The organism is Vulcanococcus sp. CPBay_Sum15L08_68 (assembly GCF_017855895.1).
Taxonomy (GTDB): Bacteria; Cyanobacteriota; Cyanobacteriia; order PCC-6307; family Cyanobiaceae; genus Vulcanococcus.
The window spans coordinates 1-41,961 of record NZ_JAFMFX010000009.1 but is presented as its reverse complement, the minus strand read 5'-3'; the positions used below and the strand labels follow the sequence as shown (position 1 = coordinate 41,961).

Annotated in this window: 45 protein-coding genes and 1 tRNA gene; 15 read left to right on the top strand and 31 right to left on the bottom strand. The window is 63.2% G+C overall.

Annotated elements, in window-relative coordinates; translation table 11 throughout:
* The first annotated feature begins 163 nt into the window (after positions 1–163).
* Positions 164–1,423, top strand: coding sequence for a cytochrome P450 (locus QZ189_RS02935; RefSeq protein WP_247477699.1), 1,260 nt, complete (start codon positions 164–166; stop codon positions 1,421–1,423).
* A 2,055-nt stretch (positions 1,424–3,478) separates the two neighbouring features.
* Here the strand turns inward: QZ189_RS02935 and QZ189_RS02930 are convergent.
* Both QZ189_RS02930 and QZ189_RS02925 read right to left on the bottom strand, forming a co-directional pair.
* Complete coding sequence (locus tag QZ189_RS02930; RefSeq protein WP_296420864.1) at positions 3,479–3,745, bottom strand: hypothetical protein; 267 nt, start codon at positions 3,743–3,745, stop codon at positions 3,479–3,481.
* Between the two features lie 195 nt (positions 3,746–3,940).
* A complete protein-coding gene (locus QZ189_RS02925; RefSeq protein WP_010316168.1) occupies positions 3,941–4,225 on the bottom strand; it encodes a hypothetical protein in 285 nt (94 codons plus the stop codon).
* Positions 4,226–4,640: 415 nt separating this feature from the next.
* Between QZ189_RS02925 and QZ189_RS02920 the strand changes: the two genes are divergently transcribed.
* Positions 4,641–5,096 (top strand): hypothetical protein, encoded by a 456-nt coding sequence (locus QZ189_RS02920; RefSeq protein WP_296420863.1) that lies wholly within the window; start codon positions 4,641–4,643, stop codon positions 5,094–5,096.
* Positions 5,097–5,513: 417 nt separating this feature from the next.
* Entirely contained in the window at positions 5,514–5,936 is a 423-nt protein-coding gene (locus QZ189_RS02915) for a hypothetical protein (RefSeq protein ID WP_296416747.1), read from the top strand.
* Between the two features lie 50 nt (positions 5,937–5,986).
* Here the strand turns inward: QZ189_RS02915 and QZ189_RS02910 are convergent, their stop codons facing one another.
* The 3 genes from QZ189_RS02910 to QZ189_RS02900 are packed head-to-tail and all read right to left on the bottom strand — an operon-like array spanning position 5,987 to position 8,033.
* Positions 5,987–6,316 carry a hypothetical protein gene (locus QZ189_RS02910; protein WP_296420861.1) on the bottom strand — a complete coding sequence of 110 codons (330 nt, stop codon included), beginning with the start codon at positions 6,314–6,316 and terminating at the stop codon, positions 5,987–5,989.
* Between the two features lie 26 nt (positions 6,317–6,342).
* Complete coding sequence (locus QZ189_RS02905) at positions 6,343–7,083, bottom strand: fatty acid desaturase (RefSeq protein WP_296420859.1); 741 nt, start codon at positions 7,081–7,083, stop codon at positions 6,343–6,345.
* Complete coding sequence (locus QZ189_RS02900) at positions 7,080–8,033, bottom strand: orange carotenoid-binding protein (protein ID WP_010316178.1); 954 nt, start codon at positions 8,031–8,033, stop codon at positions 7,080–7,082. Before QZ189_RS02900 ends, QZ189_RS02905 begins: the two co-directional genes overlap by 4 nt.
* A gap of 86 nt (positions 8,034–8,119) precedes the next feature.
* On the opposite strand from QZ189_RS02900, the gene QZ189_RS02895 reads away from it, so the two are divergent.
* On the top strand, positions 8,120–8,377 hold the full coding sequence (locus tag QZ189_RS02895) for a hypothetical protein (protein WP_296420857.1): 258 nt from the start codon (positions 8,120–8,122) through the stop codon (positions 8,375–8,377).
* 872 nt (positions 8,378–9,249) lie between these two features.
* Here QZ189_RS02895 and QZ189_RS02890 read toward each other — a convergent pair.
* On the bottom strand, positions 9,250–9,480 hold the full coding sequence (locus QZ189_RS02890) for a hypothetical protein (protein ID WP_010316186.1): 231 nt from the start codon (positions 9,478–9,480) through the stop codon (positions 9,250–9,252).
* A gap of 500 nt (positions 9,481–9,980) precedes the next feature.
* Positions 9,981–10,054 (bottom strand) — tRNA-Pro (locus tag QZ189_RS02885).
* Between the two features lie 84 nt (positions 10,055–10,138).
* Between QZ189_RS02885 and QZ189_RS02880 the strand changes: the two genes are divergently transcribed.
* Positions 10,139–10,810 (top strand): M23 family metallopeptidase, encoded by a 672-nt coding sequence (locus QZ189_RS02880; RefSeq protein ID WP_156797900.1) that lies wholly within the window; start codon positions 10,139–10,141, stop codon positions 10,808–10,810.
* Positions 10,807–11,508, top strand: a complete 702-nt coding sequence (locus QZ189_RS02875) for an alpha-ketoglutarate-dependent dioxygenase AlkB (protein WP_247477734.1) — start codon at positions 10,807–10,809, stop codon at positions 11,506–11,508. Before QZ189_RS02880 ends, QZ189_RS02875 begins: the two co-directional genes overlap by 4 nt.
* Here QZ189_RS02875 and QZ189_RS02870 read toward each other — a convergent pair.
* The gene (locus tag QZ189_RS02870; protein WP_071777973.1) at positions 11,397–11,795 is read right to left on the bottom strand and encodes a Rid family detoxifying hydrolase; all 399 of its coding nucleotides are present in this window, start codon (positions 11,793–11,795) and stop codon (positions 11,397–11,399) included. The genes QZ189_RS02875 and QZ189_RS02870 overlap by 112 nt on opposite strands.
* 55 nt (positions 11,796–11,850) lie before the next feature.
* On the opposite strand from QZ189_RS02870, the gene QZ189_RS02865 reads away from it, so the two are divergent.
* Complete coding sequence (locus tag QZ189_RS02865) at positions 11,851–12,945, top strand: ABC transporter ATP-binding protein (RefSeq protein ID WP_043705799.1); 1,095 nt, start codon at positions 11,851–11,853, stop codon at positions 12,943–12,945.
* Between the two features lie 3 nt (positions 12,946–12,948).
* Here QZ189_RS02865 and gloB read toward each other — a convergent pair whose 3' ends face one another.
* Positions 12,949–13,698 (bottom strand): hydroxyacylglutathione hydrolase, encoded by a 750-nt coding sequence (gloB, locus tag QZ189_RS02860; RefSeq protein WP_296420852.1) that lies wholly within the window; start codon positions 13,696–13,698, stop codon positions 12,949–12,951.
* Positions 13,699–13,727: 29 nt separating this feature from the next.
* On the opposite strand from gloB, the gene hisG reads away from it, so the two are divergent.
* Positions 13,728–14,363, top strand: a complete 636-nt coding sequence (hisG, locus tag QZ189_RS02855; protein ID WP_010316491.1) for an ATP phosphoribosyltransferase — start codon at positions 13,728–13,730, stop codon at positions 14,361–14,363.
* Positions 14,363–16,162: an ABC transporter ATP-binding protein gene (locus QZ189_RS02850; RefSeq protein ID WP_010316493.1), complete on the top strand. Its 1,800-nt coding sequence runs from the start codon at positions 14,363–14,365 to the stop codon at positions 16,160–16,162. The genes hisG and QZ189_RS02850 overlap by 1 nt, the downstream gene beginning before the upstream one ends.
* Here the strand turns inward: QZ189_RS02850 and QZ189_RS02845 are convergent.
* Positions 16,159–16,851: an alpha/beta hydrolase gene (locus tag QZ189_RS02845; RefSeq protein ID WP_296420849.1), complete on the bottom strand. Its 693-nt coding sequence runs from the start codon at positions 16,849–16,851 to the stop codon at positions 16,159–16,161. The genes QZ189_RS02850 and QZ189_RS02845 overlap by 4 nt on opposite strands.
* A gap of 139 nt (positions 16,852–16,990) precedes the next feature.
* On the opposite strand from QZ189_RS02845, the gene QZ189_RS02840 reads away from it, so the two are divergent.
* Entirely contained in the window at positions 16,991–17,461 is a 471-nt protein-coding gene (locus tag QZ189_RS02840; protein ID WP_296420866.1) for a GNAT family N-acetyltransferase, read from the top strand.
* On the opposite strand, the gene QZ189_RS02835 is transcribed toward QZ189_RS02840, so the two are convergent.
* The 3 genes from QZ189_RS02835 to QZ189_RS02825 are packed head-to-tail and all read right to left on the bottom strand — an operon-like array spanning position 17,458 to position 19,960.
* Entirely contained in the window at positions 17,458–18,150 is a 693-nt protein-coding gene (locus QZ189_RS02835) for a TIGR04283 family arsenosugar biosynthesis glycosyltransferase (protein WP_296420847.1), read from the bottom strand. The genes QZ189_RS02840 and QZ189_RS02835 overlap by 4 nt on opposite strands.
* On the bottom strand, positions 18,147–18,806 hold the full coding sequence (locus QZ189_RS02830; RefSeq protein WP_247477739.1) for a TIGR04282 family arsenosugar biosynthesis glycosyltransferase: 660 nt from the start codon (positions 18,804–18,806) through the stop codon (positions 18,147–18,149). Before QZ189_RS02830 ends, QZ189_RS02835 begins: the two co-directional genes overlap by 4 nt.
* A gap of 8 nt (positions 18,807–18,814) precedes the next feature.
* Positions 18,815–19,960, bottom strand: a complete 1,146-nt coding sequence (locus QZ189_RS02825) for a trypsin-like peptidase domain-containing protein (RefSeq protein ID WP_050778462.1) — start codon at positions 19,958–19,960, stop codon at positions 18,815–18,817.
* A 93-nt stretch (positions 19,961–20,053) separates the two neighbouring features.
* Here QZ189_RS02825 and dnaA point away from each other — a divergent pair, with 93 nt between their 5' ends.
* Positions 20,054–21,460, top strand: a complete 1,407-nt coding sequence (dnaA, locus tag QZ189_RS02820; RefSeq protein ID WP_296416370.1) for a chromosomal replication initiator protein DnaA — start codon at positions 20,054–20,056, stop codon at positions 21,458–21,460.
* A 3-nt stretch (positions 21,461–21,463) separates the two neighbouring features.
* On the opposite strand, the gene cbbX is transcribed toward dnaA, so the two are convergent.
* From cbbX to QZ189_RS02740, 16 genes are all read right to left on the bottom strand, one after another.
* Positions 21,464–22,396, bottom strand: a complete 933-nt coding sequence (gene cbbX, locus QZ189_RS02815) for a CbbX protein (RefSeq protein ID WP_010316507.1) — start codon at positions 22,394–22,396, stop codon at positions 21,464–21,466.
* Positions 22,383–22,637, bottom strand: a complete 255-nt coding sequence (locus QZ189_RS02810) for a 4a-hydroxytetrahydrobiopterin dehydratase (RefSeq protein WP_010316509.1) — start codon at positions 22,635–22,637, stop codon at positions 22,383–22,385. Before QZ189_RS02810 ends, cbbX begins: the two co-directional genes overlap by 14 nt.
* Before the next feature lie 9 nt (positions 22,638–22,646).
* On the bottom strand, positions 22,647–23,789 hold the full coding sequence (locus QZ189_RS02805; RefSeq protein ID WP_296416371.1) for a CO2 hydration protein: 1,143 nt from the start codon (positions 23,787–23,789) through the stop codon (positions 22,647–22,649).
* A 1-nt stretch (position 23,790) separates the two neighbouring features.
* A complete protein-coding gene (locus QZ189_RS02800; protein ID WP_247477750.1) occupies positions 23,791–25,299 on the bottom strand; it encodes an NADH-quinone oxidoreductase subunit M in 1,509 nt (502 codons plus the stop codon).
* A gap of 3 nt (positions 25,300–25,302) precedes the next feature.
* On the bottom strand, positions 25,303–27,162 hold the full coding sequence (locus QZ189_RS02795) for an NAD(P)H-quinone oxidoreductase subunit F (protein ID WP_247477753.1): 1,860 nt from the start codon (positions 27,160–27,162) through the stop codon (positions 25,303–25,305).
* A gap of 94 nt (positions 27,163–27,256) precedes the next feature.
* On the bottom strand, positions 27,257–27,760 hold the full coding sequence (locus QZ189_RS02790) for a ferritin-like domain-containing protein (protein ID WP_010316517.1): 504 nt from the start codon (positions 27,758–27,760) through the stop codon (positions 27,257–27,259).
* A 5-nt stretch (positions 27,761–27,765) separates the two neighbouring features.
* On the bottom strand, positions 27,766–28,425 hold the full coding sequence (locus QZ189_RS02785; RefSeq protein ID WP_296418375.1) for a BMC domain-containing protein: 660 nt from the start codon (positions 28,423–28,425) through the stop codon (positions 27,766–27,768).
* Positions 28,426–28,507: 82 nt separating this feature from the next.
* Positions 28,508–28,759, bottom strand: coding sequence for a carboxysome peptide B (locus QZ189_RS02780; RefSeq protein WP_010316530.1), 252 nt, complete (start codon positions 28,757–28,759; stop codon positions 28,508–28,510).
* Positions 28,759–29,049: a carboxysome peptide A gene (locus tag QZ189_RS02775; RefSeq protein ID WP_010316532.1), complete on the bottom strand. Its 291-nt coding sequence runs from the start codon at positions 29,047–29,049 to the stop codon at positions 28,759–28,761. The genes QZ189_RS02780 and QZ189_RS02775 overlap by 1 nt, the downstream gene beginning before the upstream one ends.
* A 1-nt stretch (position 29,050) precedes the next feature.
* On the bottom strand, positions 29,051–30,781 hold the full coding sequence (locus QZ189_RS02770; protein ID WP_296420843.1) for a carboxysome shell carbonic anhydrase: 1,731 nt from the start codon (positions 30,779–30,781) through the stop codon (positions 29,051–29,053).
* 13 nt (positions 30,782–30,794) lie between these two features.
* Positions 30,795–33,152 carry a CsoS2 family carboxysome shell protein gene (locus tag QZ189_RS02765; RefSeq protein WP_296420841.1) on the bottom strand — a complete coding sequence of 786 codons (2,358 nt, stop codon included), beginning with the start codon at positions 33,150–33,152 and terminating at the stop codon, positions 30,795–30,797.
* Between the two features lie 174 nt (positions 33,153–33,326).
* Positions 33,327–33,668 (bottom strand): ribulose bisphosphate carboxylase small subunit, encoded by a 342-nt coding sequence (locus tag QZ189_RS02760; RefSeq protein WP_010316537.1) that lies wholly within the window; start codon positions 33,666–33,668, stop codon positions 33,327–33,329.
* Positions 33,669–33,784: 116 nt separating this feature from the next.
* Positions 33,785–35,197 (bottom strand): form I ribulose bisphosphate carboxylase large subunit, encoded by a 1,413-nt coding sequence (locus QZ189_RS02755; protein WP_296420839.1) that lies wholly within the window; start codon positions 35,195–35,197, stop codon positions 33,785–33,787.
* Positions 35,198–35,268: 71 nt separating this feature from the next.
* Positions 35,269–35,583 (bottom strand): BMC domain-containing protein, encoded by a 315-nt coding sequence (locus QZ189_RS02750; RefSeq protein WP_010306728.1) that lies wholly within the window; start codon positions 35,581–35,583, stop codon positions 35,269–35,271.
* Positions 35,584–35,787: 204 nt separating this feature from the next.
* Positions 35,788–36,069, bottom strand: a complete 282-nt coding sequence (locus tag QZ189_RS02745; protein WP_247477768.1) for a transcriptional regulator — start codon at positions 36,067–36,069, stop codon at positions 35,788–35,790.
* 4 nt (positions 36,070–36,073) lie between these two features.
* Positions 36,074–37,069 (bottom strand): sodium-dependent bicarbonate transport family permease, encoded by a 996-nt coding sequence (locus QZ189_RS02740; protein ID WP_296420835.1) that lies wholly within the window; start codon positions 37,067–37,069, stop codon positions 36,074–36,076.
* Positions 37,070–37,287: 218 nt separating this feature from the next.
* On the opposite strand from QZ189_RS02740, the gene rdgB reads away from it, so the two are divergent.
* The gene (rdgB, locus tag QZ189_RS02735; RefSeq protein ID WP_010316544.1) at positions 37,288–37,884 is read left to right on the top strand and encodes an RdgB/HAM1 family non-canonical purine NTP pyrophosphatase; all 597 of its coding nucleotides are present in this window, start codon (positions 37,288–37,290) and stop codon (positions 37,882–37,884) included.
* Between the two features lies 1 nt (position 37,885).
* On the opposite strand, the gene QZ189_RS02730 is transcribed toward rdgB, so the two are convergent.
* Positions 37,886–38,623, bottom strand: coding sequence for a BMC domain-containing protein (locus tag QZ189_RS02730; protein WP_232197282.1), 738 nt, complete (start codon positions 38,621–38,623; stop codon positions 37,886–37,888).
* A 235-nt stretch (positions 38,624–38,858) separates the two neighbouring features.
* Here QZ189_RS02730 and QZ189_RS02725 point away from each other — a divergent pair, with 235 nt between their 5' ends.
* Both QZ189_RS02725 and QZ189_RS02720 read left to right on the top strand, forming a co-directional pair.
* Entirely contained in the window at positions 38,859–39,167 is a 309-nt protein-coding gene (locus QZ189_RS02725) for a hypothetical protein (RefSeq protein WP_010316546.1), read from the top strand.
* Positions 39,168–39,240: 73 nt separating this feature from the next.
* Positions 39,241–39,675 carry a hypothetical protein gene (locus QZ189_RS02720; protein ID WP_010316547.1) on the top strand — a complete coding sequence of 145 codons (435 nt, stop codon included), beginning with the start codon at positions 39,241–39,243 and terminating at the stop codon, positions 39,673–39,675.
* Here QZ189_RS02720 and QZ189_RS02715 read toward each other — a convergent pair whose 3' ends face one another.
* Positions 39,676–40,074, bottom strand: a complete 399-nt coding sequence (locus tag QZ189_RS02715) for a hypothetical protein (protein WP_232197280.1) — start codon at positions 40,072–40,074, stop codon at positions 39,676–39,678.
* A gap of 67 nt (positions 40,075–40,141) precedes the next feature.
* On the opposite strand from QZ189_RS02715, the gene QZ189_RS02710 reads away from it, so the two are divergent.
* Positions 40,142–41,961, top strand: a 1,820-nt coding sequence (locus tag QZ189_RS02710; RefSeq protein ID WP_296420829.1) for an APC family permease, incomplete at its 3' end; no start/stop codon positions are given.

Sequence of the window (41,961 nt, the reverse complement as noted above, 5' to 3'; positions counted from 1 at the left end):
GGCCTGGATGGCGCGAAACAGGAGGCTCGTCCAGAGGACAGCGCGCAGCGTCGTCGCTATCTGAAGGCGTTGACGGATCCGGCCCCTGTGTTGATGGCCCAGTCCCCTCTGGCTGACGCCGTCATCCAATCGATAAGTTGATCGCCTGCGCGCGCCTGGGCCCATGCCTGTCAAGCCCCTGCCCAACACCGGTGCGGTGAGCGGCCTGAAGGAAACCCTTGATTTCTTCGGCGATCCGAGCTTTGCCCAGCGGCGTTTTGAGACCTATGGCGATGTCTTTGCCACCAAGCTGCTGACCCAGCCCATCGTCTTCATCCGAGGCGAACGGGCGATCAACGATCTCTTTCGCCAAGGCGAGTTACTTGAGGGCTGGTGGCCTGAGAGTGTCAAACAGCTGCTAGGCAGTCGTTCCCTCGCCAACCGCAGTGGAGCGGGTCATAAGGCCCGCCGGCGTGTGGTCGGTCAGCTGTTCTCCAGTGCAGCCCTAGCCCGCTACACCCCATCGATCTCTGGCCTGGTGGATGAGCTCGCAGAGGAGCTGACCTCGGCTGGTGGCCCAGTTCCCCTGGCCGGGAGGATGCGCCGCTTCGCCTTTGCCGTGATCGCCTCCACGGTGTTGGGGCTCGATCCGGATCGCCGTGACGCCCTGTTCGCTGACTTTGAGATCTGGACCAAGGCTCTGTTCTCGATTCCCTTGGCGATACCGGGCACACCCTTTGCCAAAGCCCTGGCAGCTCGCCAGCGGTTGCTGAAGCGCATCAAAGATGTCTTGAAGGAGGGCCGCAATCAAGGTGGCCTCGATCTCCTCAGTGGTGGCCTGGATGAGGCGGGGATTCCTCTGGAGGACGACGATCTGGCGGAGCAACTGCTGCTGCTGCTCTTCGCTGGTTACGAAACCACCGCGTCATCGCTGAGCTGCTTGTTTCGCGCCTTGCTGCTGCATCCGGAGGTGATGGATTGGCTGCAGAGCGATGTCATGGCCACTGGGTGGCCTGCGACCACAGCAGTGCAGTCACAAAAGCTGGATGCCACCGTGCTCGAGGTGATGCGGCAAACCCCGCCGGTGGGTGGGTTCTTTCGCCGCAGCCTGCAGGCGATTGAGCTGGCTGATGTGGCCGTGCCAGCGAACAGTGTGATCCAGGTGGCGCTCACGCCAACGGCGACCAGCAGCGGCACAGACCTGACGGAGTTCCGTCCGCAGCGCCATCTCGATGGTTCGTTTGGGCAAACACTGCTGCCCTTTGGCGGTGGCGAGAGGGTCTGCCTCGGTAAAGCCCTGGCCGAATTGGAAATTCGTTTGATGGTCGTTGGCTTGTTGCAGCAGGTTCAGCTTGAACTGGAGCCGGATCAAGATCTTTCGCTGCAGCTGGTGCCCAGCCCCATCCCACGGGGAGGCCTGATGGTGAGCGCAACAGCACGCTGACCCTCAGGTTCGAGTTGTTGGGGGCCATGTGGTGGGCCCCCGCTCGGACAGCGCTGTCTTCACCGCGCCTCCAACTCGGTTATGGCCTAGGTGGGGTTGCGGGTGCAATCCTCAGCGCCTGATCCGAGCAACTCCATAGCCAACGGCAAGGCCAACAGCACCGCTTCTCAGGCCGATCGCAAGGGTGCGTCGGTCTACTGCACTCATTCGTCCAACGCTCATGACAGCGGCTGCTCGGGCAATCCAGCAGCGGATGGGTTCATGAAAAGAACCAAGTCATCGCCACTTTTCCTGGCATCGGAAGACGCAGGCTGGAGATGCGAAGTATTGGTCGCTTCTGCTATTGGGTTGGTTGTTGACGTCGTGTCGAAGGTTCGAAGATTGGATTGATCTCTAGGGGGAGTAACTCCTGCACGCTGAGCTGGACTATGTCTCCACTGGTTATTTTCTCGGGTTCATATGGACGCGGCTTTTGATCATAGTGTCGAGAAACTAGCGCTACATTGAGCAGCAATGCTGCAACCAATGTGATCAAGAATGCTGACAGGGTCTTCACCATTTCTCGGTCTCGCTTTTGGTGCCAGCGTAGTGATTGGCGAGAGATAAAGGTGAAGTAGGTCTACGCCGCATTGCATCTGCTGGTGTCTGATGCATTTGTGCTGAAGAGGCTTCCTGTGCTCCCTCAAGCACTGTTTACTGATGACTGAGGACAGCGGTGGTTCAGGTCAGGAACGCCAGCTTTAGGGTCTGATGAACGAGTGCATGATGCGAACTCTCGATGCAGCATCGCACCGCGAGAGACAGCGGCAAATCGATGCTGTTGAATTTGCGATTGCGATTCACGGGCGCAAGTCTTGGACGAGGGCTCATGACCAAACGGTTTTTGCCTACCTGAAGAAGCACCCACGTTGATCGGGACGCCACTGCTCAGGCGACACAGCAGCGGAGAGGGGGATCAAAAAAAGACGGGTGCCACCGGTCCTCCATTCTTTGCTCAGAAAAGAGGACGCCAGCTTTTGCATTCACTTCTGGTTAGCCGCTTGGTGCCTTAGGGATGTAGTTGGCTCTTTGTAGCTCTCAAGTCTTTCAGTCGACAGCAGTTCCCGTACTCGTCTACCGGGAACTCATGCAGCACATCACGGCTGTGTCCAGACACGATTCTGTAACTCCTCCCTGAAACCCAGCACCTGGCTTTTGTGGTGGTGTACGCATTCCACCAAGCATGTCTCACAACCTCGTCGACCCATATTTGCCCTGCCGCGTCAAAACGCTGAACAATGATCATTGCTCTAGCTCGCGATGACTATTGACCAGGCTTCTACAGGTTTTGCACTTCCTCAAGCATTTTAAAGACTGGCTTCGGGATCGCTACACGTTTTGCAGGGCTGGGTGCTCGTGAGCGCAAGGAATGAATTGACTTTCAAGATACGCCCATCAGTTATGTGGGTCACATTTGCTTGATTCTCATTGCCTTGCTGGGCTTTGAGTCCGCCGAACCCAGCCAGTCCAATCGCTTCTGCTGCCTCGTCCATTTGCTCTTCTGATCTCCATTTTGATCAGCAGAGACTGCATCCCTCTTCGGCTTGAAAGTGGAAGACATCTAGCGATCGAGGAGCAATGGCTACCAAAAACAGTGTGATCCCCAGGACATGGGCGGTTTGCACGACTGCGCCCCTCTGTGATTCACGAGAGCGTTCACTCGACCTTCGTCACCTCAATGTGACCAAGTTCCACAAAGACGAAGCCGCATTAACTGGCTACACGCTGGACCGCTGGGATCTCCATGGAGTTCCTTGCGAGTGCTTGGAGTGCGTTGCCGACTATCAAGACCTGCTGCTGATGCAGCCAGATCAGAACAGACGACGACTGAGAGAGTCGTCCTGACCATGGACAGGGAGGAGGCCTACACCCGATTACGTGCTGGCTGGGAGGTTGACCCACATCTCCTGGAGCTGATCGAAGGTGACTACGACAGCCCTCAGCGCAAGCGATTCATTCGTGGTCAGCAGAAGCCGGTTGACTGCTTAGGACTCAAGGCGCTCCCCGACCCAAGCGCTAGTTCTTGATCCAGATCCTGGAGAGGAGCCAGGCAAAGAGGCCGCAAGGAAGGGCGAACCCAATCATTGGGACAGCAGTGGCGACTGGAGCGGCCAACGCGCTCGGTAGCCAGGTGCCCAGGCTTGACTGCCAGTTACCGGTCGCTTCTGTGCAGAAGCTGGGTGCCAGGAACATCACCGGCACGAACATCGTCGAGAGCACGGAGGTGAGAACGATCTTCTGGGCATCGGTCATCGCCAGTCGTCCGCTCCTTGATGCAGCCATCCTCGCTCTGATCACCAACAGCCCCTCCGATTTCAAAAGAAAATGGAGCGGGAAGAGCAACTGCGTCAGGCAACAGCTCCCTGACCCATATCTCATGACCATGGGTGGAGCGATGCCATTCCCCGCTCGGACGCAGCGGGTCTTTGGTGCGCCTCCAGCTCGGTGATGGCCTAGGTGGGGCTAGGGGCGGAATCGTCAGCGCCTGATCCGACCAACTCCATAGCCAACGGCCAGGCCAATCGCTCCGCTTGTAAGGCCGATTGCAAGGGCGCGTCGGTCTACTTCGCTCATTCGCCCAACCGAGACCACTGCTACGGCACTGAGGACGAGGCCAATAACGGCAACGGCTATCGCGTCAAAGCTGCCTGCCTTCTGGTTCTTGTTGCTGGCCGTTTTGACAATCGCTTTGCGCTCGTGACCTTGTTCCTTGTCCAGTTCCCGCTGGAGATCGCGGATGTCTTTTTGAGGGTTCGTGCTCACGGGCTGCGTGGCCTGTGTGTGCTCCCAGCCTTGCGGTCCTCTGCTCAGATGGCAAGAGACTTGGAGAATTGGCGGCTCCTGCGTGCGCCGCGCTGGAACCAATCAAAGCGATCATCCTGCTAGAGCAGCAGTTGCTGACGCTCTGCACCCGTACAAGCAGCGTCGAGTTGTGACTCACCTACAAGACGTCCAAGGGTGAGCCCACCTCTGCGGAGTGGATGCTCCTGGAGGCTGAGGTTCGGAAAGCCAGACACAAGTCTTGGGAATGCATCGCATTTTCTCAGCAACCTGCGGGGCAATCGTCTCAGTGTGGCGACAGTGTTCAGTTTTTTGGTGCAGATCTGCTTTGGCTGCGGTAACCGGCGCTCAGCGTCAATTCTCACCAGTAGAACAAAAAGGTCCTTGCAGCTTTTGCATGAACTTTCTGAAAACAGCCTTGGCCATCTCCTTGATGGCCCCGACTCCTTTGCTCGCCTCTACCTCGGCTGAGATTAAAGCCACAGGAACGATCGCGACATTCTGCAATATCAGCAACCAAGGTGGTCCAATCGCTATGCAACCGTCGGCAGACGGTGACCGCCTGAGTGGCACTGGTTCTTATCGCTATGTAGCGAATGGCAATTCCAAGATCGTGTTGAGTGCCTTGCAGTTAAGTGCGCCTAAGGGTGCTGCTGCAGCGACTCCAAGTATTCAGCTTGCTTCGCTGGTCTCGAACAACTCTGGTAGTGCCTCAGCTTCTAGTGAGGAGTCTGGAGGTGTCATTCGTTCTGATGGCGCTATCGATACTTCCATTGTCGAGAACAATGGTGACGATCTTTTGACTGCTGGAGACTATGAGATCGAGGCCACGGCAACCTGTACCTCTCTCTGAATTAATGATTCGAGCGATTCTTCTTTTGATCGCAGTCCTGTGGTCTGGGCATGCCAATGCCCAGACCGCTTTTCTGGATAAGCGAGAGTTCAGCGCTAAGAGTGGACGGGTCAGAGTCAAACTTGGTGTGTCCCATGACTACAAGAAATCTGTGCGACTGACTGTGCGGCTCAAAGGTGCTGGAGTCGACGATGAGACGCCTGGATCGATTCTCACCGACTCTGTAAGGATAGTGCCAGCAAAGTTCAAAATACCGCGGAATAAGTTTAGGAATGTCTTGCTTACCTTTGAACCCGCCATCTCGACGCGAACTCCTTACTTTGTATGTGTCATATACCAGCCAGTTGTCGAGCGCATCGATCGCAATGGTCGCGCTGGTGGTTCCATGCTCTTGGCTACGGAATCCTGCTCGCGCTTTTGGGTGGTCCCGTAAGAAGTGGTGAGCGGCTTGAGCTGGAGGATTTTTCTGTGTATGCCCCCCAGCCCAAGATTGAACTGGATCTTGACGATGGCAGTACGTGCTCTGTAACCGACCGATCCCCGGCGACTTTGGTTTTCTATGGCCGGCAACTCAACAGCTTGGCGCTCTCCAATAACACCAATAGCCTTGTTCTCTCCAATGGCAGCAATATTGGAACCCAGAGCGATCTCGGTGGCGGTGTGGCGCTAATGATCCCGCTTGGAGGAACAGGCTTTAAAAAAACGTGTTCGGGTCTGTTGAGGCTTCAGGAGGCCAGGGCCAAGATCGCCCTTGCTGAGCAATTACTTGAGTCGGGGCAGATCACTGAAGCCGAGATGAGCAAGGTTGTCTCCGGCCTGCGTGGACTATTGGGAATCTGATCTCGCCTTGGTGCGCCGGCCCAAGCCGGTCAACGCGTTCCAAGTTTTGTTCAGAAGCGAGACATGGCCGAAATCTTGGCCAGCTTGTCGGCTGTGAGTCCTTCGAGCTCTTGAAGTTGCAGAAGCTCGTCTTTCACGAGGCTTGCAAAGACAAACAAGATCCCCTCCAGGCGGAAATCAAACCGGCCTTCGATGGTGTGGCGCTCGATGCTCAGAAAGTCATGCAGCGCCCAGACCGAGCTGACATCACCCAGGTTGGAGGCCTTTGATTGCACAGAGGCCACCAATTGCATGACGGCACGGTTGTAGGCCGTCTCAAAGGCAGCTCGAGCAATGGCCTGCTCGCTATCTGTCCAGCTGTCAGTCGCCGCTTCATTCATCTGGCCTGACCACGCTGTTTCAGACGCTACCGGAGCGGTTCTGCCACTGCGAGCGACCGGTGCAGCGACCGGGCGGCCGGCAGTTCAAACCAGCTCAAGCCTGGGTTGTTGTGGTGTTCACGGTGATAGCCGAAGTGGAAGCAGGTCAGCAGAGACAGCCACGGCGGTAGGTCCAGGCTGATCGGCTGGGCTCGCCGTTCTGGCTGTCGTTGACACCGATGGGGCAGGAACGTGCCGAAGACGAACAGCTGTAGGGAGCTCAACAGCAATGGGAACGTCATGAAGAGCAGAACGCGCTCGATCGCGACCGCCAGAGGCACCTCGGCTGCCGTTACGGTCAGACCCAGGGTCAGTCCCCAACCAGCCAGTAACAGCAGCATCTGCCTGGTGCTCAGATAGCGCGCCAGGAACTGGCCATACCAACTGATGGCACTGCTCTCCAGGTCGTTTGGGAAATCGGGATCCTGGAGACTCCCCGGTGCACGGTGATGGCGCTGGTGTTGCCGTAAACACCCAGCAAACGGCAAGCCCGCATAAACCAGCAGCGCAAAAGCACCCATGGCGTTGTTCCAGCGGCGGCGTCCTGGGACAAGCAGACCATGCATGGCGTCATGGGCCACGATGAACAGCCCGGTTTGCAGCTGGGTGCGCAGAAGGACCAACACCACCAAAAGCCACAGAGGGGCTTGGGTTGTGTTGGTCTCCAGTGCCAGGGCCAGGGAGAGTCCCCAGCCCAGGATCAAGCCTCCGTTGAGCAGCAGGCTCAACGGGCGAACTTGAGCAGATCGGCCGGTGATGCGAGCAGGTCAATCGCCACGAAGTAGATCTTTCCTTCGGGGTTGAGCAGGAAGCGCCAGGCCACGTTCATACCGATGCCGGCACCGAACCAGGGGGTCTGCACTTTGCCGGTCACCTTGATCTGGGTGAACCCGTCGTTAGTGGGTTCGGCGTAGCCACGCTCAGGCAGAAGCCTGAGGTTCTGGCAGTCCTCGCGGAAGAAACGCAGGATCGCATCGGTGCCCACGATCGGCTTTTGGAACGGAGCCTGAAGAGCGCCGTCGGGCAGGAACAGCTGGATCAGGTTGTCAAAGTCGTTGGCGTTGAGCAGATCCATGTAGCTGTTCACTGTGGGGTTGATCACCCCCTCGATGAACACCTTCTTGCGCTGCTCTTCCGGAGTGGGAGGAGCAACGGGCTCCATGACCCGCTGACCTTCGCCCTTGGCTGGATCGAAGCCCATGTCCACCACGAAATTGCGCAGCAAGGTGATTTGCTGGCCCTGTTCAACACCCTTGAGGGAGTTGAGGACGGCGGAGGCGTTGGCTGAGAGCTGATAGTCCTCCGGGATCGGAGCCACCTGACCGGCAGCCATCCACTCACCGAGCTGATACCAGAAGCCCAGCTTGATATTGACCGACCAGGTCGCATAGGTCCGGCCGATCTCCGTATCGCTGCGGTTTGCCAGATCACACATCACCTGGCTCTGCTCCAGGAAGCCCATCGCCTTGATGTCGTTGAGGATGCGTTCCGCAAACTGCATCCGGGCGGCAGCGGGGGCAGCCACCGTGATCGTTGTGCCCATCTGGAGATAGGCGTACCAAATCAGGGCGAGCTGATCTTCTGCGCTCAGTAGCGCAAAGCGTGCTGTGATCGCAGGTACAACATCAGCCGAACGCGTCTCCGGGAAGATCTGGGCAGCTTTTTCAAGCGTGAACATGCCGAGCAATCCCGTTGTAAAGGAATATTTCGAACTGTAGGGAGCTGTTCGCGCTTGCTGGCTGAAGCGTTGTAACAGCTGTGCTTGTGGCGCTGTTTTGCCGCTTCCTGATCCGATGCCCCTTCCGTTTCTTGGTTGGTCAAGAAACCAGAGGTGGGACGTTCAGGATCAAGGCAGCGATCAAGCGCTCCCCAGGCATCCGCGCCACCAACTGGACACTCGATGGCTGCGTAGAGGACTACCGCTTTTTGCTGGCCTCTGTTGGCGGTGACGAAATGCGGGAAGACAGGCGTGAGCTTCGTCAGAAGATCCTTGATCACCTCACCCGGGACGACGATTGGTAGATGCCTCTGGCTCTTGCAAGTGCAGTCGGTTCGACTGACGAGGTTGTCCGTCGGCACGTCAATGTGCTGTTCGGGGAGAGCTTGATCACTCGGCAGCGGGGGCAGCTTGAGGGAAGAGGAGCGTCCATGGCTTTGTGCGCGGAACCCCTCGCGCTGTGTTTTGTCCTGCTCAAGGGGTGCGGGCTTTCCCTCTGCACCCTGATCCCCTTAGGTCGGGAAAATCCAACGGGCACATAGGTAGCCGTACCCATGGCAACGTCTACTGGCGCCGCTTCTATTGACCCGTAACACTGCGGACAACTAGGTAAGGGAAGACATGGCCGGGGGTGGGACTCCGGCTTTTTACTGCGTGGACTTTCAGCTCTTGGTGACGTGATCCCAAAGTCTTCCTGTCAATTTCCCCCAACGCCGAACGGTTGATCGAATTTGTGCGCCCACCACACCACATCAGGGTTCCGTGTACCGCATCGAAGTCCTCACACACCAGGGCTGGAGTCAGACAGAGGAGCACGAACAGCGCGAGCTTGCCGAATTGCAGGCCATGCTCAAAAGCAAGGCAGATGGACAGACCTATCGCGTCACAAGCTCCGGGTTGAGCACTCTGTGCCTCTTCACTAGGAGCGGTTCGAGCTTCTGGGACCTGGATTCAACAGCGGCAGCGTGATGGCGCGTTCGGCAGGTGATCGACCAGTTGGGCCGTACGAGTGAGTCTCCATGACAGTGGGGCCTTGGATCTGCCGTTGATGAGGTGATGGTTGTTCCCTAGAGGTATCGATAGTCAGGCGGAATTGGACGGGACTTCTGGATTCCGTTACGCCGTCTGTGTTATCTCCCCTGAGGAGGGATCTGGGGCCGGCGAAGCGGCTGGCGGGTTAGGGCTTGGCGCAGCCTCGGGGATAAGGAAGTCGTGCTCCAGGCCCAACGCAAATTGCATTGCTGAACTCGCCCTCTTCAAGCAAGAAGCTGAAGCCGTAGTCCCGCTGCATCCAGACCTGGCCTGTGTTCAACTCGCGCATCTTCAACGCACCTAGTGAGTCCCGGTTTTGGCTGATCGGCAGCAAGGTGAAGATCGGACCGTCTCCATGGGCGAACTCAACCTTCATGCTCTGCGGAATGTCGCCAACGAGGCTGACGGCACACCAAGAGGGGAAAGAATTGATGGTGCAAGGAGTCTTGTAGTGGTCTGTGCGTTGCGGTGGTCGCTCGTCTCTCTGAGCCAGCGCTGGGGCAGCAACCAGCACCCCGGCAAGGAGTGCTAGCGCCGATGTAGTGAGCTTCTGGGTGACCATCTCTCAGTCGTTCTTGGCGCCAGGTTCGCCTTCATGCAGGACGGCCATCACGTTGCAGCCTGGAAAGAGATCCTGTCCAAAAGCTCTGGCCTCCTCAGCACTCGCTGCGTGGACCAACGTCCCGACGATCTCGCCCTTGGAGAGCTCAACAGCCAAGTTGAACAGCTTGCCCACGGATTTCTCTCTTACACCCCGGCTTAGCCACGGATCGGGCAAACGGGGGGATGACGATGACTAGAGGCTCTTGTCGGCGAATGTGCCTAGGTCGTGGTGTTCACGCCTAAGTCCCACTGCAAGGCAGCGCTCTTTCTGAATCGGGGCGACAGGATTCGAACCTGCGACCTAGTGCTCCCAAAGCACCCGCGCTACCAAGCTGCGCCACGCCCCGTATGTCTGGAGCTTACCGGTCGATCCGCTGGGCTGGCCGTGGCGCTGGGCCCCGGTACAACGGGCCCGAAGTCCTCGCCCCACCATGGGATTCGGCCCCGTTCGCGCTGTTGCTGTCCTCGCCGGGCTGACGGGCTGTCTGTTGCCTTTCCCGGCTCTGGCCCTCCCCGAGAGGCCATTGCAAATCCCTGGCGATACTCCGGTCGCTGACCTGACGCCCGGGATGGGAATCAGCGAGGCCATGCCCGATTCCCTGGCCTGGCCGCTGCGTCCTGGTCAGCCGATCCGTGTGGTCTATCCCTTGGCGGTCAAAGCCACGGAGGTGGACCCCTACGGCTGGCGCTATTCGAGTTCCCGCGGGGCCTGGCGCATGCACGCCGGTCAGGACCTGGTGGCTCCCGCGGGCACGCCTGTTCTGGCCATGCTTCCGGGACGTGTGGTTCTGGTGGAGCCCATCGACGGCTACGGCCTCACGGTGGTCCTGGACCATGGCCGCGGTTGGCAGAGCCTCTATGCCCATCTGCAGAGCGCCAACGTCCGCAAAGGTGACTTCCTGACGGCCGCCTCCACCCTGGGCCTGGTCGGCCAGAGCGGCCGTGCCAGTGGCCCCCATCTCCATGTCGAGTTGCGCCAGCGCCAGGGTGAGCAGATGCTGGCCCTCGATCCCACCCCGGTTCTTGATCAGGCCACACGCCTGACGCTCCTGGCCCCGCCCCCCGTGGCTGAAGCTCGGGTGATTGAACCAGCCCAGCCTTGATTGCGATTGAGCGTCCTGGCCTGAAGCTGCGCCACGGTTCCGCCTGGCTACAGGGCCATGGAATCGCCACGGAATCCCTGCGTCAGCGCCTGGCTCAGGAGGTTCCCTGGGAGCAGCCCCTGGTGCGCGTCTTTGGCCGCCAGCACCCCACGCCTCGTCTGACCTGCTGGATGGCTGACCCCGGCTGCAGCTACCGCTACAGCGGCCAGGTGCAGCCCATCACCCCCTGGAGTCCCTCCATTGCGCCCCTTCGCGATCTCCTGGAGCAGGAGTTGGGGGTTCGCTTCAACAGCCTGCTGCTGAACCGCTACCGCACTGGAGACGACCGCATGGGCTGGCATGCCGATGACGAACCGGAACTCGACAACCAGGCCCCCATCGCCTCCTTGAGCATCGGCGTTCCGCGCGATCTGCGTTTTCGCCCGAGACGTTCTTCTCTTGCGTCCGCTGAGGCGCCCTTCTCGCTTTGCCTGGATGACGGCGATCTGTTGGTGATGGATCCGCCCACCCAGGCCCACTGGCAGCACGCCCTACCGGCCCGTGCCCGGGTCAGGACCGAGCGGATCAATCTCACCTTTCGGCTGATTCAGCCCAGCACCGCGATGCAGTCGATCTCCACCCGGGCGGCCTTCGGCAGTGCGGCCACCTCCACGCAGGCGCGAGCCGGGGAAACCCCCTCTCCGAATACCTCGGCGTAGAGCGCGTTCACCTTGGCGAAATCCCCCAGATCGGCCAGGAAGACCGTGGTGCGCACCACCTGCTGCGGCGTGCAGCCGGCTTCCTTGAGCACGGCCTGAAGGTTGCTGAGCACCTGGCGGGTCTCAGCCTCCACATCTCCATTGCCGACCATCGCGCCGGTGGCTGGATCCAGGGCGATTTGGCCGGAGCAATAGAGCACCCCACCCGCCTTGACGGCCTGGTTGTAGGGGCCGACCGGTGCGGGTGCCGCGGCGGTTGTCACCGCCTCAATCGCTGGAAGGGTCATTGCACGAGAGGATGTGGCGCCGAGCCTATGGCGAACCTGCTGAATGCGCCCTGAGATGCCCAGCCCTGATCTCCCCCAGGAGCCGCAGGTGGAGCTCAGTGGCCTGTGGCATCGCTACAGCGGCCCCGCCTCCAGTGGTGACTGGACCCTTCGCGACATTGATTTCCAGCTCCAGCCCGGTGAGTTGGTCGGCCTGCTGGGCCCCTCGGGCTGCGGCAAAACCACCCTGCTGCGCCTGATCGCTGGTTTTGAGAAGCCCGACCGCGGCTCTGTGTCCATCGGCGGACGCCCCGTGGCCGGGCAGGGACGTTGGTTACCCCCGGAGCGCCGCGGCGTGGGCATGGTCTTTCAGGACTACGCCCTCTTCCCCCACCTCGATGCCTGGCGTAACGCCTGCTTTGGCCTCAGGCCAGGTCAGGACACCAGTCGCGCCTCCTGGCTGTTGGAACTGCTGGGCCTCAAGGGCCTCGAGCGCCGTTATCCCCATGAGCTCTCCGGCGGTCAGCGGCAGCGCCTGGCCCTGGCCCGCGCCCTGGCTCCGGGCTGTTCCCTGGTGCTCCTCGATGAGCCCTTCTCCAATCTGGATGTGGAGGTGCGGCTGCGCCTGCGGGCGGAGCTTCCCGGTGTCCTGGCCCGTTGCGGCGCCAGCGGGGTGATCGTGACCCACGACCCGGAGGAGGCCATGGCGATCTGTGATCGGGTGGCGGTCCTGGAGTCCGGGCATCTGCACCAATGCGCCAGCCCCCACGACCTGGTGACGGCCCCGGCGACCTCCTTTGTCGGTCGCTTTGTGCTGCAGGGCAACCTGCTGCCGGCCCAGCTCCAGGACGGTCTTTGCCTCACGCCCCTCGGGGTGCTCGAACCAACGGAGGCCGGGGCTGCTGCGTCCTCCTCCTCGGACTTGGAGGTGCTGGTCAGTCAGCAGGCCATCGCCTTGGTTCCGGACGATGACGCCGAGGCCTGGGTCGTGGGCCGGGAATTCCTCGGCCGTGAGTGGCTCTATCAGGTGCAGCTCGATGACCGACGCCTGCGCCTGCGTCTGCCCTTGGAGCTGGACTACTCCCGCGGCCAGCGCTGTCAGTTGCACCTGCGCGCAGGCGAGCAGGGCCGGCTCTACCCCAGTGGTGCCGCCCTCATCGCCCGCGGCTGAGCCCTAGCCCCGCCAGAGGTCCTTGTGGCCGCGCAGCTGGCGCAGCGCCGCCGCGTCTTGGGCCCGGACGAACAGGTTCGTCTCCTGCTCCAGTCCAATGCGGCTGGGGATCGTTGGATGTCCCTCACGGCGCAGCTGCTGCACCTCCGCCAGTCGCGTGCGGATCGCGGCATTGTCCGGTTCCCGCTCCGCCGCCCAGCGCAGGTTGCCTTCGGTGTACTCATGGGCGCACCAGACCCGGGTCTCGGGCCCCAGGGCCGCCAGGCTGCCCAGGGAGCTGAGCATCTGCTCGGGGGTGCCTTCAAACAGGCGACCGCAGCCGCCGGCAAACAAGGTGTCGCCGCAGAACAGCTCAGCGGCTCCTCCCGCCTCCGGCTCCACGACATAGGCAATGTGGTGACGCGTGTGGCCGGGCACCTCCAGCACCCTCAGCTCTCGGCCCAACAGCCTCAGCTGATCGCCCCCCTGGACCCCTTGGGTTTGCAGCGGGATCCGCTCACGATCCGCGGCACTGGCGATCACCGCCGCCTCGGGCCAGCGCTGCAACAGCCCGGGTGTTCCGCCGATGTGGTCGCTGTGGTGGTGGGTGTGCAGGATCGCCTCCAGCTCCAGGCCCTTCTCCTCCAGCCAGGCGATCACGGGCTCGGCCACCGCCGGATCCACCACCACCGCACCCGGACCTTCGCCGTGGAGAACGAACACGTAGTTGTCGCTCAGCACAGGGATCAGCGAAACCGTCGTGGCGGCATGCATCGTTAAAGTCCCGGTTCAGGCTGCCAACCATGATCACCGTCGCGCTGGCCAAGGGAGCCCTGCTGAAGGACTCGGTCCGCCGCTTCGCGGCCGCTGGCCTGGATTTCGCAGCGGTGCTGGAGCCGGGCAACCGCCAGCTGATGGTGCCCAGCGTCTGTGGTCGCGCCCGGGCGCTGCTGGTGCGCAATGCCGATGTGCCGGTGTATGTGGCCTACGGCCAGGCCCAGCTTGGGGTGGTGGGCTACGACGTCTTGAAGGAACACCAGCTGCCCGTGGCTCAGTTGGTGGATCTGGGCTTTGGCGGCTGCCGGATGAGCGTGGCCGTGAAGGCCTCCAGTCCCTATCGCCGGGCCAGTGACCTGCCGGCCCACTGCCGCATCGCCAGCAAGTTCACCCGCTGCGCTGAGGAGTACTTCGAGGCCCTGGATCTGCCTGTGGAGTTGATCCATCTGGCCGGCTCGGTGGAGCTCGGTCCGATCACCGGCATGAGCGAAGCCATCGTCGATCTGGTGGCCACCGGCCGCACCCTTGAAGAAAACGGCCTGATCGCCATCGAAGATCTGTTCCACTCCACCGCCCGCCTGGTGGGCCATCCGCTGTCGCTGCGGCTCGATTCCGGCGAGATCCAATCGATCGTCGATCAAATCGCCAGCGCAGGCGCTTGATGGCCAAGCGCGATCGTCAACGGCTGCTGCGTCTTCTGCCCTACCTCGGGCGCGATCGCAAACGCCTGCTGCTCACCCTGGTGCTGCTGATCCCGGTGGCGGGTGCCGCGGCGGTTCAACCCCTGCTGGTCGGACAGGCGATTTCGGCCCTGCGTCAGGAGCCGGTGCTGCCCTGGCTGCAGGCCATGCCCCTCTCGGGCCAGTTGCGGACGCTGGTGTCGCTCTTGCTGGTGGCGGTCCTGATCCGCCTGGGCCTGCAGGGGGTTCAGAGCTTCAACGTGCAGGCCGTTGGCCAACGTCTGACTGCGCGGATCCGCAACGACCTGTTTGCCCATTCCCTCGACCTCTCGCTGCGCTTCCACGACCGCACGCCCGTTGGCAAGTTGCTGACGCGCCTGACCAGTGACGTCGATGCCCTGGCCGAGGTCTTTGGCAGTGGCGCCGTGGGGCTGCTGGCGGACCTGGTCACCCTCTTGGTGATCGCCGGAACGATGGTGGCGATTGAACCGCGCCTCGGGGTGTTGCTGCTGTCGGTGCAGGTGCCGGTCACCTTGACCATGCTCTGGTTGCAGAGGCGCTACCGCAAGGCCAACTACCGGGTTCGCGAGGAGCTCTCCCAGATGAACGCGGATTTGCAGGAGAACCTTCAGGGTCTGGAGGTCGTGCAGATGTTCCGCCGGGAGTCCCACAACTCCGCCCGCTTTGCCCGCACCGCTGATGCCTACCGCAATGCGGTCAACGGCACGATCTTTTACGACTCCTCGATCTCGGCCTTGATCGAGTGGGTGTCCCTGGGGGCGATTTCCCTGGTGCTGGCCCTGGGGGGCTGGATGGTCACCGCTGGGGCGATGGGCCTGGGCACCCTGACGACCTTCATCCTCTATTCCCAGCGCCTGTTTGATCCCCTGCGCCAGTTGGCGGAGCGCTTCACTCAGATCCAAGGCGGCCTGACCGCTGTTGAGCGCATCGGTGAGCTGCTGGAGGAGCCCATTGAGATTCAGGAGCTGCCCCTGAACCAGCGCTCCTCGGCCGCCATTCGCAGTGGCAGCGACTTCAGCAGCGCCGGTGAGGTGATTTTTGAAAACGTCTCCTTCGCCTACCGCCCGGACGATCCGATCCTGACGGACCTCTCCTTCCGGATTGCCCCTGGGGAGCACGTGGCCTTGGTCGGTCCGACCGGATCGGGCAAGACCACCATCATCCGCCTGCTCTGCCGCCTCTATGAACCCCAGCAGGGCCGGATCCTGCTGGATGGCGTGGACATCCGCGAGTTGCCCATCCCCACCCTGCGCCAGCGCCTCGGGGTGGTGCTGCAGGACACCTTCCTGTTCAGCGGCAACGTGGCCGACAACCTGCGCCTCGATGGCGCCATCAGCGATGTCGAGCTCGAGCGCCTCTGCTCGGAGCTGGGTCTTGAGCCCCTGCTCGATCGACTGCCTTCGGGGCTGGCCACAGAGCTGCGTGAGCGCGGCAGCAACCTCTCCTCCGGTGAGCGCCAGTTGCTCTCGGTGGCGCGGGTGGCGATCCGCAATCCCTCGGTCTTGGTGATGGACGAGGCCACGGCCTTCCTGGACCCGTCCACCGAGGCCACCCTGCAGCGGGATCTCGATCGGGTTCTGCGCCAACGGACGGCCATCGTCATCGCCCACCGCCTGGCCACGGTGGAGGCAGCCCACCGCATCCTGGTGCTCAAGCGCGGTCGCCTGATCGAAGAGGGAACCCACACGGCCCTGCGCGCAGCCGGTGGTCTCTATGCCCAGTTGGCCGACCTGCAGGAACGCGGTCTGGCCAGGCTCTAGGACAAGGTTCGATCCAGCCAGTCCTCGATGACTCGGGCGAGGGCGTCTGGGGCGCTGCGCATCGGCAGATGCCCTTCCCCTTCGAGCTCCTGCACCTCGGCATTGGGGGCATAGCCCGAGAGATGGCGGACGTAGCGCGGCTCCATCACCGTGTCCTTGCTGCCCACCACCCAGAGGCTGGGGACCTGCAGTTGGCTCGTCAGCGCCGGCAGCTGGCGCACGGCCCCGCGCTGCATGCTGCAGGCCAGCAGCCCGCGGGCGGCACGGAGCTCCGCCACCAGGGGGCTGCGAATGGCCTCGGTGCCAGGCACCTGGGCGAGCCAACTCGGCCGCCAGCGCAGAAAGGTGGCTCCGCCGTTGCGCACCATCCGAAAGGGCCGCGGCTGATAGACCCCGCCTCCGGAGGCGACCTGGATGATGCCCCGCAGTTGCTCCCCCAGATGGGGGGCGGCATGGAGCACCAGGCTTCCCCCCAGGGAGTGGCCGATCAGCACGATCGGCCGGCCGGCGGCTTGCTCCTGGGCCGCCTCCGCCAGCCAGCGGCCATAGCTGACCAAGTTGGTCCGCAGGCCTTGGGGCCTCGGGCGTTGGCCAAAGCCCGGCAGATCAGGGGTCCAGCAGTCCCACCTGGGCTCCAGGGCCGTGCGCAGCGGATCCCACAGCCGCCCGGAGAGCAGCCAACCATGCACGCCAACCAGCAGAGGTGCTGCGCCCAGGGATCCCAATGCAAGAAACGGACCCAGCCTGCATCAAGGGGGTGACCTGGTGGGTCAGGATCAACCGAACCCCGCAGGGAGCTCCGTTCTGATTGGTTCCAGCGCCACTGAACTGGAGGAGCTCTACGGCCGGGACCATCGCGTCTGCGCGACCCCAAGCGCCCCGACTTCACTGGTCTTGAGCCAGGAGCGGGAGATTGATCTCTATGAGCTCGAGCAACTCACCGATGCGGTGGGTTGGAGCCGCCGTCCGATGAGGCGGGTGCGCATTGCCCTGGAGAACAGCCTCCTGGTGGTGGCCCTCTGGCGCCATGACGCCCGCCTTCCGCGCCTGGTGGGCTTTGCCCGCTGCACCGGTGACGGGGTGATCGAAGCCACGGTCTGGGATGTGGCCGTCCACCCCCATTACCAAGGTCTGGGCCTGGGCAAACAGCTGATGCAGTACGTGATCGAGCGCCTGCAGCGGATGCAGGTGGAGCGCATCAGCCTGTTCGCCGATCCCGGCGTGATCGAGTTCTATGGCGCCCAGGGTTGGGAGCTGGAACCGCAAAACCGCCGCTGCGCCTTCTGGTACGCCCCCTAGGGGCTGCGGTAGTAGCGCTGGGCGAGCTCCTGGGCCGTGGCGCCGCGGCGCCAGGCCCGGCGCAGGGCCGCGTTGCGTTCTGCCGTTCGCAGCACCCCATCGCGTCTCCAGCGGCGGCCATCGACCGCCAGTGGTTGGCCGAGTCGGCGCAGGGGGGCTAGGGGTTGGAGCCGTTGGATCAGATCCAGGTCCTCCATCAGCGGCAGGGGCCGCATGCCCCCGGCCTGCTCCAGCAGGGACCGCGGCAGCAGCAGCCCTTGGTCGCCGTAGGGCAGGGCCCGGATCCTGCAGCGCAGCTGAACGGCCAGCTCCAGCAGCCGCAGCGGCAGACCGGCCGCGGCGACCTGGAAGTCGAAGTACCAAGCGGCTGGTGCTTGCCCCATGGCCTGTTCCACCGACGCCCCCCAACGGGCCGGAAGCCTGCAGTCGGCATGCAACAGCAACAACCAAGGAGACGTTGCAGCGGCAATGCCGACCTGGAGTTGCAGTCCACGGTTGGCGGCGCAGCGGATCACCTGGGCGCCGGCGAGCTGGGCCACGTCGGCGGTCCCTGGATCGGCGCTGGAGTCCACCACGATCAGCTCTGTCTCTAGCCCGAGTGGGGCCTGCTGCAGATCGGCGAGCAACAGCGGTAGGCGCTGCGCTTCCTGCCGCGCGGGAATGACGACGGCCAGGGACGGTCGCTTCATGCGGGCGGCAGCTGGCAGCGCAGCCAGTCCTCCAGATCGCTCGGTTCATCGAGGTCGTTCTGCTGTCGCAGCAGGACCGCAGGGAGCTGGTGCGCCGCGGCGGCAGCCAGGCTGCGCTGCAGCACCTGATCGCTGCCCCAGGGGATGCCACTCATCAGCCGGGATCCGGCGCGGCGGAAGCCGGAGCGGTTCAGGCCAATCAACCAGTAGCCGCCATCTCGGGCGGGCCCAAGGACCAGCGGTGCCCTCAGGAGTGCCTCGGCTGCGGCGTCGAGATCACTGGTTTCCAGGGCGGGCAGATCCGTTCCAATCACGATCACCCGCTCAGCCCCCGCCTGGAAGGCCCGCTGCAACTGCCGCTGCATGCGGCAGCCCAAGTTGCCTCCCCCCTGTGGCCCGAGCTGAACCCCTGGAGCGAGCGCCTGCAGCTGCCCCTGCCAGCGGCGCAACCCGCGGGGGCCCAGACCATCGACGGCCATCAGCAGCTTGTGCTGGTGCCGTTGGCTCCAGCGGCCGCTGACCTCAAGGCTGTGCTGCGTCAGCTGGCGTTGGATCTGGGCCGCCGCCAGTCGACCCGTGTGGCGGGCCAGCCTGGTTTTGCAGCGTCCGGGGGCCGGCCAGCGGGCCATGACCACCAGGGTCAGAGGGGCAGCCAAGGCCGCGCCTACTTCCCGCGGGGGAGTTCAGCGGGCTTGATCTGGAGGGTGAGCGTCCGCTCCTTGCGCTGGATCACGATCGCCAGGTTCTGGCCGACGCGTCCCTGGTCCACCGCGACCTGCACTTCGGAGGGGTTCTTCACGGGCTTGCCGCCGACCTGCTCAATCAGGTCACAGGCGCGCATGCCTCCCTTGGCGGCTGGACTGCCGGGGATGACCTCCACCACCACGACGCCTTTGGTCTCCGGCAGCCGGCACTCGGCATCGGTGGCATTGACCTCCCTGGCGAGTTGGGGGGTCAGGGCCTGGAGCCGTACGCCGATGTAGGGGTGGGAGGCCTGGCCGCGATCGAGGATTTGTGCGGCGATTTGGCGCCCGAGGTTGATCGGGATGGCAAAGCTCAGACCCGCGCCAGGGGCCTGTCGGATGGCGGTGTTGATCCCAATCACCTGACCGCGGTCATTGATCAGGGGACCGCCGCTGTTGCCCGGGTTCACGGCCGCGTCGGTCTGGATGTAGGGCACCCGTTGCCCCTCCCCGAGGGCATTGGTGCGCTGCACCGCGCTGATGATTCCCAAGGTGACGGTGTTATCGAGACCCAGGGGGTTGCCGATCGCGATCGCCCATTCGCCGGGCCGCACGCCTTTGGAATTACCCAGGGGTGCCACGGGCAGGTTGGCTGCCGCCACCTTCACCACAGCGACATCGGTGACCGGGTCAGAGCCCAGCACCTTGCCCTTGAAATTGCGGCCATCCGGCAGGGTGACGCCCACTTCATTGGTGCCCTCGACCACGTGGGCATTGGTCAGGATCACCCCGTCGGATCGGGTGATGAAGCCCGAGCCCTGCCCCTGCTGTTGCTGCACCGAGGGACCACTGCCAAACAGTCCGCCCATCGGGTTGACCACCCGCCGCACCGTGTCGATTCGCACCACTGCCGGTCCGACCTTGTCGACCGCGTTGACCACAAAACTTTTGCCCCCCGGCAGGGGGGCGGCGGCGGGCGCATCGCTGACCTGAGCGCCGTCTCCGCCCCTGCTGCCGTTCCAGAGCGGTAGCCGCAAACCGCCGGTCCCGCAGCCGCTCAGGCCCACACTCAGCAGCAAGCAACCCAAGGCGAGCTGGGGGCGAACGCCATGCATCAAACGGGTCATGCGCAGCAGAGATGTGGGGCAGGTGTTCAGGCGCATCATCGGAGACACTCCCGCCTCAGACCACCCCTATATTCATGGACCCCAGGGGATGACGTGACGGTGCAGCAGGGAGAAACGCTGTGGCGTCAGGTTCAAGAAGCACTCCAAGGCAATCTCTCCAAACCCACGTTTGAGACCTGGATTCGTCCGGCCACGTGTGTCGACCTGCAGGGCAACGAGCTGCAGCTGCTGGCCCCCAATACCTTTGCTTGCGGCTGGCTGCGCAAGAACTACCTGAGCACCATTGCCGCGGTGGCCAGCGAGATCGCCGGTCGCCCGATCGCGGTCAGCGTCGAGGCCGGTGGTGAGTCCGCCCAGGGCATCACCCTGAACGGTCAGCCCCCCACGACCGCCGGGGTCGAGGTGGCCCCAGGCTCCGCTGCCCCCCAGCAGCGCACGGCCACGGGTGAGGCCCCGCGCAAGTTGGCCCCGGGCCTGAATCCCCGCTACGTCTTCAACCGCTTCGTGGTCGGGCCCAACAGTCGAATGGCCCATGCCGCGGCGTTGGCCGTCGCCGAGGCCCCCGGCCGTGAGTTCAACCCGCTGTTCATCTGCGGCGGGGTGGGTCTGGGTAAAACCCACCTGATGCAGGCCATTGGCCACTACCGCCTGGAGATTGATCCGGAGGCCCGGGTCGCCTACGTCAGCACTGAGACCTTCACGAACGATCTGATCCAGGCCATCCGCAAGGACGGCATGCAGAAATTTCGGGATCGCTACCGGGCTGCCGATTTGATCCTGGTGGATGACATCCAGTTCATCGAGGGCAAGGAGTACACCCAGGAGGAGTTCTTCCACACCTTCAACGCCCTGCATGAGGCCGGGCGCCAGATCGTGATTGCCAGCGATCGTCCCCCAAGCCAGATTCCCCGCCTGCAGGAGCGTTTGATCTCACGCTTCTCGATGGGCCTGATCGCGGATATCCAAACGCCTGATTTGGAAACGCGGATGGCGATCCTGCACAAGAAGGCGGAGCACGAGCGGGTCAGCCTGCCCCGGGACCTGATCCAATACCTCGCGGGTCGCTTCACCTCAAACATTCGCGAGCTCGAGGGTGCCCTGACCCGAGCCGTTGCCTTTGCTTCGATCACCGGTCTGCCGATGACTGTGGAATCGGTGGCACCGATGCTCGAACCGGCCGGTGTTGAGGTGGAGGTCACCCCGGATCAAGTCTTGAACAAGGTGGCCGAGGTCTTCGGTGTGGGCGTCGATGAGATGAAGAGCGCCAGCCGTAAGCGGGCCGTGAGCCAGGCCCGGCAGGTGGGCATGTACCTGATGCGCCAGGGCACCAATTTGTCCTTGCCCCGCATTGGCGATGCCTTTGGCGGCAAGGATCACTCCACCGTGATGTACGCCGTGGATCAAACCGAGAAGAAGCTGGCGGCTGACCCCCAGTTGGGCCGTCAGATTCAACAGGTCCGCGACCTTCTCCAGATCGACTCCCGCCGCCGGACCCGCTAGGGATTAGCCGGTGATCGGTTCACTGGGGTCGAGGCCCTCGACCTCCCCGGAGAAGACGCGGCTGGCGGTGATGTCCTCCGCTTCGATCGTCATCAGATCCAGCTTGGTGAGCTGACTGCTGTTCATCACATTGAACAGGCGATTGGCTTGGCGCATCCGCGAGCGATCGATCGCATTGCGAATCGAGCGGGCATTGGCAAAGAACGGCAGTTGCATGCGCCGATCGATGTAATCCTCGAAGGCCGCCAGGGCCTCCTCGCTGAAGCGGTAGTTCTCCTCCGCCAGGATCAGCCGCGCAATGGCAAGCAGTTCGCTGGCGCTGTAATCCGGAAAGTCAATGTGGTTGGCGACTCGAGAGGAGAGACCAGGATTGCTTTGGTAAAAAACATCCATCCGCTCCTTGTAACCGGCAAAGATCACCACCAGGTCATCACGGTTGTTCTCCATGACCTGGAGCAGGATCTCAATCGCCTCGGCTCCGTAGTCGCGCTCATTTTCAGGGCGATAGAGGTAGTAGGCCTCATCAATAAACAGCACCCCACCCATCGCCTTTTTGAGCATCTCCCGGGTCTTGGGAGCGGTGTGGCCGATGTATTGCCCCACCAGATCATCCCGGGTGGCGGTGACCACGTGACCTTTGCGCACGTAGCCGAGCTTGTGCAGGATTTGGGACATCCGCTCGGCCACGGTCGTCTTCCCCGTTCCTGGCCGACCGGTGAAGGACATGTGCAGGCTGGGGGCCGTGGTGGAGAGTCCCACCTGCTTGCGGGCCCGGTCGACGACCAGTAGGGCGGCGATTTCACGGATCCGGGTCTTGACCGGCTGGAGTCCAATCAACTCCTGGTCCAGCTGATCGAGAACCTCTTGGACCTCGGCCCCCTCATAGGCGGCCTGAAGATCGACGGGCGTGTTGTCGGGCTGCTCAGACGAGGCCATCGATGGCAGCGGCAAACGCGTGGTCAGCCTCGCCGATGCTCGCCCCCTCCTCCTCGGGCCGGAGGGTGATGTTCACGTATGTACGCCCAAAACTGATGTCGGGGTAGCGCCCTTCCTGCTCGCAGAAATCGTTGAGGCGATCCAAAAACGCCCGGTTCCCGGCGTAGTCCTCGAACTCAATCCGGCGCTCCAGCCACTCAACGCGATCGGGCTTGGGCCGGGGATTCCAGAGTTGATCCATGGGTTGACCCTACGCCGCGAGGCAATCGGTGCGGCCAATCACCAGGCGAGCGGCCCAGGAGGCGGCATAGGCGCGATTGGCCTCCTGTTCCTCCGGGTTGGTCGTGTCCAGGGCGTGGGGCATGGTGCCGCTGATGGCGGCGTTGGTCACGCAGAACATCGACTTCTGGAAGCTGCGGCAGATCTTTTCGCGCACGTCCCCTTCTCCGCGGGTGCGCACCAGATACCACTGGTGCAATCGCTCCGGAAGATGGCGGTACATGTCCTGCATCAGCAGGCTGGGGGGCACGCCCGCACCCATCGTGGGCAGCGGGTCGGCGTAGAGCGCGCCGTAGGTGAAGGTGGCCTGGTCCGGTGAGATTTGCTGGGCCTGGGCGTTGTAGCTGACGGTGCCCAAGAAGGGCATCCCCCGCAGGAAGACCGCCTCGACGTAGGGAACGGCCACATCCACCAGGAAGGTGAGCTTGGCTTCCGGCGGCAGGATCCAGAACCGTTGGCCGCCGATCATCACGCCGTATTCGATCGGGTTGGCGGCGGCGGCCACGAGCCCCTGCTTGATGAAGTCGACCACATCCGGGATCGAGCGCACGGCACCGGAGCGTTCCGCCTTGGCCAGGTCGATGAACAAATCGCTCATCACGCGCCAGAACTGCCCCAGGGCATGGGTGGTGGCGGCGTTGCGAATCAGTTCGCTGAGGAAGTCTGGGAACAGGGGATGCAGGATCGCCAGCAGCGGATCACGCCGGCGCTTGGCGGCAATGATCGCCTTGCAGTTCTCGCTGAAGGCCTCACTGTCGAAGTAGGCATCCATCCCGCCGGTGGCATGCCAGAGCATGCCCTTCATGCAGTACTCGGCGTACTCGAAGTTGATGCGGTCGTGGTTGAGATGGCGCCAGATCTTGGCGGGGCTGAGGTCCCCGTCGAGGTACTTGAAGATCGGGAATGGGTTGAGGAACTGATGTTCCCCTTGGTAGATCAGGTTTTTGCTGTAGGCATCGAGCACCTCGCCATAGCTCTCGAGCACATCGACCACCTCAATGAGGTGATCGGAGGTGTCGCTCAGCAGGGTCTCACCACCGAGGAGTTTGGCGATGATCTGCTCGGCGTCGAGGCCGGGGTTGCTGTGAACCAGCTCAGCAGGAATGACAGGCATCTCAGCTCACTCCCATCGATTGCAGGGCCAAGGCTGTGAGCGAGGTTTCGCTCAGATAGCTGAGGCCAAACGGTAAGAGGCCCAGGCCAATGATCGCTGCGGCCAGGGCAAGGGCGGGATAGGTCTCCCGGGGAGCCACCGGCGCGAGTTGGACATCCAAGCGTGCATCCCGAATGGGATCGTCGCTGTCGGGGGTAATGGAGAGGCGGCCAAAGAAGGCGCGGTTCACCAGCAGCAGGAAGTAGACGGCCGTCAGTCCCGAGCCCACCATCGAAAGCAGGGTGGCGACCGGGAAGGCGCTGATGCTGCCGCGGAAGACCAGGAATTCCGAGATGAATCCGGCCATGCCCGGCAGGCCGGCGCTGGCCATCACCGCCAGGATCATCAACGTCCCGGTCAGGGGGAGACCCTTTTCAGGGCTCAACAAACCATGGAGCACCTTGAGGTCGCGGGTGCCGGTCTTGCGGTAGACGATGCCCACCAGCAGGAAGAGCAGGGCCGAGATCAGACCGTGGGCCACCATCTGGAACACCGCCCCCAGCAGGCTGATGGGGGTGTTGGCCGCGGCAGCCAGGAGCACGTAGCCCATGTGGCCGACGGAGCTGAAGGCCACCATCCGCTTCATGTCGGTCTGGGCAATGGCCGCCAGGGAGCCGTAGAGCACGGAGATGGCCGCCCAGATCGCGAGGCCAGGGGCCAGCTCAGCCCAGGCCTCTGGGAAGAGCTGCAGGCCAAAACGCAGCAGCCCATAGGTGCCGAGCTTCAGCAGCACACCAGCCAGGAGAACCGACACCGGAGTGGCGGCCTGGGTGTGGGCATCGGGCAGCCAGTTGTGCAGCGGCACCAGCGGGATCTTGATCCCAAAGCCCAGCAAGATCGCAACCAGGAGCACGATCTGACCGCCCATGGCCAGACGATCGGAGAGGACCGGGGTGATGCTGAAATCCACGGTTCCAGTCAGCAGCGCCAAGCCGAGGAAGGCGCCCAGGATCAGCATTCCTGAGATCGCTGTGAAGATCAGGAATTTCGTGGCGGCATAGGCCTTGTTCGCTCCGCCCCAGACGGAGATCAAGAGCCAGAGCGGAATCAGTTCCAGCTCATAGAAGAGGAAGAACAGCAGCAGGTTGTCGGCGATGAAGGCCCCATTCACCGCACCGCTGATCAACAGCAGCATGGCGAAGTAGATCCGCGGTCTTCGGTCGATGTCGCGGGTGATGATCGCCGAGACCAAGGTCAGGGCGGCATTGATCAGCACCAGGGGCAAGGACAGGCCATCGATCCCGAGGGCGTAATCCAGACCAATGCCAGGGACCCAGCGGTGGAACTCCTGGAGCTGCATCCCAGCCACGCTGGGATCGAACTGGACGGTGATCACCAGGCTGGCGATCAGCTGGATCACCAGGATTCCAATCGTGATCAGCCGCAGGCGCCCCAGGGGTTGCTCCCCAGGCCAAAGCAGCAGCGCGGCGGTCCCCAGGAAGGGGATCAACAGCAGAGAACTCAGCAACATCGATTAACCCCCCCGCCCCAGCTGCAGCACACCAAGCAGCAAGACAATCGCGAGGAGCACCGTGAGCACATAGCTCTGGGTCTTGCCGCTGACGCTGAGCTTCAGGCCGTTGGCTGTGGCCATCGAGAGATTGCCGACACCATCAGCCATGGCCTTGATCACGTTGAGATCGAACCAGCGGGTGAATTGGGCCAAGTTGGCCACCAGGCTCACCACCGTGCGCTTGTAGATCTCCGGTGTGTAGAAGTCGTAGGCCAGAAGGTCCTGCAGGGTTCGAACCCAAGGGGTGGTCGAGCGCGACCAGAACTGATCCAGGGGAATCACAGCCCCAATGACGACACCAATCAGACCGGAGGCCGCGACCGCAAGCCCGATGCTGAGGCTGAAGGAGGCGATCCCCGGAACCGGATCAATGCGCTGCATCATCGCGGGCAGCAGCATCACGATCACGCTCAGGCTGACGATGGGCAGGGCCATCAACCAATTGACCTCAGGGGTGCGCTTGGTTTTGGGCAGTGGTTTGCCAAGGAAGACGGATCGGTAGACCCGGGTGGCGTTGGTGGCCGTCAACAGGTTGGTGATCAAGAAGACCACCGCAAAGCCCGGGTCGCTCTCCTTGAGGCTGTTGATCATCAGGCCGTAGCACCAGAAGGAGCCCAAGGGCAGCAGGCCCACAACACCGGCGCTGCCGATGATGAAGGCCAGAGAGGTCGCGGGCATGCGGGTACCAATGCCGCCCAGTTCAGTCAGGTCCTGGCAGTTGGTGGTGGCGATGATGCTGCCCACCCCCATGAACTGCAGGGCCCTTGCCAGACCGTGGGCAAAGAGCAACAGCAGTGCGATGCCAGGGCGCTGCAGCGCAATGGCGATGAAGACCAGCCCCAAATAGGAGGTGGTCGAGTAGCTGAAGGCGCGCTTGAGGTCCACCTGGGCCAACGACACCAGGGCTCCGCCGATGGCGCTGATGGCCCCCACCGCAAGCAAGACGTCTGTTGCGAGTGGTGAGAGCTGGACGATCGGCATCAGCTTCATCAGGACGATCGCGCCGCAGGTCACCACGACGGAGTTCCTGAGGATCGAGGCCGGGTTCGGGCCCTCCATGGCTTCATCCAGCCAGAGGTGCATTGGGAACTGGGCGCACTTGCCCATCGGACCGGCGATCAACCCCAGGCCAAGCAGGGTGATGCCCAGGGGGCCGAGGGCGCCACTGTCTTTCAAGCCGCCGGCCCAGTCGTAGAGGTCGGTGAACTCCATTGAGCCGGCAAAGGCCGAGAGCGCCACAACCCCCATCAACAGCAGGACATCACCGACGCGCTTGGTGAGGAAGGCGTCCCGAGCGGCCGTGACCACCAGCGGTTGGGCATACCAAAAGCCCACCAGCAGATAGGTGGAGAGGGTGAGCATCTCCAGGAGGAAATAGCTCATGAACAGGTTGCTGCTGAGCACCACCCCACTCATGGCCCCTTCAAAGAAGCCCACCAGGGCGTAGAAGCGGGCCAGGGACCATTCCTTATCCAGGTAGCCCAGGGCATAGACCTGGCAGATCAGGCTCATCGTCGTGACGAGCTCCAGGGCCGCCAGGTTCGTCAGCGACAGATCGAAGCCGATGCGCAGGTCGAGGTCAGCGGCTTGGAACCAGGCCAGATCGAGGTGCTGGGGGCCGATCTCGTAGACCGATCGGAGCACCAGGCTGCCGTGGATCACGGCCAGCAGGGTGACAAGAAGGTTGAGGTAGGCCGCCGGGCGCGGGCCATTGCGTTTGATCCACCCCGTGGCCCAGGGCAACGACAGGAGCATCCCGCTGAACCCGTACACCGGGATCAGCCAGATCAGTTGCAGGGGAAGGGGGAGAGCAGCGCTCAAACGGTTAAAGAATTGGGCCGCCGAAAGCAGCTTCGGCGGCGGAATCTAGGCGCTTCTGATCCCGGTTGGGCAGATCCTCAAGCGCCGAATGGACTCAGAACGTGGCGCGGTCTTGCGGTGCCCCGCGGCGGCGGGAGCCATAGCGCCCGTAGCCGCGGGGACGACGCCCACCGAGCTCGTTGAGCCAGGTCTCGAGGTCCTGCATGTGGTGCTGCTCGTCCTCCAACAGGGATTGGAAGAAGGCCGCGTTGTTTTGGTCGTTGACCAAGCGACAGAAGCGGACCGCCTCGTCGTAGTGGTTGACGAGCTGCTGCTCGAGATCGGCGTTCTGCTCAAGCAGACCCACTAGATCGGCGGCATGGGTCACCGGCTGGAGTTGGGAAGCAGCCGGTGCCGCGCCAAGCGACAGCATCTGTTGGACGATGCGTTCAGCGTGCTGCATCTCTTCGACGGTTTCCTCACGGAACCGATCGGCCGATGCCGCATCACCCCAGAGCCCCACGAGGGAGGCCTGGGTCATGTACTGCTGAACAGCGGTCAGCTCAAGGCTGAGGGCACGCCCAAGAAAACCCAGGACGCGCGGATGGACGGCGTCCATGGTTATCAGGCCCGGCGGTTGTTGCTGCTCACCAGAGCAGGCTCGACCTCGGAGTGGGGGCGGGCAATGATGTGGGCGGCCACCAGGCCATCACCCACGCGCTCGCAGGCATCGGCGCCGGCGCGAACGGCGGCGTTCACAGCACCGGTTTCGCCGCGGACCAGAACGGTGACGTAACCACCACCGACAAACTCGCGACCGATCAGGGTCACTTCGGCTGCCTTGGTCATGGCATCAGCAGCCTCGATGGCGGGCACCAGACCGCGGGTCTCGATCATGCCGAGAGCGATGCCTTGAACGGAAGAAGCCATGGGGGAGGTGCGAGTGGAGGGGGTGGAGCGGTTGCCGCCGGAGCCCGAGCCGGAGGCAGAGGAGCGAGAGGCGGCAGCACGGGTGCTGCTGCGACGGGCAGCGGGAGCAGCTTTCGCTGCTGTGCTGGCCGCACTCTTCGCAGGGGTCGAGGCGACCGTCTTGGCGGTCACCGTCACGGGAGCGGAGGCCGCCGCCGCTGCCGCCGGTGCGGCGGTGGTGGCCTTGGCAGCCGCCGCGGGGATGGCGGTCACCGGAGTGGTCCCGGCGGCCGGCTTGGCGGCAGCGGGCTTCGCGGCTGCGCTGGATTTAGCGCTGGCTGAAGTGCTGGTAGCTCGGGAACGTGGTGTGGCCATGACGGTGATGGGCTATGCCCGGTGGATGGTCGCTGGAGATAACGGAGTGGACCCAGGCTGGCTGGGAGGAACCAGGGGCTCCTTAGCCGTCGGGCGACCAGTGGTCGATGATTCCGCCGATCGTGAGATCGGTGAAGAGGTTGGCGTTGCCGGTGGCATGGCGAGCGGCGGAGCCACTGGCCGTGAACACCCAGTTGCCGGGGGAGGCGCCCACCGGATCGGTGGCCACGCTCAACTTGCCTTTGTTGTTGCGCAGGATTCGCAGGGTTTGGTGCGCGAAACCCTCCACCCGTTGGGTGCAGACCATCGATCCCATCACCTGCATGATTTCCATTACTTGGCGTCCCCTTGGGGTTTACCCGCGGCCATTTCTTTGCCGGCCTCGGGATCCCAATGGTCAATGATCCCGACGATCGTTAGATCGCTGGGGTAGGACTTGCTGCCGGCGGCTTCGCGGGCGGCGGAGCTACCGACGCAGATCACCCAATCCCCGGGGATGGCACCGACTGCATCGACGGCCACCTTCTGAGTGCTGCCATCGAGCACCACCTGAAGATGCTTGTGCTGAAAGTCAGCGATGCGGTTGGTGGAAACCAGTGGCTTCACCACTTTGCAGATCAACATGTCAGTGCCCCCCTCCTGTGTTGAACGTGATTGAGGAACTTACGGTCTCGGCCGGCACGTGCCGATCCCGATCCCTCACGGTGAGCAGGGTGTGAAGGAGTCCTTGTTCGCAGAGCTCGCTATAGCGGGCCTCGATCGCAGCCTTGACCCGCTCGCAGTGCTGGATGGCCCTCTCCCGAGCACCGGGGACGGCACCGTGATAGTCGAAGCGCAGCACCACAGGAATCGGTAGGCCGCGGGAGACGTTGAGTCCCTTGAAGATCTTGACCCCGACATCGAGATCAGGGGCGCCCTCTTCAACGGTGTCCATGTAGGCGAAGTAGGTCAGGTTGCGCAGGTGGATCTCCTTGAACCCGATGCCGACACCAATGAAGCGCTCGGCGTGGCCGAAGTCGCTGTAGCTGCCGCCGTGGTACTGGCGGACGTAGTCGATCTGGGAGAGGTTGTTCTCGATCAGGCGGCTGATCAGCTTGACCATGCCCTCATCCGGTGTTGCGGCTGCTGCGGCTTTGACCTGGTTCTCGATCTCAATCCGGGCCTGATCGGCACGCATCGAGCGGGTCGCGGCGTAGACATCGCGGGCATCCAGCCAGCTCTCGAGGTTGGTCTTCCCGTCGGCGCTGGGGACGTGGACCCGAATGGCGTCGGTGTCGGTGTCCATCCCGACCAACAGCAGATCCACCGAGGCTCCGCAGCAGAAGCTGTTCTCAACGGCCTGCTGGAAATCCTGTAGGCGCTGCATGCCCTGGGCGGCAGCTGCCGTGTCGTCGCTGCCATGGGCAGCACAGCCCTCATGGCAAGGGTCCTTCGAGCTGAAGTGGTAGACGACGGTTTTGAGGTACCGGGTGTCGGCGTGGGCTGGATTGGGGAGCCCCTCGCGATAGCGGCGGTGTTCGGTCTTGACCCAGCGATCAACGGTGTTTTCGACGTCGAACATCGCTCCGGCGTGGGAGCGGCGGCGGACCGAGCTGAAGGGAAGCCTCAGGGCGTAGGCAATGGCATGGGCCAGGCGACCATCGGCACAGGGCGTGACATCCAGCAGATGGAAGCCACACTCCAGCAGGAAGGTGTTGAAGGCTTCGGCCTCAGCGCTACCGGCTTGCGCTGCTAGGGGGTCGTCGTTGAAAAAGGAGAGGCTGGCCTGTTCATAGGCCTCAAACACACACCAGGCGAACAGGGTGCGCATGTCCAGCTGGCTGGTCCAGGCGGTCTCCAAGACAGGCTGGGGCAGCTCATGGCCGAGCTCAGCGACGGCCAGGCGCTGGGCTTGCTCAACAAAGTTGTTTTCGTGCTGAAGCGCAGAGAGACGCTTCAGGACAGGCACGACCCGATCAAAGGAACCGAGGGTTTGCTCCTCGTAGGCCCGCAGTGCGGCGTTGGCCTGGCCATTGCTCAGGGGATGCAGACCGCCGGAGTGGACGGGGCCGCTCGAGCGGCGGTCCAGGACGACTTGCGTCGCCACGGGCCGAACCCTACGTGGATTGCTCAGCTTGGACTTGATCTCAGCAACGGCTGAGGTCTTGCCCCGCACGCGGCTCGCCCTGGAGCTGCCAATGCGGGAGGCGTTCGCCAGTTCACGCTGACGCAGAACCTTGCTCAAGGCGCTGCTGGGGTTGAGCTCAGCGGGGGATTCCGCTGGGCCTGCTGACCCCTGGACCCCAGTGCCGTTTTGGCGGCGGCTGGGGGCCGTTGGAGCAAGCGGCCGCTCGTTAGTGGCGGAACGCCGACGCATTGCGGAGTGCTCCTTAGCCCCGGGCGCCGCCGGAGACCGTGATCAGGGAACCCTGATCGGTGCTGCCGCTGGAGCCGGTCACCTTGTTATTCGGAGCAGGCACTTCCTGGTTGCGCTTGTTCTGGGCGCCAGGCATCCCGCTCATCGGGCCAACGCGGGTGGGGTTGCGGCGACGGGCAGATCTGCCCTCGGTGCCGGTGACGCGGTCTCCGCGATCCCAGTCGTCGCCGGTGATCTTGGTGCCGGAACCCTCACCGGTGACCCGGGAGACGGGCTCTTCAGCAGCGGCGATGGCGGCGGGCTGTTGCGCCTGGGCCAGACGCTGGTTGGCGCGACGGTCGAAGCGGAATTGCTCAGTGCCGGTGATCTTGCCGCTGGCCATGTCGAAAGGGCCAGTGATTCGTCCGCCTTGCTCGTAGGTGCTGCCGGTCACACGACCGGTGCTTTCGCGCTCCTGTTGGGCAGCGCGGGCAGGGGACTGAACACTGAACTGTTGCCAGTCAGCACCATTCAGAGCCTGGGGAAAGTCAGCATCGCGGCTGGGGGCGGTGCCACAGGCGCTGGCCTGTTGATCGGCGCCGACGTAGGGAGTACCGGTGACGTCTTCGCAGGCGCCACGCTCGGCGCCGGTCAGGGAACCACCAATGCCGGGCTGAATGCCGGTCATGCGGTTGGCGTTGCGAACGGGAGTCCGCTCACGGACGGCACGGACGGCAGCGGTGTTGCAGAAATCACCAGCCTGCTCGAGCCCGGCGTAGGGGGTGCCGGTGACGACTTTGCAGCTACCGGGTTCATCACCGGTGACCTTTTCGGAGCGACCGGTGCGGCTGCCGCTGACGACCTGGTTGCGGTTGGTGATGCTGAAGCCCACCTTGGCGGCTTCGGGCGCAGGGCGAGTGCCACAGAAGCCGTCGAACTGCTGACTACCGATGTATTCATCGCCAGTCACGTTGCGGCAGCTGCCGGCCTCATCGCCGGTGACCCGCTCGCTGCGGCCCACGGAGGTCCCGGTCACGCCGGTGCCACGCAGGGTGTTTTGGCTGCTGACCTTGGTCGCGGCACGGCCAGGAACACTGGCGTCGGAACCGAGGTATTGATCGCCGGTCAGATGGCGGCCTGAACCAGCCTCATCGCCAGTGACGCGCTCGCTGCGGCCCACCATGACGCCGCTGACGGCTTGGCCGCCCAGGGTCTGGCTGCGGCCCACCTTGCGGACCGAGGGGTCAACGCCACCGCAGTAGGACGCGGACTGGTTGGCCGAGATGTACTCGGTGCCTGTAACGCTCTTGCAGGTGCCGGGCTCATCGCCGGTCACTTTTTCGCTGCGGCCGACCTCATTGCCAGTGACACGGTTGCCATGGCTGGTGGCGGTGACGCGCACCTTGGCGGGTTGATTGCTGCCAGCGGGTTGACCGCCGCAGAAGGTCTGGAAGACTTCGGCGCCGAGGTACTCGGTCCCGGTGATCGAGCGGCAGGTGGCCGCTTCGTTACCGGTGGTTTTCGCCGAGCGGTTGGCCTGGGTGCCGGTGACGGTCTGACCAGAGAGGGTCTCGCTCACACCCACCTTCCAGGCGGCATCCGCGGCTGCGGCTTGCTTGGCGCCATGGCGATTGGGGCCACTGGGGCGGGTTCCGCTGTTGCGAGCCGTACCCGCAGAACCGGTTTTGCTCTTGAGCTCACGCACCTTTTGCGCCAGCTCACGGGCACTGAGGTCGGGGTTGATCTGACGGGCCACAGCAGCTGCACCGGACTTGGCCGCCGTGCTCGCGGACTTGCCGCGCTTGCTCAGGGCTTCGCGGCGCGCCAGGACAAGTGCCCGGCTGGCGTTGTGGACAGCCGTGCCCTTGCGGGCTGCGGGGCGATTGCCTGCGGCAGCACGGGAGGAGCTGGAGGGACGCTCAGTGCTGAGGGAGAGGCTGGCGGAACGGGAAGAGGAGGTATCGCTGGTCGTCTCTTGGCACTTGCACTTGTGCTCAGCAGCCGGTGCCGATGCGGCCTTCGGGGCTTCCTTGGCGACGTCGGTGCGGGTGCGGTCCTTCGAGGTGTCGGCACGCTTGCCGCCGCGGGTCATGGCCTCGCGACGGGACAGCACCAGATCGCGGCTGGGGTTCGAAACGCGCTTGCCAGCGGAGGAACGGTGGCTGCTGGGGGCGGACAGCTGACGGGTAGGCGCCGGAGCGGCTGCGGGAGCCTCGGCTGCGGCGGGACGCGGTGCGGAACTTGGAGCGGCGTTGGTCCGGGTCGGACGGGCATCCGCGACGCTGCGGACGCGACCGCCACCGCTGCCGTAGCGACCGGTGGCTTTCTTGCCGCCGTCGGTGAGGGCCTTGCGGCGCTCAAGGGCTGCTTCGCGACTCGATTTAGTGGCCATGTCCGCCCGGTGTATGGAATGACTGGATGGCATTAACGAAGCCGTTGATTTGCGTCAACACGGCATCGGAATGCTTGAAATCTGAATGCGAAAAATCGCAGTCAGATGGTTAATGAGTAAAAGAAGGAGTGGTCTCGAGGTGAATCGAGACCACAACTTTTAGAAGGCAGCTAATCAGCGGCCTTCGAACACCACGAAGCAAGCGCCTTGGCTTTGGGTGTAGGCGTCGTAGCCCACGAGACGCACGTGGTGGTCGGGGTAAGCGCGGTGGCAAGCTTCGAGCTCGTTCACGATGACGCTCAGATCCTTCTCACCGAAGAAGGGCAGCTTCCAGTAGGACCAGTAGGTGGCCATGGAGCGGCTGGGGTGGACGTGCTCAACGAGCGGGCTCCAACCCTGGGCAATGATGTACGCGATCTGGTCGTAGATCTCGTCCTGGGTCATCGGCGGGAGGAAGCCGAAGGTCTCCAGGGTGGCGACTGTTTGGTAGTCACCCACGGTGCTCTTGAAAGGCATGGGGTTCCTTGAGATGGATGGAATGAATGAACCTTGATTTGGTTCGATGTCCTGTTCCGATCACTGAATGGGATGGAGCCAACGGATGTTGACTCCGATTCCCAATCGCTTCGAAATCAGTTGACGTCGAGCTTGTCGACGGTGTCGAACTCGAACTTGATTTCCTTCCAGGTCTCGAGGGCGATGGCCAGCTCGGGGCTGTGCTTCGCGGCTTCCATGAGGATGTCGCGGCCTTCGCGCTCAATCTCGCGACCGGCGTTACGGGCTTTGACGCAGGCTTCCAGTGCCACGCGGTTAGCGGCAGCACCAGCAGCAGAACCCCAGGGGTGACCGTGGGTACCACCACCGAACTGGAGCACCGAGTCGTCGCCGAAGATGCTCACCAGGGCAGGCATGTGCCAGACGTGGATACCGCCGGAGGCCACGGCGAACACGCCGCCCATGGAGCCCCAATCCTGGTCGAAGAAGTTACCGCGGCTGCGATCTTCGGGAACGAAGGATTCGCGCAGCTGGTCGATGTAGCCGAGGGTGGACTGACGGTCGCCCTCGAGCTTGCCGACCACGGTGCCGGTGTGCAGCTGGTCACCACCGGAGAGACGCAGGCACTTGGCGAGAACGCGGAAGTGGATGCCGTGCTTGGGGTGACGGTCGATCACCGCGTGCATGGCGCGGTGGATGTGCAGCAGGATGCCGTTCTTACGGCACCAGTGTGCAAGACCGGTGTTGGCGGTGAAGCCACCCGTGATGTAGTCGTGCATGATGATCGGCTGCCCGAGTTCCTTGGCGAACTCGGCCCGCTCGTACATCTGCTCAGGGGTGGCGGCGGTGCAGTTCAGGTAGTGACCCTTACGCTCGCCGGTCTCCTGCTCAGCGGACTTCACAGCTTCGGCAACGAACTCGAAACGGTTCTGCCAGCGCTGGAAAGGCTGAGAGTTGATGTTCTCGTCGTCCTTGGTGAAGTCCAGACCGCCGCGGAGGCATTCGTAGACGACACGGCCGTAGTTTTTACCGCTCAGGCCGAGCTTCGGCTTGATGGTGCAACCCAGCAGAGGACGGCCGTACTTGTTCATACGGTCGCGCTCGACCTGGATGCCGTTCGGGGGACCCATGCAGGTCTTGATGAACGCCATCGGGAAGCGGATGTCTTCCAGGCGCAGGTGGCGCAGTGCCTTGAAACCGAAGACGTTGCCGACCAGGGAGGTCAGAACGTTGGTGACGGAACCCTCTTCGAACAGATCGAGGGGGTAGGCGATGAACGCATAGAAGGATTCCTTGTCGCCAGGAACGTCTTCGATGCGGTAGCAACGGCCCTTGTAGAAGTCGAGGTCGGTGAGGAGCTCGGACCACACAGTGGACCAGGTGCCGGTAGAAGATTCAGCGGCAACAGCAGCTGCAACTTCTTCCTTGGGAACGCCTTCCTGGCCGGTGCACTTGAAGCAAGCCAGCAGGTCGGTGTCGAGGGGTACGTAGTCAGGAGTCCAATACGTGTCGCGGTACTCCTTAACCCCAGCGTCGTACTTCTTAGCCATGGAGAATCTCCGAGTGGGTCGAGGGAAATAAGTCAGAGAGATGAGTGGCCTTTAGAGGCCTAGCTCAGTCCTCAGTCCTTCGAACCAACGAAGCCAGCGCTGCTGTTGAGAGCAGGCTCCACTTCACGGTGGGGGCGAGCAATGATGTGGGCGGCCACCAGGCCATCACCCACGCGCTCGCAGGCATCGGCGCCAGCGCGAACGGCAGCGTTCACAGCACCGGTTTCGCCGCGCACCAGAACGGTGACGTAACCGCCGCCCACGAATTCGCGACCGACCAGGCGCACTTCGGCGGCCTTGGTCATGGCGTCAGCGGCTTCGATCGCGGGGACCAGACCCCGGGTCTCGATCATGCCGAGGGCGATGCCCATGGTTTCGTTAGCCATTACCTGCTCCTGGAGGAGGGGTGGAATGTTCGCCAGCAACCATGCTTCGGCAACGATCCGTAAGTCAAGACATTTGGCGCTGAATCGCGATTACCGTCACCACAGTCATTGATAAGCGGCGCTCATCAGTGCCTCACAAAACTTTGGAGATGCTTCTCTAGCTGGCGGTTGCGACGCCTCTGGGTGTCTCCAAAAGCACTGCAGCTAGAGCATTTCTGCCTCGGAGACGTAGGCCACTCCGCCGTAGTAATCGAGCAGCGGTTTGAGCTTGGTTCGCAGTTGCTCCACAACCTCGGGCTCGCAAAACGTCACGACGTGGGCATTGGCGCCAAGGCCGCTGAAGTCCATCGCTTCTGAGACGGATCCATGGGGTCCTTTCCCTGTGACGTGCTTCATCACCGAGTAACCCGCTGCACCCGCCACCTCAATTGCTTTGAGGATGGGTGTGAGCTCCCGCTCGCTCACCACGACATCAACCCGTTTCATGGCGTCAGCTTGCGGAGGGAAGGATGCGATTGATCAGCGCCATGTACAGGGGGATGCCGATCACGATGTTGAAGGGGAAGGTCAACCCCAGCGCGGTTGAGATGTAGAAGCTCGGATTGGCTTCAGGGACGGTCATGCGCATCGCCGCAGGCACCGCGATGTAGGAGGCACTGGCACACAACACAACAAAGAGCAGGGCATTGCCCGGCCCCAGTCCCAGGCCTCGGGCAATCAAGGTGCCAATCAGGGCATTGCAAAGCGGCATCAGCAGGGCGAAGCCGATCAAGAAGCTTCCTGCCGCTTGGAGATCACGGATTCGCTGGGCGGCGACGATCCCCATGTCCAGCAGGAAAAAGCTGAGGGCGCCGTAGAACAACTTGTCGGTGAAGGGCAGCATCTTTTCAACGCTGCTCGGACTCTGGCCTGCACTGAGGAAACCCACCAGCAGGCTGCCGACGAGCAGGTAGACCGAGCCATTCAGCAGGGATTCGTGCAGGACGGCCCCCCAGCGCATTCCTTCGCTGTTGGGGTTCTCCTGCGGGCCTGCCAACTTCACCAGGAGCAGGCCAACAATGATGGCTGGCGACTCCATTAAGGCCAGGGCGGCGACCATGAAGCCGTCGTGCTGGAGGTGTTGGGTTTCGAGAAAGCTTTCGGCGGTAATAAACGTCACCGCTGAAATGGAGCCGTAGGTCCCAGCAATGGCCGCCGCATTGAACCGGTCGAGCTTCAGGCGCAGTACCCCAAAGCAATAGAGGGGAACGACCAGCGACATCAAGATCGCCGCTGCAATGGTTGGCAGAACTTGCCCGCTGATGCCGCTGTGCTGTAGCTCAAGGCCCCCTTTAAAGCCAATCGCCAGTAAGAGATACAGCGAAAAGAGCTTGGGTAGGGGTGCCGGGATCTCCAGGTCCGAGCCCAAGAGCACGGCAAAAACACCGAGGAAAAAGAACAGAACCGGTGGTGTTAACAGGTTCTGCAGGACCAGGCTGGTGTCCATCGACGAACCTGCAGAGAGGGGCTGCCGTTTGACGCTAGGTGGCCGCGTTCGAACTGTTCCGTGGTGCACACATCCGGCATCAGTGCCATTGCGCGAGCGGGGCGGGATCCCTACGGTTTGAGGGAGGCAGGTGCCCCTGGATTTGTCTGGGGTGGAATGTTCAACCCAACCTGCCTCACCCCCTTAGGCGGCACAATGGCGGCCCCTGGTGTCATTGGATGCGATCTGGCACGCCCCAGCCGATCTTGGTGATTGCCAGTGGCAACCCCTACAAGGTGGCCGAGATCCAAGCGATGCTCGATGCCGTTGCGCTCGAGGTGCGTCAGCAGCCCGAGGGACTCGAGATCGAAGAAACGGGTACCACCTATCTCGAGAACGCTCGGCTGAAGGCCTCCAGCGTGGCCCGGCTCACGGGCCAGTGGGCCCTGGCTGATGACTCTGGTTTGGAGGTCGATGCCCTGGGTGGTGCGCCTGGGCTGTATTCCGCCCGCTATGCCGCCACCGATCCCGAGCGCATTCAACGCCTACTGGAGGAACTGGGAACGACCCCCTACCGCAGCGGCAGCTTTAACAGCGCCATGGTGCTCTCCGATCCCGAGGGCAATCCTGTGCTCGAGTCCCAGGGGATCTGCCGCGGCGAGATTCTCAGTAGCCCGCAGGGGCAAGGGGGCGGCTATGACCCGATCTTCTGGGTGCGGGAAGCAGGACTGACCTATGCCCAGATGGGGCAACACCTCAAGGACAAACTGGGCTCCCGGGGTAAAGCGGCCCGTGCCTTGGCCCCGGGGTTGAAGCAAATCTTCGGTCTGCGCTGACTCAGCGGGCAGAGCGCCGGTTGATTTGCTCGACGGCCCGCATCGCAGCAGCAGCGGCTTCGTTGACGTCCCCTTCCCAGCCGGCCAGGGTCAGTCGGCCGAAGGCGCCGACGGCCTTGACGTCGACCACGGTGATGTTGCTGGACTTTTCCGCTTCGTTGGCGGCCAGCAGGACATAGCCGGCCGGTTCGGTCTCCAGGATGAACATGCTCATGCCGGCCTGAATCATCGAGCCGCGCCGGTTCTGACGGTTGATCAGCACGGCGTGGTCGGGGGTGATCGCCCGGATGACCTCGGTCCAGGTCACGCTGCAGCGGGTGCGCTGCTCGACGCTGCTGCCGATGGCTTCAAGGACGACATCGCCGGAGTGGAGCACATTGCTCTGGTCGCGGTGATACAGCGCGAGGGAGCCAAAGGCCCGCTCCACGATCATCTGGCCCAGGCGCACCGTGCTGGCTTTGAGGGCGATGTCCGTCACCCGGTGCACGGCCATGCCAGGGGAAACCTCAAGCCAGAGGCAGGCATCGCCTGGGATGGGCAGGAAGCCCTGGCTCACCGTCCCCATGTAGGTGGCGAGTTGGGGCTGGAGTGAATCGAGAAAGACGTAGGTCCGCAGCTCGATGGATTCGACTGCGCTGGCCTGGCTGACCAGCCGCGCTTCGCTGTCGGTCGTGATGACACAGCTGGCGGCCGATGGGTGCAGCTCATCCAAAGAGGTGCCGCTGCCGCTGAATCCCAGGTCGGTGCCAGTGATCTGCACCGATGCAGTTCGTCGCCTGGGATTGCGTTCAATCAAGGGGTCGGGCTGCTCCCTACAGACGTTGAGGTCCTCTGCTGGTCAGCGGGAGGAGCGCGGCGATCTTACCGCTCTACCGCTGTGTTTCCGCACGATGACCTGGGCGCAAAACGGTGGCGAAGGCCACAACCGCTCTGGGAGGCCTGGCTAACACGGCTTCATTCGCGGTGCGTTGGCCATGCTCACACCGTCCACCAGGCTCCGTCTTCAGAACATCGTCCACCGCATTGGCGCCGACCAGGCGGTGTCGTTGCAGGAACGCATCTACCTCCAAAAATTTGCCGATCGCGACCATGCCGTAGCGGCTTGGTTGCGCCAGGCCCGGCGCCGCCAGCAGGCCGCCTCCAGTCAGGGGCTCGATCGCTTGATGGCGGAATTGGATTTGGGCGAGGTGGACCCTGGAGCGGCCTTCCGGCCTGATCCGGAGGATCCAGGCGATCTCGGTGATTGGTTTGGGCAGGCCCCGGATTGGTTGCGCCGCAGTTGATGTCCGCCGGTCTCTGGGGTCTTGCGCCCCGGGCGAGAGCCGGTACCGTCCGGCCATCCCTGCAGGACTGCCCGTGGCTGCTAAGCGCTCTGCCCCTTCTGCCTCCGCGAAGGGCGCTGCTCCCGTTCAAGACGGCGGCGATCTCAATGCTGACCAGGCTTTGGCTCTGGTCAGCATGAGCCTGATGCAGAAGCTTGCGGCCCAAGGGGAGCTTCCCTGGGTCTGGAACGAGTCCGAGGACGGTGGCGCCTGTGATGTCGCCTCCCTGCGCCAGCGCCTGGAGCTCACCCAGTTGGCCCTGCAAACGGGTGCGCCCCTGTCGACGGCAGAGGTGACTTATTTGATGGGTGCCCGTCCCGGCAGCGCCGAGGTGGAGCGGGGCGGCCTGCGGGCTAGGCGCATCAGCCGCAATGTCTGGAAACTGGCTCAAACCGCTGGCGCTGAGGCGCGCCGGGGTGAGGTCACCAGCTTCTCCAGCTTCAATGACGGCCGCCGCCGCTTCGGTTGATCAGGGCAACTCGCCGCCTGCGCTGATCTCTTGATCCCAGGCGGCGATCAGCTGGTTTTTCAGCGCTTCGCTCTGTTCTAGGGCGATCTCCAGTCCCCCCCACCAGTTGATCAAGGCCACGGGGACGGGCATGGCATTGCACTCCAGTTCATAGGACTGGATTTGCTCTTCAGCATCGATCAGGACGCAGATGCTGAACTCCAAGAGCCCGTTGGACCACGGGTGGAGTGAAACGGTCGTCACTGGGCCCAGGTCGATGCTCCACCAGGGGCAATCGGGCGTGACTTTGGGAACCCCGGCGGGAAGGTCAAGCTTGGCCCACCCCCGCAGCACCAGTTGTTCCAGTAGGTCGTTGAGGCTCGAGCGCATGGACTCCCCCGGATGGGGTGTCTTTGTCATGGCACGGCCCATGGGCTGCCAGCAAGGGCAGATCGGGGCATGGTGAGGCCAGCCGCGCGCCACAGGGTTGCTTTCGTTTGCCCGTCGTCTTTTGGGGCGTCCTCTGCCGCGCAGGGAATCGGATTCGCAGCGCCTGCCGAGCCTGATTGCGCTGCCGATCCTCTCCTCGGATGCCCTCTCCTCGGTGGCCTATGCGACGGAGGCCGCCCTGGGGGTCTTGCTCCTGGCCGGCAGCGGTGCCCTGGGTCTGTCCCTGCCGATCACGGTCTGCATCGTCGGCCTGATCGCGATCGTGGTGCTCTCCTATCGCCAGGCGATTGAGGCCTACCCCGAGGGGGGAGGCTCCTATGTGGTCGCCCGGGAGAACCTCGGCGCCTGGGCGGGGTTGGTGGCGGCGGCGGCATTGCTGGTGGATTACACCCTGACCGCCGCGGTGAGTCTGATGGCGGCGGCCCAGGCCCTGAGCTCTCTGCTTCCAGGGCTTCTGGCCCATGAGACCAGCCTCTCGCTGCTGCTGTTGGCGCTTGTGGGTTGGGCCAATTTGCGGGGTCTGAAGGAGGCCGGTCGCCTGTTTGTTGTGCCGACCTACGCCTTTGTGGTGATGGTGGCGCTGCTGGCCCTGTTTGGTCTGCAGAACATCGTGTTTGCCCATGGCTTTCGCCCGGACGCACCGCCGGCGATCGCAGCCCTGGAGCCCTTGGGCCTGTTCTTGATTCTTCGGGCCTTCAGCGCCGGTTGCTCGGCGATGACCGGCATTGAAGCGATTGCCAACGGGGTGAAGGTGTTCCGTGAGCCCTCGGCCCGCCGGGCCCAGGCCACGCTGCTGGTGATGGGGGTGTTGCTGGCGCTGCTGTTCCTGGCCGTCAGCGGTTTGGCCTATCTCTACGGGATTGCCCCCAATCCCGATCGCACCGTTCTGGCCCAGATCGGTCTGCGGGTGTTCGGTCCCGGCAATCCTCTCTATTGGTTCCTGCAGATCAGCACGTTGTTGATCTTGGGCTTGGCGGCAAACACCGCCTTCGCTGGATTCCCCCGGCTGGCGGCACTGCTGGCCAAGGACCGCTACCTGCCTCGCCAGATGGCTTGGTTGGGGGATCGTCTGGTGTTCCAGAACGGCATCGGCCTCTTGCTGCTGGTCTCAGCCCTGGTGATCGTGGTCTGCCGCGGCAACACCAATGTCGCGATCAATCTCTACGCCTTGGGGGTGTTCCTGGCCTTCACCCTGTCCCAGGCGGGCCTGGTCAAGCACTGGTGGGTGCGGCGGGGCCAGGGGTGGAGCGGCCGCCTAGCGCTGAACGCTCTCGGGGCGTTCACCACCGGGGTGGTGTTCGCCGTGATTGTCGTCAGCAAATTTGATGAGGGCGCCTGGATCGTCGTGCTGCTTCTCCCCCTGCTGGTCTGGGGATTGGCCGGCATTGGGCGCCGCTACAAGCGGGTCTATGAGGCGATTGAGCTGAAACCAGGGGAGGACTGCTCAGTCCCCTGGCCAGATCGGCGCGATCCCTTGGAGAACCAGAGCATCGTTTGGTTGGCCTCCTGGAGCCGTCCGACCCTGGAGGCCCTGCGCTACGCGGCCCAAGTGTCTGATCGCGTGATCGGCGTCTGGGTCTGTGAACCCGAGGACGATTTCGAGGCCTTGCGCCTGCGCTGGCATCGACTGGTGGGCGATGCGCCTCAATTTGAGTTGCGCCTGCTGGAGAGTCCCTTCGCCTCCTTGATCGATCCCTTTGCCCAGTTCGTGGCCGAGGAGGAGGCCCGCTGCCCCGGGAGTCAATTCACGATCGTGATGCCCATGGCGATCCCCAGGCGCCGTTTTGATCATCTGCTGCTCAACCAGCGCGGCTTGAACATGCGGGAGGCCCTCAATGCTCAACACAGCCGCGTTTT

Bases quoted from the DNA above. Each gene is read 5' to 3' on its own strand.
- QZ189_RS02935 (WP_247477699.1), top strand. From the start codon at position 164: ATGCCTGTCAAGCCCCTGCCCAACACCGGTGCGGTGAGCGGCCTGAAG.
- QZ189_RS02930 (WP_296420864.1), bottom strand. From the start codon at position 3,745: ATGGCTGCATCAAGGAGCGGACGACTGGCGATGACCGATGCCCAGAAG.
- QZ189_RS02920 (WP_296420863.1), top strand. From the start codon at position 4,641: ATGAACTTTCTGAAAACAGCCTTGGCCATCTCCTTGATGGCCCCGACT.
- QZ189_RS02910 (WP_296420861.1), bottom strand. From the start codon at position 6,316: ATGAATGAAGCGGCGACTGACAGCTGGACAGATAGCGAGCAGGCCATT.
- QZ189_RS02900 (WP_010316178.1), bottom strand. From the start codon at position 8,033: ATGTTCACGCTTGAAAAAGCTGCCCAGATCTTCCCGGAGACGCGTTCG.
- QZ189_RS02890 (WP_010316186.1), bottom strand. From the start codon at position 9,480: ATGAAGGTTGAGTTCGCCCATGGAGACGGTCCGATCTTCACCTTGCTG.
- QZ189_RS02880 (WP_156797900.1), top strand. From the start codon at position 10,139: ATGGGATTCGGCCCCGTTCGCGCTGTTGCTGTCCTCGCCGGGCTGACG.
- QZ189_RS02870 (WP_071777973.1), bottom strand. From the start codon at position 11,795: ATGACCCTTCCAGCGATTGAGGCGGTGACAACCGCCGCGGCACCCGCA.
- QZ189_RS02865 (WP_043705799.1), top strand. From the start codon at position 11,851: ATGCCCAGCCCTGATCTCCCCCAGGAGCCGCAGGTGGAGCTCAGTGGC.
- gloB (WP_296420852.1), bottom strand. From the start codon at position 13,698: ATGCATGCCGCCACGACGGTTTCGCTGATCCCTGTGCTGAGCGACAAC.
- hisG (WP_010316491.1), top strand. From the start codon at position 13,728: ATGATCACCGTCGCGCTGGCCAAGGGAGCCCTGCTGAAGGACTCGGTC.
- QZ189_RS02850 (WP_010316493.1), top strand. From the start codon at position 14,363: ATGGCCAAGCGCGATCGTCAACGGCTGCTGCGTCTTCTGCCCTACCTC.
- QZ189_RS02835 (WP_296420847.1), bottom strand. From the start codon at position 18,150: ATGAAGCGACCGTCCCTGGCCGTCGTCATTCCCGCGCGGCAGGAAGCG.
- QZ189_RS02825 (WP_050778462.1), bottom strand. From the start codon at position 19,960: ATGACCCGTTTGATGCATGGCGTTCGCCCCCAGCTCGCCTTGGGTTGC.
- cbbX (WP_010316507.1), bottom strand. From the start codon at position 22,396: ATGGCCTCGTCTGAGCAGCCCGACAACACGCCCGTCGATCTTCAGGCC.
- QZ189_RS02810 (WP_010316509.1), bottom strand. From the start codon at position 22,637: ATGGATCAACTCTGGAATCCCCGGCCCAAGCCCGATCGCGTTGAGTGG.
- QZ189_RS02805 (WP_296416371.1), bottom strand. From the start codon at position 23,789: ATGCCTGTCATTCCTGCTGAGCTGGTTCACAGCAACCCCGGCCTCGAC.
- QZ189_RS02800 (WP_247477750.1), bottom strand. From the start codon at position 25,299: ATGTTGCTGAGTTCTCTGCTGTTGATCCCCTTCCTGGGGACCGCCGCG.
- QZ189_RS02790 (WP_010316517.1), bottom strand. From the start codon at position 27,760: ATGGACGCCGTCCATCCGCGCGTCCTGGGTTTTCTTGGGCGTGCCCTC.
- QZ189_RS02785 (WP_296418375.1), bottom strand. From the start codon at position 28,425: ATGGCCACACCACGTTCCCGAGCTACCAGCACTTCAGCCAGCGCTAAA.
- QZ189_RS02780 (WP_010316530.1), bottom strand. From the start codon at position 28,759: ATGGAAATCATGCAGGTGATGGGATCGATGGTCTGCACCCAACGGGTG.
- QZ189_RS02775 (WP_010316532.1), bottom strand. From the start codon at position 29,049: ATGTTGATCTGCAAAGTGGTGAAGCCACTGGTTTCCACCAACCGCATC.
- QZ189_RS02770 (WP_296420843.1), bottom strand. From the start codon at position 30,781: ATGCGTCGGCGTTCCGCCACTAACGAGCGGCCGCTTGCTCCAACGGCC.
- QZ189_RS02765 (WP_296420841.1), bottom strand. From the start codon at position 33,152: ATGGCCACTAAATCGAGTCGCGAAGCAGCCCTTGAGCGCCGCAAGGCC.
- QZ189_RS02760 (WP_010316537.1), bottom strand. From the start codon at position 33,668: ATGCCTTTCAAGAGCACCGTGGGTGACTACCAAACAGTCGCCACCCTG.
- QZ189_RS02755 (WP_296420839.1), bottom strand. From the start codon at position 35,197: ATGGCTAAGAAGTACGACGCTGGGGTTAAGGAGTACCGCGACACGTAT.
- QZ189_RS02750 (WP_010306728.1), bottom strand. From the start codon at position 35,583: ATGGCTAACGAAACCATGGGCATCGCCCTCGGCATGATCGAGACCCGG.
- QZ189_RS02745 (WP_247477768.1), bottom strand. From the start codon at position 36,069: ATGAAACGGGTTGATGTCGTGGTGAGCGAGCGGGAGCTCACACCCATC.
- QZ189_RS02740 (WP_296420835.1), bottom strand. From the start codon at position 37,069: ATGGACACCAGCCTGGTCCTGCAGAACCTGTTAACACCACCGGTTCTG.
- rdgB (WP_010316544.1), top strand. From the start codon at position 37,288: ATGCGATCTGGCACGCCCCAGCCGATCTTGGTGATTGCCAGTGGCAAC.
- QZ189_RS02725 (WP_010316546.1), top strand. From the start codon at position 38,859: ATGCTCACACCGTCCACCAGGCTCCGTCTTCAGAACATCGTCCACCGC.
- QZ189_RS02715 (WP_232197280.1), bottom strand. From the start codon at position 40,074: ATGACAAAGACACCCCATCCGGGGGAGTCCATGCGCTCGAGCCTCAAC.